The following is a 57,671-nucleotide window of genomic DNA, read 5'->3' on the forward strand; positions in this document are numbered from 1 at the left end:
TACGCCGGCCTCGAAGTAACCCCGTCGTAGTTCCATCGCGAAGCCCCGCTTCCGGGGCTTCGCTTCCCGATTCGTTCCTGTGTCCAGTCGGCATTGCCGCTCTGGCTTCTGATTTCGTTCCTATTGCAAAGAGAATAGCGTGTCGACCTATCGAGCTCCATTTCCGTTCAATAGGCTGTGGCTCGGTGCATTCGTGTTCATCTCGTCGCAGTCTTTCGCTGAAGTCAAGGTGTCGTACGGCGTGCCTGAAGGTTTCAGTGCGGCCGAGATGGATGATAGCGCGCGTTATGTCGCGACGTTCAACGGCAAGACGTTGCCGGGCTTCGTGCGTTATTCGGCAACCGAATCGGTGCTCGAATTCGACGCGGCGAAGTACGCGGCAAACGGTGTTTCGCCGGACGACGTCGATACGATTCGCAACGTCGTTTCGAAGATCGACTACAAGCGCTGCAGCAAGGGTTGCGATATCGAGGTCGACGGCTATTACGTCACCATCGACAAGCTTCGGCGCTCGATATCGATTCGCAATTCCCGTGAGGATTACTTCGCACCGGAAACGACCTTCGGGCTGGTCAACAACCAGTCGGTCGACTTTCGTGCGTCGTCAAACGGTTATCGCGCCGCCAACCTGAACGGCGCGACCTGGGTCGGGCTGCCGTCGCGCAGCTTCGGCTACGTAAGCTGGTATGCGAACCGCACTCAAACCCGCGGCACGAGCTACGGGTCGCAGGGCGTTTCGTCGTATTACCTGCAGAAGAACTTCGCGGGAACCTACCTGCGGGCCGGCAAGCAGAACAGCATCGACTATGCGTCCGGTTCGGTCAGCACGCTGCTGTCGCCGAGTTTCGACCAGTTCGTGACGTTCGGCAGCCAGAGCAACCTGCAGGTGAATCGCGATGCGGGTTCGCTGGTGCTGTACGCGACGGCCGAAGGCAATTACGAGTTTTACCGGAACGGCCGCCTGATCATGAAGCGCCCGGCCGCGCTCGGCCGCAACGAGATCAGCTTCGCGGATCTGCCGGGCGGCTATTACCCGGTGCAGGTGCGCCTGGTCGACCGCAACGGCAACCTGGTCTCGCAGGAAATTCGCGAGATCAACAACGTCAACTTCGGCGCCGGCGGCGGCAACGCATGGCATTTCACGGTCGGCAAGGAGATGAGCGATCGTGGCGGCTTCCTGATGGAAGGCGCGATGAGCCGCAACTTCCGCCAGTTCTACATGAACGCGTCGACGCTCGTCGGTCGCGGCGGGGATTGGGCGGCGGAAGTGAACGTTACGCGTCCGACAAAGATCGGCGACGTCGACGTCACGCCTACGCTCGGCGTGCTGGCGGGCGAGCGCAAGGCAGGCGGCTACGTCAGCCTAGCGGCGTCGAGCGAAGCGCTCGGCAGCCTGTCGGCCAGCCGCTATCTGAACAACGACGTGTCGCGGTTCTATGCGGGCACGTCGAGCACCAGCGTGACGTACAGCCGCATGGTGCGCAAGGCGACCGTCGGCTACAACTACCAGCAGTCGGGGTTCGGTGCGACGCACCAGGCGGAAGTGCGCTGGAACTATCGACCGAACGGCCTGTGGGCAACTTTCGCGCTCGGCGTGCAGAAGGGCAGCTTCAGTCGCACGAGCGGCGGATATGGCGTGTATTTCAACATGACCATGCAGCTCGACAAGGTTCAGGCGAGCTTCAGTGCCGCACGTTCCGGCGGCCAGACGCAGTTGAGCGGCGATTACCGGAAGGATTTCCAGGACGGTTTCGGTACGACGACACTCGGGGTGACGGGCAACCGTATCAACTCCGATTACGGCATCAACGTATACGGCTCGCGCTCGGGCACGCGCGGTGACGCTTCGCTGAACCTCGGCTACAACGGCGATGCCTCCAACGTCGATTTCAACTACCGCGGCATGGTTGCGGCCAGCAAGGATGGTGTTGCATTCGGTCGCTACAGCAACGGCGGCAGCGCGATGTTGCTGCGCACGCCGAAGCTCGACGGGATGCGTTACGGCTTCAACGTGGAAGGTAGCCCGGTCGGTGGCGGCAGCACCTATGCGGTGCCGTTGAATACCTATACCGACGTAGCGTTCGCTCGCGTGTACAGCAACAGCGACAAGCTCGACATGAACATCGAGGTGCCCGCCAACATCGTTCGCGCGCATCCGGGGCAGGTCTATGCGGCGCAGGCGAAGGTCGACATCAACATGGTCTACAGCGGCTTCCTGAAAGATACCGAAGGCAAGCCGATCAGCGGCAAGGTCGTCGAAACCGGTGACGTCGTCCATCGTAACGGCCTGTTCTCGATCGTCAGCAAGACGATGCTGTCGCAGGTCACGGTCGACGGCGACGGGCATCGATACACATGCAGCCTGAAGGATGCGAGCGGCAACGATTTCCGCTGCGAACTGCCAGGGCTCAAGGAATCAAAGGAGTAAGCACATGAATTTCAACGCGAAGCATTGGGCATTGGCTCTCGTCGCGCTCGCGTGCGCGACTGTCCGTCCGGCACTGGCCGAAGGCGAACTGATGGTGATGCCGGCGGCAACCCGCGTGTATGCCACGCACGACCAGAAGGTGACCGTGCGCAACATGGGCGATGCACCGCTCTTCCTGTCGATCACGTTGCAGAAGATCATGAATCCGGGCGTGACGCCCGAGAAGAAGGTTGACCTCGGGCAACTGGACAATCCAGGCATGCTCGCGAGCCCGGACAAGCTCACGCTCGGGCCAGGCCAGAGCCGGCAGATCGAGCTGAAGTCGCTGACGGATCCCGCGCAGGAAGAGGTCTACCGGCTGTACGTGGTGCCGATCCGGTCACTGAAGGTGGAAGACGCACCGGCTGACAAGATTACCGCGCCGATGTCGGTGGCGATCGGCTATGGCGTGCTGGTCCGGCATTTGCCGCCGCCGGGCAAGCTGAACGTGGCCTGGACCCATCGCTGCGAGGATGGCGGCATCACGCTGGAAAGCACCGGCAACGTGCGCACGCTGTTCTCGAACGCGTCGTATGACGGTGTGAAGCAACCGCAGACCATCGCGGTATTTCCGGGCACGCCGCAGCATTTCGCGACCAAGCGCATGACGCTCAGTGTCCAGGATGAGCCCAAGACGCTGCAATGTCCGTGATGAACCGCGCGCTGTGCCGAGCGCTGGGTGCGTTGCTGCTGCTCTGGAGCAGCGGCAGTTTTGCCGCAGGCATTCTGAAGTTGTCTCGCACCGAGCTCACGTTGGCACCCGATAAACCCGCCAATGAACTGTGGGTCGAGAACGTCGGCGATACACCGTTGTATCTCGATATCACGCAGCAGCGGGTCTTGAATCCGGGGCATTTGCCGGAACAGCTCGTGCCGGTCGAGGAGGTGTCGCAGCCCACCTTGCTGGTACTGCCCACTCGGCTGGCGCTATCGCCGGGGCAGAAATACCGGATGGCGTTGAAAGAGCTTTCCATGCCGGATGAGTCTCAAGTGTGGCGAGTGACATTCCGGCCACGGGAGCACATCGTCGTTGACGCGGATCGCGATGGCGACACGACGGCGCCGCTGTTCGTGAGTGTCGGCTATGGCGTGGTTATTTATCAGTCGTTGGCTGGGGCAGTAAGATAAATATTGTCTTGGTGGTCGATTTGTGATTTTTTTGATCATTAAATTGGAGTGGTCGGGAATTTTGACCGGAGAATTTTAAATGAATCGAATTTCTCGTGAACGGGGTTCGTTCGGAAGGTGGTGCAAGGTCGTATTATTGTTCTTTCTCGCAATGTCTGTCGGTAGAGCGTACGGATATATTCTTGTTCTCGATAATTTGAGCAATGGATACAGTGGTTGCTCATGGGTCGATAACGGGAATGGAACCAGCACCGTCAGTGTTTCGATTGACTACAAGAGTGTGGTAGGTCATTTGGGCGGTCGATTATTCACGTCTCGAGGCATACTTATTTACACGTATAACAGAAACGGGGAGCTCAATCCAAGTGCCAACGTCGCAAGGGCAATGAATATAAATGGCAAGCCGTACGAAAGTGCTTTTGTCGGGACGGGGTATGTCATGTATAAGAATTCTAATTATCCAGGGCCCAGTACGGGGGATTGGACGAACGGTTCCCCGTTTATCGCGAATGTTGTTGCAACTGTGTCGAATTCAGTAATTGCGGATTGGCCTGCTATTGGTATTCGTGCTGGGAACTATACGGATGGTGATGATGTTGGTGAAGTGACCGGGGTTGCATACATTCGCTTCGGGGAAAATAGGGGTGTTTGCAATATTGTGGTGAACCCTGAAGTGCCGCCACCGCCGGTAGAGATCACAATGAACATGACCGCTCCGGACTGGAATCTGGGAGATTTGGGTCAAGGAGATTCGAAGAAGACGTTTTCCGATACGGCGAACCAACTTTGCTTCACCTATCCCGGTTCAGTGGTTACGGGTGTGCGCTTTATAGTAAATGCGAAAAATGTCAATGGTGAGGTGGCAAACCGCTACAGACTCAAAAATGTCGACGATGCGTCGCAGTTCGTTCCTTACAGCATCAAGCTGGATGGGGGTGGGTCAACCCTATCTTTGCCGAACTCCTCGAACATGGCCATGCGTTTCGCCAGTTCGGGAAAAACGTGTTTTGTGCCGACGTTCGAGACCACTGTTGATAGCAACGTAAAAGAAGGCGACTACGTCGATGTGCTCATATTCACCGTCGTTACACCTTCGTAGGAGTTCACGTGAAGAGTGTTTTGAAAAAGTGTCTGATCGTATCGTTGATGCTCCCGGCTGTTTTGCTCGCCGAACCGGTGAAACTGACCGGGAAGACGACGAGCCGGGTCACCGCTCACGTCTCGCGGCCGAACAATCTGTTCGTTACGGATGACAAGGGCGGCTGGTTCGATCAAGGGCTGCAAATGCAGCAGCTCGGCGGATGGGATACCCCATACGAGGTGCAGGCGAGGTTGAAAATCGTGTCGACCAGCGGTGTGTTTCAGGTTCGCCTGGATTCGCCACTGACCATCACACATCAATCGAAACCCACGTTGGTGTTTAGAACGCCGACAGTCAAGCTCGCGCCCGAAGGCGGTGTACCGAAACCTCTGCTGGTCGGTCAGGGTACGGAGTTTCAGAATCCGGCCGCATCAGGGGCGCGGGACGATTCGGTGGGCTATTACAACCTCGACATCGCCGCTTATCCGCCAACTGGTAACTTCAAGGACAACACGGGTACGTACAAAGGCGTGTTGTCCATGACGTTCGAACCAGTGATCAAGGCGCCTTGACGGTCATCTTGCGACTACGCGTTTATCAAGCCGCATCGTCAAGAATCGGACGGGACGCCTGCAGATCGATTAAAGGACATGCAGCATGAAAAAATACTCATCTACGTTGGGGCGCATCGCATGCATGGCCACACTGGCGTTTCCGATATCGGCGGCCGCGGCGATCGACATGGTGCCGAAGGACGTCACCCTCAAGGAAACAGTCACCTCGGTCGAGGTGATCAACAATGGAGATCGCGCCGAATACGTCAGCGTGTCGTTGTCGCGCCTGCTGAATCCTGGCGTGCCGTTCGAAAATGAGCGGCTCGAGCCGGTTGGCGAGATCGATCAGCCGTCCATTTATGCATCACCATTCCGAATGAGCCTTGCTCCCGGGCAGACAAAGACCATCGCGATCAAGGTATTGCGTCCGGTCGACACGGAAACGGTTTACCGACTCGATGTGAAGCCGGTGATCAAGGTCCTCGGTACGGGCCACGCGAAGTCATCGGCCAGTGTCGTCGCTAATCTCGCATTCAGCGGGATCGTACGCCAGATGCCCTCCAAAACGCGGGCAGCGCTCGCTGTGGCGTGCGAAGCGTCGGGCGCACGACTGACGGCGACCGGCAATGTTCACTATCGTGTGGAAGGCGCCAAAGCCGACGGGCAACGCCTCGACGATTTCAATGTGTATCCAGGCGTGCCGCTCCCGGTACCGGGGCGCATCGTCGATATTCCCGGTCATTCCGTGTGCGGTGCGGCAGCCGCGAAGTCGCCTCTCCCCTGATTGATGATGCCTCTGCGGCATTTGCTGGAGGCATACGATCGTGTACCGTTGCTACCGTCGACAGATATGTCGATGCTTCGGATAGCGACTCTTCTTCCTATTCCCCGGGCCTGCATTTGACTCTGTCTATAGAGCGCGATGTGGCCCAGGCGTTGCGATGCGTGACGTCAACGGATTCTGAATATCGCGGCAGCACGTCAACATCGTTGATGCGGGCACGGCATAGAAGGTGAACCGCGTTAAAAAAAGCATGAGCGTCTCGTACAACGACAAGGTACGCGTTCTCTAAGGTGATGTTGCAGCGTGGCTGCTACAGCGGTATCGCGATGACGGGCGGCTTCGAAGAAATCGCCCGTCATCGCTTTTTCGCCCCCCGCTCGTTAGCCGAGCGGAGAGTTTATTATGCCGAACCCAACGCGTTCGACTGGTCCTTATCGATCGACAGGGCCGTAATACCATTGCCCGTTGATCTTGCCGATACTCAGGCCGACCATGTAATACGGTTGGGCGGCACCTTCAACCGAGCTGGCTTCGATGTTGCCGGATCTGTTGTTGTACCCGACCAGGGTGCCCCAGGAACGCCCACCGTATATCGTCGATGCCGGATCGATACGACTGCTCGACGTCGATGCGCGGATCGTGCCTGCGTTTTCGCCGACGAGGCCGCCCAGGGTTGAAAAGGTGCCCGCAATCGTGCCGGTGGACGACGCGTCGTCGATGACAGCACCCTGATCGTTCAGCCCCACCAGACCGCCGACGGTCGAATTGTTCGCCCCGACATTGCCGGTCGTGGCCGCATGGCGCACGATTGCGCGGTTGCCTTGGTTCGTGCCGACCAGTCCGCCGACGCGGCTGCCGTTGCCAGCCGTTACGTTGCCGGTGGCTGTCACGGTGTCCAGTTCCCCCGTGTTCAGGCCGACGAGTCCGCCGGCATCGCTCGCCTCGCCTGCGCTGACCCGGCCAGTGGCGCTGGAGTTCGACACGGCGCCGTCATTCGTGCCGACGAGCCCGCCGGCGTGGCTGTTCCGGCCGGTCGTTACCGTGCTTCTGGCCTGCGCGTGACGAATCGTGCCGCCGTTCCTGCCCGCCAGACCGCCGACATGGCCGCTGGCAAGATCCGTGACGTCGCCGTCCGATTGCACACCGTCCAGCGTGCCGCCTGCGTTGTCGCCGACGAAGCCACCGATTGCGAGCGCACCGTTGGCCCAGACCGGGCCGGATGCGGACGCGTTCGCGATCGTGCCGTCGTCCCTGATTTTTCCGGCAAAGCCGCCGACGTAGCTGCCTTTGCCTGCCGTGACCGTGGCGTTGGCCGACGCGTTGCGAATCGTGCCGAAATTGATGCCGACAAAGCCGCCGGTGCTCGTGTCGTCGCGGCCGGACACGCGCCCGCGGCTCGACGAACGAACGATCTCGCCGTTGTTCGTGCCGACGAACCCGCCGATGCTCTGGACCTCGCGGCTGTACGATCCCTGGAACGGCGAGCCGGAACTGCCGGACAAGGTGACGTCGGCGGACGCCGTACTGTCGGCGATCGTGCCGCCGTTGACGCTGGCCAGGCCACCGACGGAGAGCGTGTTGGCGCTACCCGAGACACGCCCGGCAAAGTTCGCGCGGTCGATCGTGCCGAGGTTCCGGCCGACGAGGCCGCCCATCATGACCATGTTCCGGCCGTTGTACGAGACGCTCGTGTTTTTCGCGTTGACGTTCTCGATGCGTCCCAGGTTGTCGCCGACGAGGCCGCCGACGAACGTGGCGCGGGCGGCCGACGTGCCGTCGACGGTGAGCGAGTCGAGCGTCAGGTTGGCAAGATAGCCGGTGCTTTGCCCGAACAGGCCGATGTTCGGCCCGGTGCCGGTGATCGACAGCCGGCTGATCGTGTTGCCGAGGCCGTCGAACACGCCGGTGAACGTGCCGCTGCCGCCGATGCTGCGGAAGCTCGTGTTCGCGCCGTCGATCGCGTTCCCGATTACGTAGCGGCCGCCAAGATTCGCATCGACGTTGCGCAGGTCGGCCATGTTGTGGAGAACCTTGTAGTCTTCGCCGTTCGAACGGAACGACGCGTTGTCGCCGGACAGCGTGACGACGACGTCCTTGTTCAGCGTATGGCCGTTCTTCGAATTGAGCTCGAGGTGTGCGTTGCGGCCGGTGAGTTTGATCGTATCGTTGATGCGGATCTTGTCAGCGGCGTTGACGTTCAGGCTCGCATTCGCGCTGGCGGACGACACCGCTTGCTGCAGATCGACGTTGCCCTTCTGCGACGTGAGCGTGAGCGAGCGATCGCTGTTCCATGCGACCGGGCCGCCAACCGTCAGGTCGCCCTGCGTGTTGGTCAGCGCGACGTTGGTGGTGCCGAGGTTGTTCGACAGCGTGTCGCCGTCGATCGATGCGCCGGCCGGATAGAGCGTGTCTGCGTTGTTGTTCGCAACGCCGGCGTTGGCCGCTTCGATGGCCCAGGTGCCGGCCGTATTGCCTGCGCGCGTGTCGACCGTGGTACCGCGTGCAACGCGAACCTGTTCGCCTCGCGTGACGATCGAGCCTGCCGGTGCGCCAGCTTCGGCTGCGCTCGCGTCGAGCTTGCCGCCGACGAGGACGGTGCCGCCGTCGAGCGTGATCTTGCCGGCGCGGCTGGCGAGGCCCTTCGCTTCGATGGTGCCGGTGTTGTTCACCACGGCGTTCAACAGGTCGCCTGCTGCACGCGCGGTCATCAACACTTCGCCGCCGTCGGCCTTCAGCAGGCCGCCGTTGTTGGCCTGCGCATCGACCGCGCCGCCTTCGACCTGCAGGCTGAGCAGGTCGCTGCCGTCGAAGTTGACCTTGAACGTGTTGCCGGCGCCGAGCGCGACGCGGCCCATCTTCGCCTGGATCACGCCATTGTTGGACACGCGCGCACCGAGCAGCGCGACGCCGCCGCCGTCGGCGGCGGTGATGCGACCGTCGTTGACGATGGAGGCGGTGGAGTTACCCGAGAAGCGATAGTTGCCGGCGAGGAAATCGGCGTCGGCGATGTTCTGGGTGGAAGCGACGAGGCCGCCGACGTTGATCTGTGCGCCGGAGCCGAACAGCACGCCGTTGGGGTTGACGAGGAAGACCTTGCCGTTGGCGTCGAGCTGGCCCTGGATCTGGCTGCCGTTGTTGCCGACGACGCGGTTCAGCGCGATCGACTGCTTGCCGGGCTGATAAAACGTGACGCGCTCGCCGCCGGCGATGTCGAATTCCTTCCAGTTGGTGATGAGCTTGTCGGTATGCTGGTTGATCGACATCGTCTTGCCGTCTGCGTCGCGCAGGATGTCGGCCTTGCCGGCGGTGATGTTCTCGCCGGAGGGCAGCGCGAAGGCGGGCAGGCTGACGATACCGAGCAGGGAGAGTGCGGCGGCGACGCGCTTGGCGCTGCCGGGTTTGGCACGGCGGCGCGCGGTTTCCCCGACGGCGATCCAGCGGCCGTGTAGCGGATTCCATACCAAAGCGTAGGTCTTGTTCATGATTTCATCTCCAGAGATTGGATGGGATGTCGGGCCGATGCGGCTGAGCACCGACAGAGAGGGCGGCGATCGGGCCGGGTGTGCCGATCGCCAGGAGCGGGGGTGTGGCCCCCGCCGTATCGGCGGACGTCAGCGACGTCCGCGCGGATGGGGTCAGTCCTGCAGGCGACCGGCGTTGAAACCGACGAGCGGTACATCCGGGCCGTTCCCGCTTGCGGTGTTGCCGATGAGCTGGCCGTAGTTGATGCCGGCGAGCGCGCCGTAGCGCTGCGCAAGTTCGCTCCGATAGGCGATCCGGCTGGTCGTGGACGAACGCTCGACCGTGCCGAAGTTGCTGCCGGCCAAGCCGCCCAGCTTCGCTGTGTATCCGCCCGACACCGTGCCCGACGACGAGGACGTACGGATCCGTCCGCCGTTGTTGCCGACGAGGCCGCCGACCAGGCTGACATTGCCGCCGGATACCGCGCCGGCGGCCGTGGAGGCGTCCAGCAAGCCGCTGAGCTGGCCGACGAGGCCGCCGACCTGGCTGCCGTCGCCGGCGCTCACATCGCCCGTCGCACTGGCGCGACGGATCACATACCGGCTGCTTCCTGCGAACCCGCCCGCCAGGCTGGCATGACCGGCCTCGACGTTGCCCGTCGCGCTCGACGTATCGATGACGCCAAGGTTGTTGCCGACGAACCCGCCCACCATGCCGGCGATCGAGGCCGTGACCATGCCGCTCGCGCGTGATGCGCTGACGTCGCCGTGGTTCGTGCCGACCGCGCCGCCCGCGACGCTGTTCTCCCCGACCCGGATCGAGCCGCCGGCCTTCGAGTGGGCGAGCAGGCCGGCGTTCAGACCGACGAGGCCACCCGCCACGACATCGTTGCCTGCCGTGATGGTCGTGGTCGACGACGTGTTGCGCACGACACCATTCGCTTCGTTGTGGCCGACGAGCCCACCGATCAGGGCGGTGTCGCCGGTCATCGTGACGCTACCCGCACTCGACGAGGTTTCGACGATGCCGCTGTTGATGCCGACCAACCCACCCGCCGTGCCGCGCGCGGTGGTCACGTGGACGTCGGCGTGGCTGTCGGCGATGCGCGCGACGGGCGCGTTCTTTTGCGCAAGCGTGAGGTTGGCGCCGGCGAGACTGCCGATCGCTACCGTCTCCCTGTCGCCGTCGACGCGTCCCGACACCCGCGCACGCTCGATCGTGCCGCCGCGGTTGGCGCCGACCAGACCGCCGACGTACGCGCGTCCGGCGGCGGAGACAGTGACATCGGTGGCCGTGACGTTCGAGATCGTGCCGAAGTTGTCGCCGGCGAGCGCGCCGATCAACAGCGTGCGCCGGGGCGCGCTGCCGGTTGCGCTGAGGCCTTTCAGTTCGAGGTTCGCGATGCGGCCGCGGTTGATGCCGAACAGGCCGACGACGTGATGGCCAGGGTTGGTGATCGCGAGCCGGCTGATCGTATTGCCGAGGCCGTCGAAGATGCCGGTGAACGCATTGCCGGTAGCGCCGCCGATACTGACAAAGTTCGCGTTCGCGCCGTCGATCGTGTTGCCGATCACGTAGCGGCCGCCGAGGTTCGCGTCGACGTTGCGCAGGTCGGCGATGGTGTGGAGCACCTTGTAGTCCTCGCCGTTCGAGCGGAACGATGCGTTGTCGCCGGACAGCGTGACGGCAGCATCGTTGGTCAGCGTGTGGCCGTTCTTCGAATTGAGCTCGAGATGCGCGTTACGGCCGGTGAGCTTGACCGCATCGTTGATGCGGATCTTGTCGGCGGCGTTGACGTTCAGGCTCGCATTCGCGCTGGCGGACAGCGTCTGCTGCAGATCGACGTTGCCCTTCTGCGACGTGAGCGTGAGTGCGCGATCGCTGTTCCATGCGACCGGGCCGGCGACCGTCAGGTCACCCTGCGTGTTGGTCAGCGCGACGTTGGTGGTGCCGAGGTTGTTCGACAGCGTGTCGGCATCGATCGATACGCCGGCCGGATAGAGGCTGTAGGCATTGTTTTTCGCGACGCCGGCGTTGGCCGCTTCGATGGTCCAGGTGCCGGCCGTATTGCCCGCGCGCGTGTCGACCGTGGTGCCGCGCACAACGCGAACCTGTTCGCCGCGCGTGAGGATCGAGCCGGCCGGCGCGCCGGCCTCTGCTGCGCTCGCGTCGAGCTTGCCGCCGACGAGGACGGTGCCGCCGTCGAGCGTGATCTTGCCGGCGTGGCTGGCAAGTCCCTTCGCTTCGATCGCGCCGGTGTTGTTCACCACGGCATTGAGCAAGTTGCCTGCCGCCTGCGCGGTCATCAGCACTTCACCGCCGTCGGCCTTGAGCAGGCCGCCGTTGTTGGCCTGCGCATCGACTGCGCCGCCTTCGACCTGCAGGCTGAGCAGGTCGCTGCCGTCGAAGTTGACCTTGAAGGTGTTGCCGGCGCCGAGCGCGACGCGGCCCATCTTGGCCTGGATCACGCCGTTGTTGGATACGCGCGCACCGAGCAGCGCGACGCTGCCGCCGTCGGCGGCGGTGATGCGGCCGTCGTTGACGATGGAGGCGGTGGAGTTACCCGAGAAGCGATAGTTGCCGGCGAGGAAATCGGCGTCGGCGATGTTCTGGGTGGAGGCAACGAGGCCGCCGACGTTGATCTGCGCGCCTGAGCCGAACAGCACGCCGTTGGGGTTGACGAGGAAGACCTTGCCGTTGGCTTCGAGCTGGCCCTGGATCTGGCTGCCGTTGTTGCCGACGACGCGGTTCAGTGCGATCGAATGCTTGCCGGGTTGATAGAACGAGACGCGCTCGCCGCCGGCGATGTTGAAGTCGTTCCAGTTGGTGATGAGCTTGTCGGTGTGCTGGTCGATGCGCATCGACTTGCCGTCTGCGTCGCGCAGGATATCGGCCTTGCCAGCGGTGATATTCTCGCCGGAAGGCAGCGCGAAGGCGGGCAGGCTGACGACGCCGAGCAGCGAGAGCGCGGCGGCGACACGCTTGGTGCTGCCGGGCTTGGCGCGGCGGCGTGCGGTTTCCCCGACCGCGCTCCAGCATCCCTGGGCCTGGTTCCAGATCAGTGCGTAGGTCTTGTTCATCGTTTGGTCTTCCTGATGGTTTTTTTAGGAAGTCCGGCCGACCGTGAAGGCTGATCGACCGGAGGGTGGCGGCCGGCGGCCGGGCGGCCACCGGCAACGAGCGGCCGGGCCGCTCGTATCAGGTGACGGAATCCGGCCTGCCGTTCATGCGGCGCAGCCGGAACCGTCAAGGTTCACGTTCAGGGCTTCACCAGACCGTAGTTCAGGCCGACCAGCGGGCCGTAAAACTGGTCGTAGCCAGCCTTCACGTCCACGCGGCTGGTGCTCGACGAGCCGTAGATGCTGCCGAAATTGCCGCCGACGAGGCCGCCGAGCCGCGCGTACTGGCCGCCGGATACGGTGCCGTTCGACGACGACGACGCGGTGATGGTGCCGCCGTTGTTGCCGACGAGGCCGCCGACATAGCTGGCGAAGCCGCCCCGGGCGGAGCCCGTCGCACGCGACTGGTCGACAGTCCCGGTCTGGCTGCCGACGAGGCCGCCGACATTGCTCTGCGCGCCGCCTTCGACGTCGCCCGACGCCGTCGACCGGACGATGCTGCCCCGCTCGTTGCTGCCGACGAGGCCACCGACCGACGAGAAGTCGCCCGCCTTCACCAGGCCCGTCGCACGGGAATCGGCGATCGTGCCGAAGTTGCGTCCGACGAGGCCGCCTGCGCGGCTCGAGTACCGGGTCGATACGTTGCCCTTGGCGCTCGACGTGAGGATGCGGCCCACGTTGTACCCGACGAGACCGCCTGCCGAGCTGTTCTCCAGCGCGATGACGTTGCCCGACGCGTTGGAGGAATCCAGCGTGCCGGCGTTGGTGCCCGCAAAGCCGCCCGCGATGGCGTTGTAGCCCGCCACGACGTCGCCGGATGCGTCGGATGCCTCGATGCGGCCGGCGTTCACGCCGACAAAACCGCCGACCGTGGCGCTGTAGTCGCCGGCTACCTTGCCGCTGGCCAGCGACGTTTCGATGAAGCCGTCGTTCGTGCCCGCGAAGCCGCCGAGCGTCGATTTGCCGAGGGCCCGGACATGGCCTTGCGCGTCGGACGCATGAATGCGGCCCGCCGTGCCGTTGCGGCCGACGAAGCCGCCGACGATGCTGTCTGCACCGGCGACGACGTTGCCCGTCGCGGTCGACGCATCGATGTCGCCGTCGTTGTAGCCGGCGAAGCCGCCGGCCAGTGCCTGGGTGCCTGCCGTCACGTTGCCGTTGGCCCGCGACGCGCGGATCCGGCCGCTGTTCGTGCCGACGAGGCCGCCGATCGTGCTCGATGCGTCTGCGAACACGTTGCCGTCGGCCGTGGACGATTCGATGCCGCCGAGGTTCACGCCCACCAGGCCACCTGCGATCGCGTTGTTGCGCGCAGTCACGGTCGCGGACGACGACGACTGCTTGATGAGGCCGTTGTCGTCATTGAGGCCGACGAGGCCGCCGACCTTCGCGTTGGCGGCGCTCGCGTTGATGGAAGCCGCACTCGACGAGCGCTCGATCATGCCCGTGTTGTGGCCGACCAGGCCGCCGGTGAGGCCATCGTGCGCGGCGTCGATGCGGACGTCGGCATGGCTGTCGCGGATCGATGCCGAGATAGGCGGCTGGTTCAGCCGCGTCAGGTTCTCGCCCACGAGGCCGCCGATCACGTACGCGTAGCGATCGCCTTCGATACGGCCGGATACCTTGGCGCGCTCGATCGTGCCGCCATAGTTGCTGCCGACGAGACCGCCGACGACCGTCTGCCCCGTCGCCGAGACCGTGACGTTGTTGGCCGTCACGTTCGAGATCGTGCCCGTGTTGCCGCCGGCGAGCGTGCCGACCGAAGTCACCCAGTACGGCACACCCGATGCGGTCGTGACGATGTCGCTCAGGTTGAGGTTGGCGATGCGGCCGGCGTTGTGCGAGAACAGGCCGACGTTCGACTGGCCCGGATTGGAAATCCGCAGGCGCGTGACCGTATTGCCGAGGCCGTCGAACACGCCGTAGAACGACTGGGTGCCGCCGATGCTGCGCAGGTTCGTGTTCGCGCCGTCGATCGTGTTGCCGATCACGTAGCGGCCACCGCGGTTCGCATCGACGTTACGCAGGTCGGCGATGGTGTGGAGCACCTTGTAGTCCTCGCCGTTCGAGCGGAACGACGCGTTGTCGCCGGACAGCGTGACGGCAGCGCCGTTGTTCACCGAATGGCCGTTCTTCGAATTGAGTTCGAGGTGCGCGTTGCGGCCGGTGAGCTTGACCGCATCGTTGATGCGGATCTTGTCGGCGGCGTTGACGTTCAGGCTCGCATTCGCGCCGGTAGCGGACAGCGTCTGCTGCAGATCGACGTTGCCCTTCTGCGACGTGAGCGTAAGTGCGCGATCGCTGTTCCATGCGACCGGGCCGGCGACCGTCAGGTCACCCTGCGTGTTGGTCAGCGCGACGTTGGTGGTGCCGAGGTTGTTCGACAGCGTGTCGGCATCGATCGATACGCCGGCCGGATAGAGGCTGTAGGCATTGTTTTTCGCGACGCCGGCGTTGGCCGCTTCGATGGTCCAGGTGCCGGCCGTATTGCCCGCGCGTGTATCGACCGTGGTGCCGCGCACGACGCGAACCTGTTCGCCGCGCGTGAGGATCGAGCCGGCCGGCGCGCCGGCCTCTGCTGCGCTCGCGTCGAGCTTGCCGCCGACGAGGACGGTGCCGCCGTCGAGCGTGATCTTGCCGGCGCGGCTGGCGAGGCCCTTCGCTTCGATCGTGCCGGTGTTGTTCACCACGGCGTTCAGCAGGTCGCCTGCCGCACGTGCGGTCATCAGCACTTCACCGCCGTCGGCCTTGAGCAGGCCGCCGTTGTTGGCCTGCGCATCGACTGCGCCGCCCTCGACCTGCAGGCTGAGCAGGTCGCTGCCGTCGAAGTTGACCTTGAACGTGTTGCCGGCGCCGAGCGCGACGCGGCCCATCTTCGCCTGGATCACGCCGTTGTTGGACACGCGCGCACCGAGCAGCGCGACGCTGCCGCCGTCGGCGGCGGTGATGCGGCCGTCGTTGACGATGGACGCGGTGGAGTCGCCGGAGAAGCGATAGTTGCCGGCCAGGAAATTCTCGTCAGTGATGTTCTGGGTGGACGCGACGAGGCCGCCGACGTTGATCTGCGCGCCGGAGCCGAACAGCACGCCGTTCGGGTTGACGAGGAAGACCTTGCCGTTGGCGTCGAGCTGGCCCTGGATCTGGCTGCCGTTGTTGCCGATCACGCGGTTCAGCGCGATCGACTGCTTGCCGGGTTGATAGAACGAGACGCGCTCGCCGCCGGCGATGTTGAAGTCGTTCCAGTTGGTGATCAGCTTGTCGGTGTGCTGGTCGATGCGCATCGACTTGCCGTCTGCGTCGCGCAGGATATCGGCCTTGCCGGCGGTGATGTTCTCGCCGGAAGGCAGCGCGAAGGCGGGCAGGCTGACGATACCGAGCAGGGAGAGTGCGGCGGCGACGCGCTTGGCGCTGCCGGGCTTGGCGCGGCGGCGCGCGGTTTCCCCGACCGCGCTCCAGCATCCCTGAGCCTGGTTCCAGACCAGTGCGTAGGTCTTGTTCATGTTTCTTTCCTCTGGAAAAAGTACTGGGGTATCGTTTCGCATTGATACGTATACCTAACGAAACGGCTAAGACGGAAACGCGTGACTTTCACGCTTCCTACGGCGCGGGCAGCTACGCCGCCCGCGCTACTTGCGGCCCTGCCATGCCCGGCGGGCCGCTCGTCGTATGCCGCTCAGAAATACTGGGCGGCCTGCAGCCAGACACTCGGTGAGCGCGTGGGCGACGCGACCTGATCGGTGTAGCCGACCGGCAGCGCGGCGGTGACGCTGACTTGATGACGCGAGCCGTACCAGCTCGCGCCGATACCGAGCGACGACAATTGCACGGTATTGCGTTCGCGCGACCAGCGCTGTTTGCTGAGCTGGATGCGGCCGGTGTCGGCGAACGTGCTCAGTTGCCAGCCGGGCGCGACCAGATAGCGCAGTTCGGCGGTGGCCTGCCAGCCCTGGTCGCCGCTGCCGGCGCCGAGCGCGAACGCACGCACGCCATACGGGCCGCCGAGGTTGAATTTTTCCGAAGAGTCGAGGTTGCGCGACGACAGTTGCGCACTGAATTGCGTGTAGAGCTGGAATCGCGAACCGAGCGCCTGCAGCCGCAGCGCGTTGATGTTCAGTTTCGCGAACTGGCCGAGGGTATGGGCGTAGTAATTCATGTCGAGCGGATCGTTGCTGCTCAAATGCCCGATGCCGACGGTCGCGGAGAAGCCGGTGCGGCCGCCGCCGCCGAAACCGTCCTGACGGTTGCCGCTCACGCCGAACGACCACAGATCGACGGTCTTGTCGCCGACCACATCGAATATGCCGTACACGTCGCGCAGGTGCTTGTTTTCGTAGGTCACCTGGGCATCGACGCTCGTGCGCCGGCTGCGCAGCAGCGGCTGCGTGACGAACGCGGAGCGGACGTCCGCTCCGCCGTGGTAGCGAAGCTCCTTCAGGCTGCCGCCGATCCGGTAGTTCATGTCGGAATACGCGATGCCGACGCGTGTGGACGCGGGGCCGACCGGCACCTGGTACGACGCGCGGTAGTAGCGCTGGTTCGTATTGCTCGTCAGGCCGCGCAGCGAGAAGCGGTCGCCGAGGCGCAGCGGCGCGTTGACGTCGATGCTGCCCGTCGCGCGGTAGCGGCCGGTCAGCGGATCGCCGAAGTTGTCGAATTCGACCGAGCCGGTGGCGAAGCGACTGCGTTCGGCATCGATCACGAGATCGGTCGTGCCGGGCTCGGCGCCGGGCCGCAGCGTGCCCTTCGCATCGACGCCGGGCATCTCGTTCAGCAGCATGAGGCTGCGCTCGAGACGGTTGCCGCTGACGATCTCTCCGGGCTGCAGCGACGCAAGCGGTTGACGCAGCGCGCGATCCAGTACGCGTGTGCGGTTGTGCAGCTCGAGCTGCCCGTAGCGGCCTTCGACGACGGCGATGCGCACGACGCCGTGCTCGATGTCCTGGTGAGGCAAATAGGCGCGGGCGAGCACGTAGCCGTGTTCGCGGTAATACGCCGTGATTCTCGCTGCGGCCTGTTGCAGATCGCCGAAGCTCAGTTCGCGGCCGACGAGATCGACGAGGAGCGCGTCGAGCCGTGCGGCGGGAATGGCCGCATTACCTTCGATGGCAAATGCGCTGACCGGAATGCGTGGGCCCTCGGCCGTGGCAGACGAAGGCGCTTCGTCGGATGGCGGCATCGCGAGATCGGGCGCGGCGGGAACGGGCAGTGTCGGGCGGAGTGTCTCGACATCGCGCAGCGACTGTCCCGCATTCGGCACCTGCGCTTGCGCATGGGCGATACCGTGAAGCGATAGCGCGAGGCTCGTCAGGCACGCGATGCGTAACCGGCCTGATCGCCTGTCGGCAATGGAATCGGAGCGGAGGAGCGGGCGGGCACGGCGCATGGCCGCTCGCTTGGCGGGAGGAAAAGCGGGTACTGGCGCCTGCATCGGGGGCGTCCCGGGCTCGGCGTCGAGAGAGCGGATGAAGGGGATTTTCGACCTCGATCGGTTGTGCGGTTCGGCCGATGCGTGGTCTCTCGCTTCGGCCGTTTGAGATGCCGACGATGGTACGAAATGGTTCCGGAGATGAATATGGAACAAGTACGAGTGGCTCGTTCCCTTTATTCATTCTTGTCAGATTCTTGAGTTCAGTCTGTGCCGCGCTCGAGAAACCGATGCGCTGCGCGACTACGGGGCATGTGTACGGCGTACCGGTGCTGCGACTCTGTTACCGGCGAAAATGTGCCGACGTCCTCGACGACCAGGCGCTACCCGGGCCTCGCGATCCGATGCCGACACCAAGCGATTGCGTGATTCAGGTCCGTGCGCTGCAGGATGTATCACATTGCAGTCGCGATGAAGTGTGTTGCTTGCACGCGGAACGATACCGTCGTGCCTTTTCCGATTTCATCGGGTCGCTGACCAGATCGCGCGACCGATCACGTCATTTCGCGGGAGCCCGGAGGAGGCGCGGTGCAAAACGGTCGGATTCGCATCGCGCGCCTGCCGAACCCTATCAGCCCTCCCGGAAAATCCCGCTATACGCGCTCAACGCCGGCACGCCGCCGAGATGCGCATACAGCACCTTCGACCCCGGCTCGAATTCCCCGAGCCGTACCTTGTCGATCATCCCGTGCATCGACTTCCCTTCGTACACCGGATCCGTCAGCATGCCTTCGAGCCGCGCGCACAGGCGGATCGCTTCGAGCGTGCCGTCGTTCGGCAGCCCGTATTCGGGGCCGGCGTAGCGCGTGTCGAGCACGACGTCCGCGGCGGTGATCGGCCGGCCGAGATCCACGAGCTCGGCGGTGTGCCGCGCGATGCGCGTGATCTGCTCGTGCGTGCGCTCGGGCGTGGCCGACGCGTCGATCCCGATCACGCGGTCGGCGCGCCCGTCGGCCGCGAACCCGACGACCATCCCCGCCTGCGTGCTGCCCGTGACCGAGCACACGACGATGTAGTCGAACCTGAAGCCGAGTTGCGCCTCCTGCGCACGCACTTCTTCCGCGAAACCGACGAAGCCGAGCCCGCCGAGCGGGTGCTCCGAGCAGCCGGCCGGAATCGGGTAAGGCTTGCCGCCCGCCTGCCGCACACTCTCCATCGCTTCTTCCCAACTGCGGCGAATGCCGATGTCGAAGCCGTCGGACACGAGCCGCACGTCCGCGCCCATCATGCGCGACAGCTGGATGTTGCCGACCCGGTCGTACACCGGATCTTCGTAGTTGACCCAGTGCTCCTGCACGAGCACGCATTTCATCCCGAGATGCGCGGCGACGGCCGCGACCTGGCGCGTCTGGTTCGACTGCACGCCGCCGATCGACACGAGCGTATCCGCGCCCTGCGCGAGCGCGTCGGGGACGAGGTATTCGAGCTTGCGCGTCTTGTTGCCGCCGAACGCGAGGCCGCTGTTGCAGTCCTCGCGCTTCGCATACAGCTCGACCTTGCCGCCGAGGTGCGCGCTCAGGCGCTTGAGCGGCTGGATCGGCGTCGGGCCGAACGTGAGCGGATAACGGGAGAAACGTTGCAGGTTCATCGGCGGGCTCCGGAAAGCAAAGGACAGGGCGGGAAATCGGATCGTTCGGGCGCGGCTGGCCGGCCGTGTTCCGACGAGAAAAATGATAGGCAGAAGCGGGAGAAATGAGCTTGCGAAATCAATTGCGTCGGCCTACGTTATCGACGATATGAGCACGCGATAAGCAATTTTGAATCGTTGAACAGGAGAATGACGCAATGAAATTAGATCGAGGCCGCGCATCGCCGACCGACGCCGCACCGGCGCTCGATCGCATCGACCGCGCGATCCTGCGGCAACTGCAGCAGGACGCGTCGATCTCCAACGTGAGCCTCGCGGCGAAGGTGAAGCTGAGCGCGCCGGCGTGCCTGCGGCGCGTCGAGCGGTTGAAGGAAATGGGGCTGATCCGCGGCATCGTCGCGTTGCTCGACCCGAAGCCGCTCGGCGCGGGGATGCTGGTCGTGATCGGCTTCGTGCTGGATCGCTCGACGCCCGAAGCGTTCGCGGCGTTCGAGAAGGCCGCGCAGAAGGTGTCGGGATGCGTCGAGTGTCACGTCGTGACCGGGGAGTTCGACTACTTCATGCTGGTGCGCACGCGAGACAACGACAGCTTCAACCGGTTGCACGCCGAACAGCTGCTTTACCTGCCGGGGGTGCGGCAGGTGCGCTCGTTCATGGTGCTCAAGGAGATTCTCTCGACGCATGCGCTGCCGTTGTAGGCGCGCGTATTCGACGAAGGCATGCCGGAGCGGCGCCGGGCTCGCCCGTCAATCCGTCTGTTTGCCGACGAAACGGCGACAGTCGCCCGACACCGCCGAAAGGGGCCCGAACGACACGCACGCAAGTGCTTCGCACCTTCACGACGCGTCGCGAAACGATCGCGTATGCTCGTTCGTTCGGTGGCGAAGGCGGGCACCGCGGCCGATTCTTTCGTGTGACGACCCATCAACGAGCGAGGGCAGCATGGCAAAACAGACGATGGCGGAATATCTGGCGAAGACGCTGGCGGCAGCAGGCGTCGAGCGCATCTGGGGCGTGACGGGCGACAGCCTGAACGGCCTGTCGTTCAGCCTGGGCCAGATCGGCTCGATCCGCTGGATGCATACGCGGCACGAGGAAAGCGCCGCGTTCGCGGCCGGCGCGGATGCCGCGTCGACCGGGCGGCTCGCGGTGTGCGCAGGCAGCTGCGGCCCGGGCAACCTGCACCTGATCAACGGGTTGTACGACTGCCATCGCAATCACCAGCCGGTGCTCGCGATCGCCGCGCACATTCCGTCGACCGAGATCGGCCTCGGCTACTTCCAGGAAACCCATCCGCAGGAGCTGTTCCGCGAGTGCAGCCACTTCGCCGAACTCGTGACGAACGCGTCGCAGTTCCCGCGCGTGCTCGCGCGCGCGATGCGCACCGCGATCGAGGAGCGCGGCGTCGCGGTGATCGTGCTGCCGGGCGACATCGCACTCGGCGACGGCCCGGACGAGCTGCCGGCGTGGAGCGAATCGGCGCCGCCTTCAATTCTGCCCGCCGACGCCGATCTCGACCGGCTCGCGGCGCTGCTCAACGCATCCGATGCGGTCACGCTGCTGTGCGGCAGCGGCACGCAGAGTGCGCACGACGAGGTGGTCGCGCTGGCCGACACGCTCGGCGCGCCGGTCGTGCATGCGCTGCGCGGCAAGCAGTTCGTCGAATGGGACAACCCGTTCGACGTCGGGATGACGGGGCTGATCGGCTTCAGCTCGGGTTATCACGCGATGGAATCGTGCGATACGCTGCTGATGCTCGGCACGGATTTCCCGTACCGGCCGTTCTATCCGTCGAACGCGAAGGTCGCGCAGATCGACTGGAAGGGTTCGCAGCTCGGCCATCGCGCGCCGCTTGCGCTCGGCCTCGTCGGCACCGTGAAGGAAACGATCGCGGCGCTGCTGCCGCGCCTCACGCGCAAGACGCAGCGTCGCTTCCTCGAGAACGCGCTGAAGCACTACGCGGCGGCGCGCAAGGGGCTCGACGATCTCGCGGTGGCCGAGCCGCCGGGCCGTGCGATCCATCCGCAATACCTGACGAAGATCGTCGACGAAGTCGCGGCGGAAGACGCGATCTTCACGGCCGACGTCGGCACGCCCACGCTGTGGGCCGCGCGCTACCTGACGATGAACGGCAAGCGCCAGCTGCACGGCTCGTTCAATCACGGGTCGATGGCGAACGCGATGCCGCAGGCGCTCGGTGCGCAGGGCGCGCATCCGGGGCGGCAGGTGGTGTCGCTGTCCGGCGACGGCGGGTTGTCGATGCTGCTCGGCGATCTGTTGACCGCGCGCCAGCTCAAGCTGCCGATCAAGATCGTCGTGTACAACAACAGCCTGCTCGGCTTCGTGTCGATGGAGCTGAAGGCGGCCGGCTATCTCGACACGAACGTCGACCTGAGCCCGACCGACTTCGCGGCGATCGCGAAGGGCGCGGGCATCTTCAGCGTGCGGGTCGAGCATTCGGAGAACGTCGAAGAAGCGTTGCGCATGGCGTTCGCGCATGACGGGCCGGCCGTCGTCGACGTCGTCACGTCGAAGTACGAGCTCGCGATGCCGCCGAAGATCGAACTCGCGCATGCGAAGGGCTTCAGCCTGTTCATGCTGCGCGCGATCCTCAGCGGGCGCGGCGACGAGATCGTCGAGCTCGCGAGAACCAACCTGCGGTAATGCGGTGCCGCGCGCGGTGCGTCGGGCAGCGCGCGCGGCACAACGCATCGGCGAACGCGCCGGAGTGCATTCGTCTGCGCAGCACGCATTGAACAACACCCGAACATGGCAATCGAAATTCGCGCCTACGAGGCATCCGACCTGCACACGCTGTCGGCCATCTGGTTCGATGCGTCGCTGCTCGCGCATGCGTTTCTCGGCGAGGCGCGGCTGCGCGAGCAGCGCGCGCTGATCGAAGCGGTTTATCTGCCCAAGGCGGAAACATGGGTCGCGTGTCGGGCTGGCGAGCCGGTCGGTTTCATCGGCCTGCTCGATGATTCGATCGGCGGCTTGTTCGTCGCGCCGGCCATGCACGGCCACGGGATCGGCCGCGCGCTGGTCGAGCATGCGCTCGCGCTCAAGGGCGCGCTCGATCTGGAGGTGTATGCCGACAATCTCGACGCCCGCGCGTTCTATGCACGGCTCGGCTTCGACGAAATTTCGCGGCGCGACGGGGACGACGAAGGCTTGCCGTTCGTGAACATCCTGATGCGCTCGACGCGTTGAACGAGCGGTCATGCCGACCGCCGCCGATCTCGCCGCGATCGGGACCGCACTGCAGCAAATCAGGATCGTCGGCGAGCGCTATCCCGCGCATTTCCACCAGCGCATCGACTGCTGACCGGCGCGCGCCAGCTGATCCGGCCCGAATTGGTCAGGCAAATCAGGGTCAATCTTCACGTCAGCTTAAGTTTGTGTTTCCTAGAATCGATTGACACGTCGCGTAAACAGCGACGGACCGATTCGCCCAGGAGGATGCGCATGAACCCTACCCGTGTCGCCGTAGCCCCGTTCCGCGCGATCATCGGCACGCCGCCGCTGACCGCGCAAGCACCGGAGGGCCGCCGATGATGTGGCCGAACGCGTGGCGTGTCTCGGCACTGTTCGTGCGCGAGTGGGTCGGCCGTCCGGCCGCGGTGGGCGCGTTGTGCCCGAGTTCGCGGCAGCTGGCGCGCGAAATGGCCGATGCGGTGCCGGACGGCGACGGGCTGGTCGTCGAGCTTGGCGGCGGCACCGGCGCGATCACCGCGGCGTTGCTCGAACGCGGCGTCGCGCCGCGGCGGCTCGTGGTGGTCGAGCGTTCGCCGGCGTTCGTCCAGCATCTGCGGCGACGCTTTCCCGGCATCACGATCGTATCGGGCGACGCACGGCAGCTCGAGCGGCTGCTGCCGCCCGATGCGCACGTCGACGCGATCGTGTCGTGCCTGCCGCTGCGCACGCTGCCACGGCAGGACGTAGCGGCGATCGTCGATCAGTGCCATCGCGTGCTGTCCGCCGACGGCGTGATGATTCAGTTCACGTACGACCTGCGGCCGCCCGGCCGTCATCCGCTCGGCGATTCGGCATTTGTTGCCTGCGGCAGCCGGATCGTGTGGGCAAACATACCGCCGGCGCGCATCGTGACCGTGCGCAGCGTCACTGCCGAACACGCGGAATGACGCGGCTTCACGTGGGGCGCTCGACCGTAGCGCCTCGCTTTCCACTTTCATAAGCCCTTCGCATCCTTCCAATCACCCTTCACATTGCCGTCACATCAGGTTCCTACCATCGCCTTTCATTTCGAAAGCATCAATGGCGGGGGGAACCGGCGACATGAATCGAATCAAACTGGCGGCGCTGCTGTGTGCAGGCGCCTTTGCACTGGCCGGATGCGGCAGCGACGACGGCCCGACCAGCACGGCGCCCGGCCCCGTGCAGGCGGCGGCGCGCAACGTGATCTTCTTCCTCGGCGACGGCATGGGGATCACGACGATGACGGCCGCGCGCATCTATGCGGTCGGTGAAGACGGCGCGCTCACGATCGACACGCTGCCCGAAACCGCGTTCGTGAAGACCTATTCCAACGATGCGCAGGTGACGGACAGCGCGCCGTCGATGTCGGCGTACATGACCGGCGTCAAGACCAACAACGAAGTGATCTCGATGACGCCCGACACGAAGGCGATCGAGCCGACCGCGAGCCTCACCGGCAACTGCGGCGCGAACAACGGCAAATCGGCGACGACGCTGCTCGAGATCGCGAAGGCGAAGGGGCTGGCTACCGGTGTCGTGACGACCACGCGCGTCACGCATGCCACGCCCGCCGCAACGTACGCACACGTGTGCCATCGCGACGCCGAGAACGACATCGCCGCGCAGCTCGTGCCGGGCGGCGCGGGCTACAACGGCGCGCTGGGCGACGGCGTCGACGTCGTGCTCGGCGGCGGCACGCAATTCTTCGTGCCGAAGGATGGCGGCGGCAAGCGCACCGACGGGCGCAACCTCGTCAACGAGCTGAAGGCGAAGGGCTATGCGGTCGCGCAGAACCGCGACGACCTGCTGGCCGCCGATGCGACGAAGGGCGGCAAGCTGGTCGGCCTGTTCTCGTCGAGCCACATGAGCTACGACCTCGATCGCGGCGCGACCAAGGAGCCGAGCCTCACCGACATGGCGACGCGCGCGCTCGACGTGCTGCAGAAGAACCCGAACGGCTATTTCCTGATGGTCGAAGGCGGCCGGATCGACCACGCGCTGCACGACACCAATGCGAAGCGCGCGCTGCAGGACACGGTGGCGTTCGACAACGCGATCAAGGCCACGATCGACAAGGTGCGCCAGACCGATCCTGACCTGAAGAACACGCTGATCGTCGTCACGGCCGATCACGACCACACGCTGGTGCTGAACGGCTATGCGGCGCGCACCGGCAAGACCGAGGCGGGCAAGCCCGGCGTGCTCGGCGTGCTGCGCAGCTACCAGACCGGCTCGGTCGCGAAGGATGCGGACGGCGCGCCGTACACGATCATCGGCTTCGGCAACGGCGAGAACCGCGTGCAGGGCAGCCGCGCGGGCACGGCGCTCACCGACGCGGTGACGGGCGCCGACGACTATCGCCAGGAGGCGGTCGTGCGCATGGACAAGGGCAGCGAGACGCACGGCGGCACCGATGTGTTCCTAGGTGCGATCGGCCGCGGCGCGGATGCGTTCCACGGCGTGATCGAGAACAACAAGGTCTTCGAGCTGGTGCGCAACGCGGTGCAGCTGTGAGCGCCGACCATACGGGTACAGGGGAATACAGGATGTCGACCATCAAGTGCATCGCGGCGGCGCTGGCCGTCGCCGGTTTCGCATGCGGCGCGGCGCAGGCCGCCGGCCAGGCGAAGAACGTGATTTTCTTTCTCGGCGACGGCATGGGGCCGACGACCGTGACGGCGAGCCGGATCTACAAGGTCGGTGAGTCGGGACAACTGACGATGGAGAAGCTGGCCCGCACCGCGCGCGTCAAGACCTTCTCGAACGACGCGCAGACGACCGACAGCGCGCCGTCGATGGCCGCGTACATGACCGGCGTGAAGATGAACAACGAAGTGCTGTCGATGTCGTCGGACACGCGCGCGGTCGCGCCGGGCAACGACGCCAACGGCAACAAGACGGTCAACAACTGCGCGCCGGGCAACGGCCAGCCGGTCGCGACGCTGCTGGAGCTCGCGAAGGCGCGCGGCAAGGCGGTGGGCGCGATCACGACGACCGAGCTCACGCACGCGACGCCCGCCGCGACCTATTCGCACATCTGCCATCGCGATGCGCAGTACGACATCGCCGCGCAGGCGGCGCCGGGCGGCGCGGGCTACAATGCGGCGCTCGGCGACGGCGTCGACGTGCTGATGGGCGGCGGCCGCAACCACTGGACACCGTTCGATCCGGTGGCCAACAAGCGCGGCCGCGCGGACGGGCGCAACCTGCTCAACGAGATGAAGGCGAAGGGCTACACGGTCGTCGCGACCAGGGACCAGCTCGCGCAGGCCGGCAACGGCAAGCTGGTCGGCCTCTTCAGCTCGACGAGCCACCTCGAGTACGAACTCGACCGCGTCGCGGGCAAGGGCGAGGGGCCGACGCAGCCGAGCCTCGCGGAGATGACGTCGAAGGCGATCGACGTGCTGTCGAAGAATTCGAACGGCTACTTCCTGATGGTCGAAGGCGGCCGGATCGATCACGCGCTGCACGGCACCAACGCGAAGCGTGCGCTGGAGGACACGGCGGCATTCGACGAAGCGATCCGCGTCGCGCTGTCGAAGGTCGACCTGTCGAACACGCTGATCGTCGTGACGGCCGACCACGACCACACGATGACGATCAACGGGTATTCGAAGCGCGGCAACCCGATTCTCGACATCAGCCGCAACTATCGCGACGGCCAGCCGAGCAAGGACGCCGACGGCAACACCTACACGACGCTCGTGTTCGGCAACGGCGCGAACCGGCCGAACGTGCGCGCGTCGGTCGATTCGGCCACCGCGACGAACGACGCGTATCTGCAGGAAGTCGGTGTGCGGATGGGCAGCGCGGGCTCGGAGACGCACGGCGGCGGCGACGTGATGCTGTTCGCCGACGGCGCGGACGCGAAGGCGTTCAAGGGCACGATCGACAACACGAAGGTGTTCGGCCTCGTGCGCTCGGCGTTCGGTTTCTGAATCCGTTGACGGCATGAGGAACGGGAACGCCCGATGAAACGTCAGCTTCTTTACGCGCTCGCTTGCGGGTGGGTTGCGCTGCCGGCCCTTGCAGCGGCCGATCTCGACGCGGTGCTGGTGCACGAGAGCCGCACGGTGTCGGCCGATGGCGTGACGCGCACGACGATGTATCGCGAACGGATGGTGCGGCGCGACGCGCACGTGTGGGTCGAGCGCGTGCTGCCCGTCGCGGCGGCCGGCGGTCACGGTAATGATCACGATCACGACCATGATCACGACGCGGGGGCTCGCACCGGTGTGCAGCCGGCCGCTGCCCACGCGGGCCACAAGCATTTCAACTTCCAGGCGGCCGCGCGGCATGTGACGTACGACGGCAAGACGGCCCGCATCGAGTACGTGGACACGGCGAACCGGACGGTCGTCAGCGTGCCGCCGGCCGAGTACGAAACCACGGGCTTCGACGGCTCGTGGGACAACGCGTACTACGTTACGCCGCCGTCGCAGTTGAAGCGGCTCGCGGTGGCGAAGCGCGGCGACACGCCCGGCACCCGCTGGTACGAGCAGGCGGTTGACACACCGGGCGCGCGCGGCGTGAACCGGATCCTGTGGAGCGAGAAGCTGCAGGCGCCGCTGTCGGTCGAATTCCGGAGCGCCGACGGCCGCGTCGTGCGCAAGCTGACGCTGACCCCGGCGACGGCTGCTCGGCACGAGACGTTGCCGTGGCAGACGCTCGCCGGTTATTCGCGCAAGGAATACGCGGATTATCTCGACTGATCGACGACGTCGACCCTCTGTACGCGGGGCTTGCGGTCAGGCCGGCCGGTATCGTCGAGCGATACGGCCGGGCCCTGGCCGATTTTTTCTTCTTCTCCCTGCGACCCGGCAGCGATAACCGATGACGCGCTAGAAGCGCGCGCCGTCCGGCACGCGCGCTGAAGGCCGCGATGCGATTCGCTTGACGAAGCGGTCGAGCGGTGTCGCATAGCCGCGCGCGATCGCCGCGCTCAGCGCCGCCGACAACGCCAGATACGCAATCAGCAACAGCAGCTTCGTGTCGCCGTGCGTGGCGGACGGCGGCCAGAACGTGCGCAGCCCGCCGAGCACGATCAGATGGAACAGGTACAGCTCGTAGCTGAGCTTGCCGGCGCGGCCCAGCGGCGCGAGCAGGCGGCCCGGCACGCGCTCGCCGTTGACGTGCGCACCGATCAGCAGCACGGCCGTGCCGAGCGCCATCGCGGTGACGCCGGCGACATGGCTTTGCGCGATCGGCCACGCCAGATACAGCGTGGCCATCGCCCCCGCGACGAGCCACTGCACGAGCGGCGCGGCCAGCCGCTGCCCGGTCACGCGCTCGGCCAGCAGCGCGGTGCAGCAGCCGATCGCAATCCCGTCGAACGACGCGAAGTACGCGTACAGGAACCCGCCTTCGTCGCCGGCGTGCGTGAAGCGGTACACGGGCCCGATCGCGGCGATAACCACCCAGAACGCGACCAGCCGCGCATCGCGGCGCAACGCGATGCACAGCAGCGGAAACGACAGGTAGAACACCTCTTCGACCGACAGCGACCACAGCACGCCGAGCGCGTAGTTGACCCACCCGTACGCGCCGATCAGCACGTTCATCCAGAACGTCAGCGACGCGAGGTTCACCAGCCAGAATGACACGGCGATACCCTCCGGCGCATGGTTCTGGAAGATCGGCACGCCGGCCGCCGCGAGGCCGTTGACGAGCGCGAGCAGCAGGAGCAGGCACGGGACGATGCGCGCGATACGCGACACGTAGAACGCACGCACGTCGAGCGCGCCGAGGCTGCCCCAGCGGCGGCGCGCATTCGACGTGATCAGGTAGCCGGAGATCACGAAGAACATCGTCACGCCGTAGTTGCCGTTGCGCGCCACGGCATGCACCGCGTCCCAGCCGAATACGCGCGCGAGCGACGTGTCGCGCAGCGAGTAGGGGATGTTGAAGTGGTGCAGCAGCACGAGCACGATCGACACGCCGCGCAGCATGTCGATCCGCGCATTGCGCGGGCCGGTGCTCATTGCGGGCTGCCCGGTTCGGCGAGGGCGGAGCGCGCGGCCGAGTGGCCGGCGGCGGATGCGGACCGGGTGTGGCGCCAGTGCTTCAAGCGATTCTCCTTCGGGCGTGAGCGGATTGCGACAGGTCGTGCGCGATGAGCGCGACGGCCGGCATCGGGGATGCAGGCCGTAGTGGTGGCACACAGTGTATCGGTGGATCGCCGCCGGTTGACCTGTCACGGCTGACGGGACTGTCGCGCGCTTTCCGCCGGGGCCTGCTGTATCGGCCGGTCACGCGTTGCCGCGCCCACGAAAATCTATGGTCAGCCCGATTTTTGCAAGCGAGGCAGTGTTGACCTAAAGTGGACTTGCTCGAATCTATCCGGGGTCGCGGATGGGAAAGATCCCGCCCCATGATGGGAGCCGCGCCGGGCAAACCTCAAAAAGCCCACAGCATTGAGGTGCTGTTTTTTGTGTCAGGTTACTTGCCCGGCCGTTGAGTCGTTTATGCCTTCACGTATCTCGCGTCGCAAAACCAGAGGTGACTACTGAAACTGAAGCCGTAAGCGATAGGAAGCGTCAGACTGAGGGAACAGCCTCGATGCTCCGGTAGTGTGTCCCTTTGGCGAGGATGGCCCAGGCGATCCTCGCCAGTTTGTTGGCCAGGGCACAGGCCACCACGTTCGAGTGTCGCCGCGCCAACAGGCTGCGAATCCAGACGCCCAATGCATCCGTGCGGTGCTCGATGCGCTGCATGATGGCCCGCGCACATTGCACCAGCAATCGTCGCAGTTCCTTGTCGCCACGCTTGCTGATGCCCAGTAGCGTTGGTTTGCCGCCGGTGCTGTACTGCCGCGGCACCAGACCAACCGAAGCTGCAAACTGCCTTGCTGAGCCATATTGCTGGGCATCGCCCAACTCAGACATCAACACGCTGGCGGTCATCGGGCCAATGCCAGGAATCTCGAGCAGTCGTTCACTGCGTTCATCCTCGTGTAGCTGGGTAAGCAACTCACGTTCGAGCTGGTGGATCTGCTCGTCCAGATACTTGAAGTGCGCCTGCAAACGTTCGAGCACGACCACCAGCCTCGGCGGCAACGATTCTGCCTCGAGCACGGCAGGCAGTCGCCGGATCACTGCCATGCCGCGCGGCAAGCTGATACCGAACTCCAACAGAAACGCATGAATCTGATTGATCGTGCCGGTGCGGTCACGCACCAGCCGCTCGCGCACACGGTGCAAGGCTGAAACGATTTGCTGGGCTTCGTTGTGCGGGCTCACGAAACGCATGCTCGAACGAGCGGCTGCTTCGCAGATCGCCTGGGCGTCCGCGAAATCGTTCTTGTTGCCTTGCCGGAACGGTTTGACGAATTGCGGAGAAATCAGCTTGGCCTCATGGCCCAGCGCTTGAAGTCGACGTGCGATCCAGTGAGCACCGGCGCAGGCCTCCATGACCACAATGCAACGCGGAAAATTGCCCAGCAGCGTGAACATCTGGCTACGCGTGAGCTTTTTACGGAACACCATCCTGCCTGACGCATCCTGTCCATGCAGGTGGAAGCAGTGCTTGCCGAGATCGATTCCGATCAGCGATACCGTGTCCATGATGGCCCTCCAGAAGGACAAAATCCTCACTCAGCGTAGTCCACTGAGTGAGGATCGGGCTGACCATCCTATTAAGCCCGCCGGCAGGCTTGCGCTTGCGGGCGGGCAAAGACACCTCGGGCAGACCCGCGCGGGTGTCGCGTGAAGAACGGAGAACCGGGTTACATCAGAACTTGTGGCGCAGCGCGACGCGCACGGCCACCTGGTTCGACGTCGACGACGGCGCGTCGGTCCCGGGGATGAACGCGTTGTCGAGGATCGAGTTCGTCTTGTCGCCGGCGATGTGCTGGTACGCGGCCTGCACGTACACGTCGGTGCGCTTCGACAGGTTGTAGTCGGCCATCAGCCCGGCCGAATGGATCTTCGGCTTCGCGTTGCCGGTCGATGCGTCGTACTTCTCGAGCGACAGCACGTACTGCGCGCCCACCATGAACGCCGGCGTGACCTGGTACGAACCGTTCACCTCGAAGTTCTGGTACTTGATCGCGCTGACCGTCGCGCCCGGGGCGATGATCGCGCCCGGCGTGCCGAGGTAGCCGTTGCCGGTCGGGTTCTTGTAGTTCGAGTTCGTGTACGCGAAGCCGACCGTCGCCTGCCCGAACGTGTAGTTGATGCCCGCGCCGAACACGCGCATGCGCTCGGCGATGTAGCTCGCGTCGTTCGCGGTGATCGCGCCGGCCGAGCCGTCGCCCGGGCGGTTCGCCTGCAGGTACGCGGCGCCGATCAGCAGGCCGTTGTTCTGGTACTGCGCGCCGAAGCTGTACGCGCGGTTGTCCGAGAAGTTCGTGCTGTTGCTGAAGCTGTATGCGCCGCCGAACTGGAAGCCGCCGAAGTTCGGGCTCGCGTACTTCACCGTGTTGTCGAGGCGGAACGAGTTGTCGGTGTTGTCGTTGTCGAACGGATGCGCGAGCAGGTAGCCGCCCCAGTTGCCGTTGGCCGTGGTCGGCGCGAGATAGTCGACGACGGAGTCGTACTGGCGGCCGAACGTCAGCGTGCCGTACTGCGTCTGGCTCAGGCCGACGTACGCCTGGCGGCCGAACATGCGGCCGCCCTGGTTGAGGCGGCCGGTGTTCACGTCGAAGCCGTTCTCGAGCTGGAAGATCGCCTTCATGCCGCCGCCGAGATCCTCGCTGCCCTTCAGGCCCCAGCGGCTGCCCTGCGCGTAGCCGCTCGCCATTTCGTAGACGTGGCCGGTGCCGACGTTGTTCGTGTAGTTCAGGCCTTCGTCGATCACGCCGTACAGCGTGACGCTGCTTTGCGCGAACACGGGGGTTGCGAAGGTTGCCGTTACGGCGAGCGCCGTCAGGGTCTTTTTCATTGAGAGATCTCCGGGATATCCAGCTTGTATCGGTTGTCGTGAGCGCGTCCGGCGAGGCGCGCCCCGTCATCCGGGGCAACCCGATGCAGCGCGTGCGGCGCCGGGTCGCGCAAGGCGCGGCGGCGCGGCAACCGGCGGCGTCGGGTCGTGTCTCCTCCGATGACACCGCGCATTCTTCCCAAGCCGACAAGGAATCGAAAGCGAGTAATTTCGATGGATGGGATCGGGTTCGCCAATGGGGTCGCGACAGGCCGTTTCGACAGTCGAAACGGGTTGTGCGGCGTCGCGGTTCAACGTCGGTCCGGCAACGGCCGAGCGGGGGCGCGACATGGCCCGCGCGGGGCCGTGGCCGGACTCGGGAAATCGGCTGGAAGGCCCGTCCGGCGGGCCTGGCAGGTGTGCCGGAAGATCGATTGGCGCTGCCGATTGCAATGATCGGAATTACTCGTTTCCCTAAACAAATTGGCGGCGGAAACATGCAGGCTGACCGGACGTGGATGCGTTCACGATTCGCCGGTCGCCGCGCATGCCGCGACGCACAAACAACAGATTCGATTTGGAGACGACCCACCATGCAGATTCGACGACTGAAAACGGTCCTTCTCGCCGCCGCGGCGATCCTGTCCGCGCCTGCCGCCCACGCGGCCGGCGGCGCGTGCACCGACGGCAAGACGGTCCATTTCGCGGGCATCACATGGGAAAGCGGGTCATTCGCGACCGAAGTGCTGCGGCAGATCATGGAGAAGGGCTACGGCTGCAAGACGGACGTCGTGCCGGGCAGCACGGCCGCCACCGAAACGGCGCTCGCGCGCAACGACCTGCAGATCTGGGCCGAGCAGTGGACGGGCCGCAGCGAGATCACCGCGAAGGCCGTCTCGTCGGGCGCCGTGAAGCTGATCGGCGACACGCTGCCGGGCGGCACGACGGAAGGTTGGTTCGTGCCCGACTACGTAGTGAAGGGCGATCCGGCGCGCAACATCAAGCCGGTCGCGCCGGGGCTCGTGTCGGTCGACGATCTGCCGAAGTTCAAGCAGGTGTTCGCCGACGAGGAGGAACCGGACAAGGGCCGCTTCCTGAACTGCCCGACGGGCTGGGACTGCGAGCGCGTGAACACGCGCCTCCTGCGCGTGCTGAAGCTCGACCAGTCGTACACGAACTTCCACCCGGGCACGGGCGCGGCGCTCGACGCGGCGATCGCGTCCGCCTACCAGCGCGGCGCGCCGATCGTGTTCTATTACTGGGGCCCGGCCGCGCTGATGGCGAAATACAAGTTCACCGCGCTGAAGATGCCGGCCTATAACGAAGCATGCTGGAAGACGTTGCGCGACGAGAGCAGCACGCACCAGTGCGCGTCGTCGTACATGGTGTCGCGGCTGACGGTCGGCGTGTCGAAGCCGTTCGCCGATGCGAACCCCGATCTCGTCGGCGTATTCGGCAAGGTGCGTTTCCCGATGGACTTCCTGAACCAGACGATCCTCGAGATGACCACGAAGAAGATCGACGGCGCGGCGATGGCCACGCAGTTCCTGAAGACCCGCCAGGACATGTGGAAGCAGTGGGTGCCGGCCGACGTCGCGCAGAAGATCGCCGGCAGCCTGAAGGGCGCGTAACCTGCGCGCGGTGGCGGGCCCGCGCCCGCCGCCGCCGTCACGCGCCTTCGCGGCGCGACGGAGAATCAAATGAACGGCTTCTTTCTGCACCTGTCGATCGCCGACTGGGTGAACGGCGCGCTCGAGACGTTCGTCGCGCAATACGGCGACGGCTTCCATCACTTCAGCGTACTGGTGCTGCGCTACCTGCTCGTGCCGCTCGAAGGCGCGCTGCGCGTGGCGCCGCCGTGGCTCGTGCTGCTGGCGGTCGGCGCGATCGCGTGGAATGCGACGCGCCGCATCGGCCTCGGCGTGCTCTTCATGCTGCTGCTCTACGCGATCGGCTGCTTCGGCCTGTGGGACAAGCTGATGCAGACGCTCGCGCTGATGCTCGTCTCGACGGTGCTGTCGGTCGCGATCGGCGTGCCGGTCGGCATCCTCGCATCGCGTAGCGCGTGGCTGCGCAGGATGCTGTTGCCCGTGCTCGACGTGATGCAGACGCTGCCGAGCTTCGTGTACCTGATCCCCGTGCTGATGCTGTTCGGCCTCGGCAAGGTGCCCGCGATCCTCGCGACGATCATCTACGCGCTGCCGCCGCTGATCCGCCTGACCGATCTCGGCATCCGCCAGGTCGATCCGGACGTGACGGAAGCCGCGCGCGCATTCGGCACGACGCGCTGGCAACTGCTCGTGAACGTGCAGTTGCCGCTCGCGCGGCCGAGCATCATGGCCGGCATCAACCAGACGACGATGATGGCGCTGTCGATGGTCGTGATCGCGTCGATGATCGGCTCGCGCGGGCTCGGCGAGGACGTGCTCGCCGGCATCCAGACGCTCGACGTCGGCAAGGGCACGCAGGCCGGCCTCGCGATCGTGATCCTTGCGATCGTGATCGACCGGATCAGCCAGGGCTTCGGCCAGGAACGCCGCGCCCGGCGGCGGCTCGCGCAGCAGCGCCGGCAGAAGGGTGCGTCGCGCGTGCCGTACCGGCTGCCGCGCAAGGCGCAGTCGGCGGGCGTCGATTCGAATCAGGCGACGCAGTCGTCGCGGGCTTAGGAACGGAGACAGACATGGCGACCATCGACGTCAAACACGTGTACAAGCTGTTCGGGCCGCAGGCTGCGCATGCGCGCGTGCTCGACCTGCTGCGCTCGGGCAAGCGCAAGGCCGACGTGCTGGCCGAAACGGGCTGCAACGTCGGGCTCAACGACGTGAGCCTCGGCATCGAGTCGGGCGAGATCTTCGTGATCATGGGGCTGTCGGGTTCCGGGAAATCGACGCTCGTGCGGCATTTCAACCGGCTGATCGAGCCGACGGCCGGCGAGATCGTGATCGACGGCAGCGACGTGATCAAGCTCGACGCGCACGGGCTGCGCGAGCTGCGCCGCTTCAAGGTCAGCATGGTGTTCCAGAACTTCGGATTGCTGCCGCACCAGACCGTGCTCGACAACGCCGCGTATGCGCTGCGCACGCGCGGCGAGAAGCGGCACGATGCGGCCGAGGCCGCGCGCAACTGGCTGACGAAGGTCGGGCTCGACGGCTATGGCGATCACTATCCGGACGAGCTGTCGGGCGGGATGCGGCAGCGTGTCGGGCTGGCGCGCGCGCTGGCGGCCGATACCGACGTGCTGCTGATGGACGAAGCGTTTTCCGCGCTCGATCCGCTGATCCGTACCGAGATGCAGGATCAGTTGCTCGAGCTGCAGGCGACGCTCGCGAAGACGATCGTGTTCATCACGCACGATCTCGACGAAGCACTGCGGATCGGCGACCGGATCGCGATTTTGCGCGACGGCACGCTCGTCCAGGTCGGGACGCCGGACGATATCCTGTCGCGGCCGGCGGATGATTATGTCCGGCGGTTCGTGGAGAAGCGGACGAGCGTGAATTGACGAGGCCGCACGGGCAGGAAGCCGGGGAGGACGTATGAAGAAAGGCACGCCGCGATGGGCGGCGTGCTTTTTTCGGCGCGACGGCGATGACACGTGATCGTCCACGAAAAAACCGCCGCGAGCCTCGCGGACACGCGGCGGTTTCGTCACACTCATCGAGCGCAGATCCGTAATCAGTAGTCCAACAGAACCGGCACCAACCGGAATTTCGGCTCCATTGCGGCGGCCGCATGGTCGCGGAATGAGCGACGCCCGCGATGCGGCAGGATGGTGCGGCTTCAGCGGCGAGCCTGATCGCATCGCCGGGGCCGAACCCGACTTCGAGCGGCCCGCTTACCTTCGCCGATCGCGAGCAGCGACAGCGTCCACACATTTTCCGCCCGGTTGTAGCGGCGAATGATGCTGCCGAAGAGCCACCCGGCGAGGCCGCGTGGCAGGCCGGGTTGCCCGAGATGAGCGGTTATCGCGTTCTCCTTCCGCGATCGGCGGCGACATCCTGTCTCGTCCGGCGGACGAGTAGCGAGAAGGTTCTACGTCGCCATTCCATCGCGTCCGCCGGCCGAAATCCTCGTACCTGTCGATCACCCGATCCGCGCGTGCCGGCGCTCGCCGCGGACGGGCGCCGAAGAAAAAGCGACCTATCACATTCGAAACATTTCCGAATGGCGCTTTATCCGGGTTTTTAACGCCTTGCCGGAACGAATTCGCGCGCGCCCCTGCCGGTGCGCGGGTTTGCGATCGAGAGCGAATATCCGGCGCGGCAGGCATGCCCGAATCCGCCCCGACGGCAATCTCAAAAATGAAACATGGCGCATTTGCTGTGCCCGCGCTGGCCTGATCGGCAAGCCCTTGAATGCAAACGGGAAAGGCCTCTGCGCATCGCCAAGGCCACGGTATCGTGCCGATCGGCACGTTTCAGCGTTGAAACATGAATCGCGTGCCGGCGTCGCGCGGGGCAGGCCATGTCGCGTGAAAAATCCCACGGTCTCTTTGTATGCGGGCCGCCTGGAGGCGTGGCATCGCCGATGCGTGTTGTCGTCCGGATTGGCGCGGTCGGCCAAGCCGTTCCTCGTTACTTCAGGAGGATTTCATGCGTAAGACTTTATTGGCGTCCGCTGCGCTTCTCGCCCTGGGATGCAGCGGCTACGCGATGGCGAATCCATGCAGCAGCAATGCCAGTTCGACGTGCAGCCAGAAAGCGGATGACGGATCGAACACGCTCAGCAATTCGGTCAGCTCAAGCCAGACCAGCACCACCGGGTCCAATGCAAATGAAGTCTCGCCTGGCGCGAGCGTCTATCAGGATTCCTACAACAGCACCAAGATCGTCGCGATCAGCAAACTCGACGGGTACGTGAGCAATGTCCAGGTCTGGGGCATCGGCAACAACGCGACCAATTCGGGCAGCGCGGCCGGCGGAAGCGGTGGCAAGGGCGGCAACGGCTACGGCTACGGCGGCGCGGGCGGTAACGGCGGCAGCGGCGGCGCGGGCGGCGGCGGCGGGAAAGGCGGCAGCGCGCATAACGGCAGCGCCACGGCCGGCAACGCCAGCAACGGCAGCGCGACAGCCGGCACCGGCAACGGCGGTAGCGGCGGAACCGGCGGTTCACCTGACGCCAGCGGCGGGGCTGGCGGCAAGGCCACGGCGAGCGGCGGCTATGGCTCCGGCAAGGGCGGCGGCGCCATCGCGGCTTCGGTCGGCGTAGGCGGCTCCGGCAGCGGCACCGGCACCGGCTGGGGTGGCGGCGGCGGTACGGCCGATGCAGGTTCCGCGTGGGCCAAGAATCATGGCAGCGGAAGCGCGTCGGCATCGGCCGGCAGCGGTACCGGCACGGGCACGGGCACCGGCAGCGGTTCGGGTAGCGGCACGGGTGGCGCAGGGTCGGCGGGTGCGTCGACGGCTTCGGGCGGATCGGGCTCGGGTACCGGCGGCAGCGGTGCGGCCGCGGGCGGCACCGGCGGCGCGGCGACGGCCGCGGCGGGCAACGGCGGAGCCGGCGGCGCGGGCACGGGCGGCGGCGCGACGAACGGTGGCGCGACGACGACGGCCAGCAACGGCAGCGCTACCGCGGGTAGCGGCGCGGTGGGCGCGATGGGCGGCGCGGGCGGCGCAGGCGGCACGGGCAACGGCGGCGTCGGTAACGGCGCGGTCGGCGGCGCGGGTGGCGCAGGCGGAGCCAATACGGTCAATGCGGGGACATTCAACATGTCCAACGCAATGGCGAGCGTTGGCCAGACCGCGGCGGGCATCATGGTCGCCAACCAGAACAGCGGCATGGCGTCGCTCGTTCAGCAGGCCGTGACCGTGCAGGCGAACCTGTCGGTAGGACGTTAGAACGGCCGGTTGGTCCCGGCGAGCCGGATGCGTCGACGCGGGCGCAGGCGAACCCGCGGCTCGCATTCCATCGCCAAGGGACTGGCGCGCCGGCAAGGGCGGGATGGCCGAATGGCCGTCTCGCTCTCGTCGGCGCAGGCCGGGCCGATTTACGTCGATCGACGATCACGCGGATTCCGCTCCCCGTGCGGCCGGTTCGTGCCGGCTCGCGCAGGGACCAAGGAGACAGCCATGCGAATCCGAACGGCACTTTCGCAGGTGATATTGCCCGCAGCGCTGCTGCCGGGCCTGACGGCCCATGCCATGGCTGACGAGGCGCGAACCGTTGCGGTGGAGTCGGCCGCCGGCGTTGCGCCGGGCGCTGCCCCTTCCCCACCCGCCGCACGTGCGGATCAGGCCGATCCGGCCGCGGCCGCGCAAGCGGCCAGCTTCGGCGTCGCGATGACGCCCGACCAGCTCGACGAGCATCGGGGCGGCGACGCGCTGATTGGCCAGAACTATCTGACCGGCACGGTGGCCGACAACGTCGCGAACCGGGTGTCGACCGGCTCGAATTCGATCACCGACGGCTCGTTCGCCAATGCGAGCGGTCTGCCGACGGTCATCCAGAATACCGGCGCGAACGTGCTGATTCAGAACGCGACGGTGCTCAACGTGCGCTTCGGGAATTGAGCGATGAGACAGCTTGCCGCCGCGAGCATCGTGGCGCTCGCGTACGCGCTATCCGGCCCGTCTGCATCGGCGGACGAGATGACGGTCGTCGATCCGGCGGGCGCCGGTTATGCGATGCACGTCACGAGTCTCAAGGAAGCGCGATTCAAGCGCACCGTCAAGCAGCAGTACGATTTCAGCTGCGGGTCGGCCGCCGTCGCGACGCTGCTGAATTATCAGTATGACTATCCGATGACCGAGCAGACCGCTTTCGCCCAGATGTGGGAGAACGGCAATCAGGAGAAGATCCGCCAGCAGGGCTTCTCGCTGCTCGACATCCGGCGTTTTCTCGAAGCGCACGGCTTCGTCGCGGACGGCTTCGAGTTGCCGTTGCAGACGCTTGCCAGGACGCACACGCCGGCGATCGTGTTGATCACCGAGCACGGCTATCACCATTTCGTGGTCGTGAAGGGGCTGCGTGACGGGCGTGTGCTCGTCGGCGATCCGGCCACCGGCACGCGGCCGATGTCGCTGGCGAGTTTCGAGCAGAAGTGGGAAGACCATGTGATTTTCGTGATCCACAACCGGCCCGAGCGGGCGGTGTTCAACGATCCGCGTGACTGGCGCGTCGCGCCCAGCGCGCCGCTCTACACCGGCATCGCCCGCGACGGCCTGTACAACGTCGTGATGCCGAAGCACGGCCCGAGCGACTATTGAGGATCGTCATGAGATCCGAGACCAGGAGGATCGCCGGCATCGCCGCGATGGTGTGCGGCGGGGCGACGTCCGTGAGTGCGGCGGCGCTGCAGGACGGCGCGCCGACCGCGATTGTCGAGCCTGTCGCGCAGGCGAGCAGCGTCGTGCCGGCTGCCGCCACGAACGCGGGCGTCGATACGGCGCCTGCAGAGTCGGGGGCCGAGGGCACGCCGATCCTGCGTGCCGGGCCGCTCGCGATGGCGGCGTGCGCGGCCGCCGGGCCGCCGGCCTCCGAGCCGGAGCCGGGCGGCGCGCCACGACGAAACTGGGCGGCAACCGGCGCGATCGCGCTCAGCGACACGCGCCTCGATGCGATGCGCGGCGGCTTCGACATGCCGAGCGGCCTGAAGATTTCGTTCGGCGTGTCGCGTGTCGCGTTCGTGGACGGCACGCTGGTCACGACGACCAGCTTCAACATCCCGGATATCAGTCATATCACCGCGCAACAGGCGCAGGCGCTGGCGGCCGCGAACGCGGGCGCGTTGATCCAGGTGGGCGCCGGCAACGCCGCCCAGCCCGCCGCGCTGCCGGCGCTGACCGGCGCGGTGATCCAGAACACGTTGAACAACCAGCAGATCCAGGCGCTGACGACGATCAACACGACCGTCAACACACTGGCGACGTTCAAGAACCTGAACGTGATGTCGACGCTGAACAATGCGCTGCTCGGCGCGTTGCCGGGACGATGAGGATCGTTGAGCGGTCGATGACCGGCGGATGAGCGGGTAATGGCACGCGGGTGCCGGCGTGCGTCGTGCAGCCCGCTGCGGCGCATGTCGGCGCATGTCGGCGATCAGAATGCAATCGGCACGCGCAGCGTCATGACCACGTCCGGCGTGTCGCGCGTGAGGCCGGCGCCGATCGAAAGATTCAGCGTGGTCTTCGGCGACAGCCGGTACGAGTAGCCGACGAGCAGTGAACCGAGGATCACGCGTACCGAGCTTGGAATCGTCTGGCCGTTCTGTTTCGTGGGCAGCACGATGCTTTGGTCGTAGCCGAGGCTCACCGATGCTTTCTCGTTCAGCGCGAGGCCCATGCCGATGTTGAAACCCCAGATGTCGCCGGGCTGCAATTTTCCGATGAAATCCTTCTGCCCGTCGCGAATCGTGAGGCTGAGATTGTCGCGGCTGAAGCTGTGCAGATAGCTCAAGTTGCCGAAGAACACCACCGGGTCGGACGGAAAGAGCCAGGTGAGGCCCGGCTGGATCGCGTAGAAGCCCGAGCCCGTCGGCTGCTCGAGCGGCAGGCCGGTGCCGGTGGCATTGCCGACGCAGCGCGTGACGCAGTCGGTGACGACGTCGAACGGGCTCTTGCCGGTGGCGGTCTTGAAGCGCAGCCAGCCGATGTAATAGAACTTGTCGGGGCCGCCGGTATTGAACTGGTAGCGCAGCGTCATTTCGACGTCGCCGAGGCCTTTGCCGTGGCTGTTGAACGCGTTGTCCTGGGCGGAACCGGTGAAGATCTCGCGGCTGATCGTGTCGTTCGTCGAGTACACGTAGGGGACGCGGACTTCGACTTCCATCCGGTTGGTGATCCCGTAGCGCACCGCGACCGCGCCGGTCAGCGTGGTTGTCTTGACTTCCCGCACGTCGACCAGGCCGATCAGCAGCGCGGGGATGATCGTGTAGCCGACGAGTGCGACGCGGTTCGACGACGAATAGTTGAACTGGAACGACGGCTCGACGACGAACTTGTGCTTCGGTGTCAGCACGCCGGGCTGATCGAAGATCGGCGCGACGGGCGGCGGGGCGGTTTCCGCCACCGGCGCCTGGCCGATCGGCTGGCTCGGCGGCGCGGCGGGCCCGGCCGCCGATTGCACGTTGCCGGCCGTGCCGGGTGCGCCGCCCGGGGCGCCGGTATCGGCCGGCGGCGCCGCGTCGCCGGAGCCGCCGGCATCGCCGGGGCCCGCGCCGCGCCGGGACGCGAGTTCGCGGTCGTCCAGCGCCCGGCTCAGGCGCGAAAGATGGGCTTCTTCATCGGCCAGTTTGCGCTTGAGCGCGCTCAGTTCCTGCAGATGACGATCGACTTCGTGACGCAGCGCGGAAATGTTCTCCTGGGTCGACTGGGCGTCCAGCGACTGCGCCTGCGCCTGGGCCTGAAAGAGCAGCACGCTTGCATACGTGATGGCACGGATGCAGCGAAATGGCATGCGTTTCACGGCGCGTCTCCCCCATCGGGCCTGCGGTTCCCCCCCGGGGCACACCGCCGGCAGGCCGGCGCGTGCGTTGCCCTGGATCGCTTCGCTTCGCGTCACGCTGCGCGTTTGCCGAACGCGCATCACGTCGCACGCGAGCCACCCGTTTCTCGGGGACTTTCGTCAGAACCGAATGCACGTTTCGAGCCTGTGCACACGGGCCGCGGGCGCGTTCATGGCAGTGTTTTCCCGTGTGCCGGCGGCCGGTGTCCCGATCGGACGATGCAGGAGGGGGGCGGCGGCGCGACAGTGCGGGACGGTTTCGCGGGTGGGCGTCGGCGCGCCGGCGGTTTCCGTGCGTTGCGCGTCGGCCAGAATCAGGTCCGCGCCTTTCTCCGCGACCATCATCGTCGGCGCGTTGATGTTGCCCGACGTGATGTTCGGGAACACCGACGCATCGACGATCCGCAGCGCCTGCAGCCCGTGCACGCGCAGCGACGCATCGACCACCGACGTCGCCGCGTCCGGCCCCATCGCGCACGAGCCGCACAGGTGGTAGATCGAACCCGACTGCTCGCGGAAATACTGCAGCATGGCTTCGTCGGAATCGACCTGCGGCCCCGGCGAGATCTCCTCGACGGTCATCGACTTCAGCGCCGGCGCACGCATCAGCGCACGGATCACCTTGCTGCCCTGCACGGCTTCGTCGAGATCCTTTTGCGTGGTCAGCGCGTTGATGTGGATCTTCGCGGCATCTTCCGCGCGGTTCGACGCGATCTCGATCGTGCCGCGGCTCGTCGGCCGGCACGGGTTGAACGCGATCAGGAAACCCGAATAAGGCTCGGGCTTGATGCTTGCGCGGTCGCTCTTCGGGATCCGGTACGACAACGGGTTGAAGTAGAGCTGGATGTTCGGCTCCGGCGTTGCGTCCGTGCCGCGGAAGAAGCCGCCCGCCTGGTTCACGCTCATCGCGAGCGGGCCCCGCTTGGTCAGCAGGTAGCGCAAGCCGATCTTCATCTTGCCGATGAGCGTCCCCATCTCGTCGTTCAGCGTCGGCCGGTTCGCCTTGAAGTAGAAGCTCACGCACAGGTGGTCCTGCAGGTTGCGGCCGACGGCCGGCAGCGCATGCACGAGCGGCACGCGTCGGCGCGCGAGCAGCGACGGATCGCCGACGCCCGACAGTTGCAGCAGCTTCGGCGTATCGACCGCGCCGGCCGAGAGGATCACCTCGCGTGCGGCCACGAGCGTTTCGTCGCCGTGCTCGCCCGCGACCACCACGCCGGTCGCGCGCGTGCCGTCGAACGTCACGCGCCGCACGAGCACGCCCGAGCGCAGCGTGAGGTTCGAGCGGCCCAGCGCGGGACGCAGGTACGCGAAGCTGCTCGAGCAGCGTTCGCCGTGCTTCGTGTTCAGGTCGTAGATGCCGGCGCCTTCGAACTGCGCGCCGTTGAAATCGTCGGTGCGCGGCAGGTTCAGCTGGCCGCAGCCCTTCAGGAACTCGTGGACGATCGGATGCACGTCGGCCTTCATCGACGTGATGTGGATCGGGCCGGTCGAGCCGTGATGTTGCGGATCGGTCGCGCCTGATGCGTGGGTTTCGAGCTTGCGGAAATACGGCAGCACGTCGTCGTACGCCCAGCCCGGGTTGCCGGCGTTCGCCCAGTCGTCGTAGTCGCTGCGCTGGCCGCGCACGTAGACCATCGCGTTGATCGAGCCCGACCCGCCGACCACCTTGCCGCGCGGGCAGTACAGCTTGCGCTCGGCGAGCTGCGCCTCGGGCTCGCTGTAGTACATCCAGTTGTAGCGGCGGTTGTAGTAGGTCTTCGTGAAGCCGACCGGCACCTTGAACCAGAACGACGCGTCGCGTTCGCCCGCTTCGAGCAGCAGCACCGAGTGCCGGCCCGATTCGCTCAGGCGGTTCGCGAGGATGCAGCCGGCCGAGCCCGCGCCGACGATGATGTAGTCGTAGCTCATGTGTGTCCTTTGCGCTCAGCCCTTCGCGGGGGCGAGATCCTTTACGTCGACGGGGTGTTCGCCCATCTGCAGGTGAAGCCGTTCGCCGGTGTACGGCGTATGGCGCTTCACGACGTCCATGTCGAGCTCGATGCCGAGGCCCGGCTCGTTCGACGGGATGATGTAGCCGTCTTCCCAGCGGATCGGCGTCTTCACGACTTCCGCGTGGAAACCGCCCCAGGTCATGATGCTTTCCTGGATCAGGAAGTTCGGCGTGCACGTCGCGAGCTGGATGCTCGCGGCCGCGCCCACGGGGCCGTTGTACAGGTGCGGCGCGATCTGCGCGTAGTGCACTTCGGCGAGCGTCGCGATCTTCTTCGCTTCGAGCAGGCCGCCCACGCGCGCGACGTTCAGTTGCAGGATCGATGCGCCGCCCGCTTGCAGCAGCTTGTGGAATTCGTACTTGGTCGTCAGGCGCTCGCCGGTCGCGATCGGAATCGACGTGTGCTTCGCGACTTGCGCGATCGCTTCTTCCTGGCCGGGGGGAACCGGCTCCTCGAACCACAGCGGGTCGTACTTCTCCAGCCGCTTCGCGAGCCGGATCGCCGACGACGGCACCATCTGCCCGTGCGTGCCGAACAGCAGGTCGGCCTTGCTGCCGACGGCTTCGCGCACGCGGCGGCAGAACAGTTCGCAACGGTCGAGCACTTCGAGCGACAACTGGTGGCCCGAGTAAGCCGTATACGGGCCGGCCGGGTCGAACTTGACGGCCGTGAAGCCGAGCTTCACGTTCTCGGCCGCGCATTCGGCCGCGAGATCGGGATCGTCGTAGTCGTATTCGCCCTTCGCGTTCTTCGGGTACAGGTACGTGTACGAGCGCAGCCGCTCGTGGATCCTGCCGCCGAGCAGTTCGTACACGGGCTTGGCCGCAGCCTTGCCGATGATGTCCCAGCACGCCATCTCGAGGCCGCTGACGACACCCATCATCGTGAGATCGGGCCGCTGCGTGAAGCCGCTCGAATACGCCTGGCGGAACAGCCGTTCGACGTGATGCGGGTCGCGGTTCAGCAGATGGCGTTCGAACACGTCGTCGATGATCGGCGCCATCGCCTTCGGGCCGAACGTCGCCGAATAGATCTCGCCGACGCCTTCGATGCCGTCGTCCGTCTTCAGCTTCACGAAGATCCAGTACATCCCGCCGACATGCGGCGGCGGCACGGCGACGATATGGGTTTCGAGCGAGACGATCTTCATGCGGACTCCTGGATGCGGTTGAGGCGGTACTTGAGGAATGCGGCGGCGCCTGCGCCGCAGAGCGCGATGGCCGCGATATAGCCGAAATAGAGCTGGTAGCCGTGCGCGCCCGGCCAGGCCTGCGTCACGTAGCCGTTGATCAGCGGCACGAACACGTCGGGCGAATAGCCGAGCACCGAGATCAGGCCGATCGCGAGGCCCGCGCAATGGGTCGGCACCTTGCAGTCGTCGAGCAGCGACCAGTACAGGCCGCGGATCGCGTAGGTGAGGATGCCGATGAACAGCACGAGCACGACGAGCATCGCCTGCGGGCTGTGCGGCGGGGCTGCGATCAGCCCGACCAGCGACAGCGCGGCGAGCACCAGCGCCCAGAACAGCACGGACACCTTCGATACGCGGTCGCCGAGGAAGCCGCCGCCGATGCCGCCGACGGGGCGCATCCACAGCTTGAGCGTCGTGATGAAGCCGGCCGCCGTCGCGGTCAGTCCGAAATTGCCTTCGTGCAGGTACGCGGAGAAGCTGTAGGTCGCCCAGAACACCTGGTAGCCGCAGAACACGATTGCCGCGACGAGCCACAGTTCGGGAATGGCCGCGAGCGTCTTCAGGTCGGCCAGCACGCTGCCCTTGGTGCGCTTCGCGGCCGCTGCACGGTCGCCGGTGTTCGACGGATCCTTCACCAGCGCGAGCAGCACGCCGAGCGCGATGCAGAAGAACGCGTACAGGTGGACGACGAGCCTGAAGCCGGCCGCATCGGTGCCGCCGCGCGCCTGTGTCACGTACGCGAACAGCGTGATGGCAATCGTCGCGAGCAGCGCCTCGACGAGGCCGCGGCCGCCGTCGAGCAGGCCGAAGAAGCGGCCCTGTTCGTCGGGGCCGGCGATCATGTTCACGCGCTTGATCACGGCGGCCCAGAACGTGAGGCCGGTGGTCAGCCCCCAGCCGCCGAAGATCAGCACCAGCATGTCGAACGACGGCCCGGTCGCGTAGGCGAGCCCGAGCGCGCCCGTCGCGAGCAGCGAGAAGCAGATCAGCCAGCGCGGCGACAGGCGGTCGGCCAGCCAGCCGCTCGGCAGATAGCTGACGAGAAAGATCGTGCCGAGCGACGAATACAGGTAGCCGAGCTGAACGTCGTCGATATGGAAGAACTGCAGCATCGTCGGCTGGTACACCTGCCGCAGATACAGCATCGGGTAGATCGCGCCCGCGGCGATCACGAGCAGCAGCAGTTGCAGGTAGCGTTGCGCGCGGGCATGCTGCGACGCGTGTGCGTCGAGCGCTTCGTCCTGCAACGCGAGCGACGCGGTGGGTGTCGACGGTTGGGTCGGCATGATGTCTTCCTCCATCAGGCGCCCGCGATACGGAGGCCTGCAGATTTTTTATGTTCGGGTTGGGTCAGGGGCGGCGCGCGCGGCGCGGTGTCTGGATGCGCGCGCCGGAAGCGGTGCGTCGGCGTGACGGCGTCAGTACTTCATGACGACGAGGCGCGTCTGCGTGAATTCGAGCATGCCGTGCTTGCCGTCGTCGCCGCCGAGGCCCGAGCGCTTCCAGCCGGCGTGGAAGCCCTGGTACGGATCGGCCGGCGTGCGGTTCACGTACAGCTCGCCGGCTTCTATCGCGTTCGCAACGGTCATCGCGGTGCGGTAGCGCTCGGTGTAGAGCACCGACGACAGGCCGAACTGGTGGTCGTTCGCCAGCGCGATCGCTTCATCGATCGTCGTGTAGCGCAGCACGGGCATGATCGGGCCGAAGGTTTCCTCCTGCACGATCTCCATGTCCTGCCGCACGCCGGTGAGCAGCGTGGCCGGGTAGAAGAAGCCGGGGCCGGCCGGAATCGCACCGCCGGTTTCGAGCGTCGCGCCGGCTGCGATCGCGCGTTCGACCATCTCGTGAATGTGCGCGCGCGCCGATGCGCTGACGAGCGGGCCCATTCGCGAGGCGTCTTCCGCACGGTCGCCGATGCGCACGGCCGCCATCTTCTCCTTCAGCAGCGCGACGAAGCGGTCGTGCACGCTGTCGTGCACGTACACGCGTTCGATTGCCGTGCAGAGCTGGCCGCAATGGGTCGTCTTCGATGCGACGAGTGCCGCGGCCGCGCGTTCGAGGTCGGCGTCGGGCTCGATGATCGCGGGCGTCTTGCCGCCGAGTTCGAGCGACGGCTTCGCGATGTTCGCCTTGCAGTAGTCGAGCACCTTGCGGCCCGCGTTCACGCTGCCGGTCAGCGTGATCATCCCGACGGCCGGATGCGTGCACAGCGCTTCGGCCGTCGCGTGGTCCATCGCCAGGATGTTGACGACGCCCGGCGGGAAGCCGGCATCGTCGGCGGCCTTGGCGATCTCGAACGCGGACACCGGCGTGTGGTTGCTCGGCCGCACGACCACGGTGTTGCCGGCGATCAGCGCGGGCGCGACCTTGCGCAGCAGCGTGTAGACCGGGTAGTTGAACGGGATCAGGCACGCGACGACGCCGATCGGCTCGCGCTGCAGGAACAGGTTCTCGTCGGGCGTGTCGCTCGGGATGATCTCGCCCTCGATCCGGCGCGCCCACTCGGCGTGGTAGCGCGTGATCTGGCCCGCGTAGACGGCTTCGTTTGACGCGTCCTCGACGCTCTTGCCGGATTCCTGCGCGAGCGCCGCGCCGATTTCGGATGCGCGTGCGGTCAGCGCGTCGGCGAAGCGGTGCAGGTAGGCGGCGCGCTCGGCGCTCGGCAGCTTGCGCCATGCCTTCTGTGCGGCGGCCGCGGCGTCGACGGCGGCGCGTGCGTCGGCCGGCGTCGCGGCCGGCACGCGCGCGAACGGCGCTTCGGTGGCGGGATTGTGGACGACGATGAACGTGTCGCTTTCCGGGGCGACGAAACGGCCGTTCACGTAGTTGCGTTCGGTGCGCATGAAGTGACTCCTCCGATGAATGCAGGCGGATCGCTTCGAGTGGCGACACGCGCAGCACGGGATGGAGGCCATTCTCTTCATGCGTTTAGCGCACGACAAACGACTTATTTTCGTGCCTAGCATGAGAAAAACGCACGTTACTCGGCAAATCGGCCGGAGTCGCCCGTCCGGCAAGGCTGCCGTGGGGATGGCGGGGCGGGGCGCGGGCGGCGGCCCTGTCGTATTTTCCGACTGGTCCGAGTGCGGACCGGCGCGGGAGCCGGTAAGGTGTGGCCCGCGGCGGGTGGTCGAGGGCGGTTGAGGCGGGGGCGGGTGTGGGCGCGCGCTAGGCCAGCGGTACCTGCGGCAGCGGCGACGACGGTTCGAGATGGCGCTTCGCGAGCCACACTTCCTGCTGCAGCCAGTCGCGGAACTGCACGATGTGCGGCAGGTTCGTCTGCTCGGGCCGCGTGACGAACCAGTACGACTGGTGGCCGTCGACGTGCACGTTGAGCACCTGCATCAGTTGTCCGGTCGCGAGTTCGCGCGCGACCATGTGGCGGTCGGCGATCGTGATGCCGAGACCGTCGATCGCCGCGCGGATCGCATGGTCGAGCAGGTCGAATTCGTAGCCGCCGCGCGTGTCGACGTCGGCGATGCCGGCCGCTTTCAGCCAGTGCTGCCAGGTCAGGTAGCGCTGGTCGTCGGTGGCGAGCACGTGCAGCAGCGTGAAGCGGTTCAGGTCGATCGGCGCGCCGTCCTGTCGCAGCCGCGCATACAGCGCGGGCGCGCAGACGGCGATATGCTGCTCCTGCATCAGCAGCGCGTTGTCGAAGCCGTCCCATTCGCCGTCGCCGAACCGGATCGCGCAGTCGAGCACGCGCGATTCGCCGAGGCTGTCGTGGATGCGGGTCGTGAGGCTCAGCTCGAATTCGGGATGCGCGTCGCGCAGCCGGCCGAGGCGCGGCATCAGCCAGCGCGCGGCGAAGGTGGGCGGCACGTTCGCGCGCAGGCGGTTCAGGTGGGTTTTTTCCTGCAGGCTGCGCACGGTCAGCTCGATCTTGTCGAACGATTGCTGCAGCGCGCGCAGCAGCACGCGGCCGGCCGCGGTCAGTTCGAGCTGGTGATGGCGGCGCTCGAGCAGGGTTTCGCCGAGCTGGCCCTCGAGCTGGCGAACCTGGCGGCTCACCGCGCTCTGCGTCACGTTGAGCAGTTCGGCCGCGCGCGTGAAGCTGCCGGTGCGGCCGGCCATCTCGAAGGCTTTCAGCGCATTCAGCGCCGGCATCTTGCGTCTCACGGGGCGGTGTCGTGTTTGGTGCGGGATGCTTATTGTAGGCGGGTGGCCGCGGGCGCGGGGCGATGAATGGCGGCGACGGAGGGTGCCGGGGATTGACGGTCAGGCGGCTGGCACGCCTGGTCGCGACAAGGCTGCCCGCAGGAGGGCCGGTGGTGCCGGCGGCAACACGAACGATACGACCGAGACGAACGAAGGGGACACACATCATGCGACGCCTGCCATCGTTGATCGCACTGCGATTTTTCGAGGAGACCGCGCGTCACCTGAGCTTCAACCGCGCGGCGGTTTCGCTGTGCGTGACGCAGGGGGCGGTGAGCCGGCAGATCCGGCTGCTCGAGGAAGCGCTCGGCGCGCGGCTGTTCGAGCGCGATCACAAGGGCGTGCGCCTGACCGATGCCGGCGAGCGGTTGCTGCCGTTCATCGGGCAGGCGTTCGACACGATCGAACGGGGCGTCGGCGAAATCGCCGCCACGCGGCCGGGTGCGAAGCGGCGGCTGACGGTGTCGCTGCCGCCGACGTTCGCGACGCAGTGGTTTTCGCCGCGGCTCGGCATGCTCGCGGAGGCGCTGCCCGACGTCGAGCTGTCGATCCGCACGGAGCCGGATGACGATTGTCATTGCCACATCCGCTTCGGGCGCGCGGCGCGCGCCGGGATGCAGTCGGAGCTGCTGATGATGGAGCGGCACGCGCTCGTCGGTGCGCCGCGTTATCGCGGCGATGCGCTGGATGTGCTGCTCGGCCGGTTGCCGTCGCTGCATGTGCTGCACGAAGGCAAGCGCCTGACGCTGTGGGCCGATTGGTGCCAGCAGGCGGGCGTGCCGCCGGCGCGGATCGGCGACGGTATCGAGTTTTCGACGCTCGAACAGGCGATCCGCGCGGCGCGCAAGGGCGCGGGGCTCGCGGTGGTCGATCTCAACATGATCGAGGAGGAGATCGGCGAGGGCAGCCTCGTGCGGCTGTCGCCGGTGCAGCCGATCGGGCCGTTCGGGTATTGGCTCGATGTCGAGCCGGAGAGCGTGGCGGTCGAGCCGGTGGTCGCGTTTGCTGCGTGGTTGCGGGAGCAGGCGGGGAGGAGGGGGTAGGGGGCTGCTCGTGGGACGCGGCTGATCGGGATGCTGGAAAAATCGGATCAGTCCGCGTCTGTCGGGTCGTGCTTCGGCCTTTTGTTTGTGTCAACGATCGTTACGCGTTGAAGACTGGATTGATCGTCGTAGAGCCGGACCTCACGGTTGTTTTCCATTGCCCCGAGTTACACGTCCGGATCCTGTCCGAAGTGCATGAGTGTTTCCCGGCGACAACGGGCTTCGGCATCGGCCATCGAGATGATCTGCAAAGTGCTCTTCGAGTGATCGATCGGCCCCACGTCGAAGACTTTTCTTTGCGGCGGTAATACCGGTTTGCCAGCTGGTCGCGCGTTGTATTCGACGGCAGATGTCGGCGCTGCCTGCGCTTGACCGTGTTGGTGTACGCTCGCGACGAGCTCGCCAATGAGCAGCCGGATTTCCTCGAGACGAATGGGGCGATTCTCGTTCGTCACGCGGCTGCGCCTGGCTATTTGCTTCGCGAATCGGAAGCCCGTGATCGCATGGTGTTTTTGGGTCATTCGTAAATTCCTTTTTCGATCAAGTATTGCTGCAGCGTCAGCACTGAACGGGCATGCGGGGCAACCTCGAATGTCATCCAGCGATGCGATCCGGCGACGCGCCAGAAGTCCCGCCCGAATCGCGTTGCGTAGAGTGCGCGTAGCGACCGAAGCGACCAGTCGGCTAATCCGACCGGATATCCGGGGAAATACTCGAACAGCGCGGCCTCGTCACCTTGTCGATTCGGAATGGGCGCATCGAAGCCGAACCTGGGCCATGCGTAGTATCCGGAGAGCCTCGGCCCGCCGGGTTCAGGCGCGGCTTTGCGCCCACCTATCGCGAACGCACTGATCCGGGCAATCTTCAACCTATCGCATGCTCTGACGATCCGCCATAGCATCGCTGCACCCAGTCCGGCGACGGCGTCATCGACAAGATCGATGGATCCCAGTTCGAGTACGCGCGTGTCCCGGGTTTTGAGCACGGAGACGCGGTTCTCCGATCGGATCAATGTCGGGTGCGTGACGCTGAATGTCAGCCTGTCTGCGCTGTCGAGATAGGCTTGAATGTCCGATCCGGCCGGCGCGCCGCACAACGAAACGAGCAGTTCGTCGGGGACGCTGCCGCTCACCCCGAGCAACGCGGCGATATCGAGGTCGTTGCGATCGACCTCGAGCCGATCGTCGAAGTACGTCGTCTCGTACGGCAGGACATGACCGAGATCGACAGGTTGAGCGGGCATGGCTTCCGGCGATGAGTGGAAAGCCTCCAGCATATCGGCGCGAATCCGGCGGGCAGAGTCCGCCAAACGGCCAATCACGAGACGGCGCGACCGCCCGTCCCGCCCGCCCTACGACCAGTCGAACGTCAGCAGCGCCACGCGGCTGGCAGGTTCGTAAAACAGGAGAATCGAGTCCGCGCCCATCGCGCGGTATTCCCAGCCGGTGACGCGGGCGACGAAGCGAAAGCGCGCACCGTCGGGGCCGATCGGCCGGATGTCGGCGGGATTGCTGTCGTCGACCGGAAAATCCGACGTGCCCGACCAGTTGCCCCAACCGACCGATCCACCGAGCTGGTCGATCAGGTTGCACGGTTTTTCCTGGGTGAAATCGCGTTCGTCCGGCGCGTACTGGTTGGACGAGTAGAGCACGCCGTATTCGGCGAACCGCTTGCGCGCGGTTTCGATGCTGGCCTGTTGCTCGGCGTAGTGCGCCTCCAGCTCCGCGCGATAGCCCGCGTCATGCGCGCCGGGCGGGTTCTCCAGATAGAAGTAGCGCGGGTCGCCGAGCAGCGTGTAGCGGTTGTTCTCGTCGAGCCGGAACCCGATCCAGTTCGCGCGCAGATAGTCGTTGTGATACCCGGCCGTGTCCTGCCCGACGAGCCCGTCGTACGGTTCGACGGGGCTGAGCAGGTGGATCCAGCCCTCCCACGACGGATTGACCGTCGACAGGTCGATCGACACCAGCGGATGCAGGTGGCGCGCGAGTGCGGCGTTGGACTCGGCAAAGACGTCGGCGTCTGGCGGGTAGACCTTCAGGCCGGGTTGTGGCGTGACGATGTCTTCAATCATGATCGCTGCTCGCACGGTGAGGGTCCGGCAAGGCTACACGAATGCGCACGAAAACCGGATGAATGTCCGGCGCCAGAGCAGCCTGCCTGACGCGCGTCCGGTTCCGTCCGTCCGATCAGCACGTCGAAAGTATTTGCGCCGATCTTTTGGAGACCATCTTCTTGATAACAGTTGATAGCTGCGATACGCTCGACGGATCGAATTCAATCCGGTCGGGAGGTCGACATGATCAGTGCGGAACTGGGCCAGCAGCTGGAGGCTTACGTCGCGAAGCTGGTCGAATCGGGGCGCTACGGATCCAAGAGCGAAGTGCTTCGCGAAGGCGTGCGCCTGATCCAGGATCGCGAGGCACAGCTGAACGCGCTGGACGCTGTGATCGCGCGCAGCCTGTCCGAAGCGGAAGCCGGACGCGGCGCCGACGCGGCGGAAGTCTTCGATCGTCTCGAGGCGAAATATCGGGCCCAGGCGGATCGTCAGGCCTGACCGTGCGCCTGTCCGATTTTGCGATTACCGAACTCGAAGCGATCGCCGATTACATTGCACGCGACAACCCGCAACGTGCCGTGACGTTCGTGCGGGAGATTCGCGATATATGCCTGAGTCTTGCCGCGATGCCGCTGGCGTTTCCGCTCGTGCCGCGCTTCGAGCGTCACGGCGTGCGGCACCGCGTGTACGGCAACTACCAGATCTTCTATCGGGTCGTCGGCGATCCGCCGGCTCGGATCGACATTCTTCACGTCCTGCATGGCGCGCGGGATTACGCTTCGATCCTGTTCTGAGCGAACGTGCGCATCGCATCGCGTCCGGAATGAACGAACCCGGCCGTGGCCGGGTTCGTTCGAATCGAGCGCAGCATCGCAGCATCGCCACAGCGCATCAGCGGCGTGTCGATACGAAAGCCTTGATCGAGCGCGATGAAACGGGCGGCCACACAACCCGCCGCCCGCATCAATGCCCCGACGCCTCCTCCAGCGTCAGATGCTTCGTCTCCGGCGCCCACGCGATCGACACGATCATCCCCACCAGCAGCACGCCCGCGAGCGCGAACATCGTCGCGTGAAAGCCGAGCGTCGCGATGCCGACCGGCAGCAGGAACGTGCCGATCGCCGAACCGAGCCGGCTGCACGCGATCGCGAGCCCCACGCCGCTCGCGCGCACTTCGGTCGGGAAGCACTCGGGCGGGAACACGCCCACGAGGTTGCTGAACGCCGACATCGTCAGCGTGAAGATCGCGAACGCGACGATCATCGCGATGGCCGCCGACGACGGCAGCACCGCCAGCGCGACGAGCGACGCGCACGTCACCGCGAACGAGCCGATCAGGAAGCCGCGCCGCGACAGCCGGATCGTCAGCCAGATGCCGATCAGCGCGCCGAGCACCAGGAAGCCGTTCAGCAGCAGGTCCGCGCCGAAACCTTCGGCGAGGCCGATCGTCTTCAGGATCGTCGGCAGGAACGTATAGATCGCGAAATACGGAATCACCAGGCACACGAAGAACGCGCAGTTGAACATCGTGCGGCGGATCAGGTCACGCTGGAACAGCCGCGCGAAGCCGCCATGCGCATGCGGCTCGGTCGAACCGTCGAGCATCACGTGCGGCCCGAAATGCTTCGCGACGATCGCACGTGCCTCCTTCTCCCGGCCCTTGCCGAGCAGCCAGCGCGGCGATTCGGGCGTGCCGATCCGCAGCACCAGCACGATCAGCGCGGGCAACGCGGCTGACGCGAGCAGCCAGCGCCAGGCATCGGGCGAGGCGTCGCTGTACGCAAGACCGAGCACGTTCGCGGCGACATAGCCGATCGTCCAGATCACGCTGAACGAGCCGAGCAGCGCGCCGCGATGCTTGCGCGGCGAGAATTCGGCGAGGATCGCATGGCCGACCGTGAAGTCGCCGCCCATCCCGAAGCCGATCAGCACGCGCAGCACGCACAGTTCGAGCGGCGACGTGACGAAGAACTGCGCGAATGCGGCCGCCGTGATGATCACGAAGCTCGTCAGGAAGATCTTCTGCCGGCCCATCCGGTCGGACAGCCAGCCGAACACGAGGCTGCCGAAGAAGATGCCGATCAGCGCGGAGCTGCCGATCATCCCCATCCAGAACGCATCGATCGGCATCTGCCTGCCGAGCGCGGCGAGTGCGTAGCCGATCGTGCCGAGCGTGTAGCCCTCGGTGAAATGCGCGCCGAACGTCAGGCCGGCGATCTTCACGTGGAAGCGGTTGAGCGGCACGTCGTCGAGCGCGACGGGGCGGTGCGGCGCATCGGCGCCACGCGACAGCGGCAACGCGCGTGCGGTGCCGGATTGAACGTTGGCTTGAGTCAAGCTGCCTCCTGGATTGTTATCGGGCGCGCAACGGCGCGCGCAGGCGGCGCGCGGCGCGGGTCGACCGCGGGGAGCGGCCGGGGGTCAGCGGCCGAGGCCGGCCATCAGCGTGTACTTGAGTTCCACGTATTCGTCGAGGCCGTACTTCGAGCCTTCGCGGCCGAGCCCCGATTGCTTGACGCCGCCGAACGGCGCGACTTCGGTCGAGATGATCCCGTCGTTGACGCCGACCATGCCGCTCTCCAGCGCACCCGACACGCGCCACGCACGGCCGAGGTCGCGCGTGTAGAAGTATGCGGACAGCCCGAACGGCGTGTCGTTGGCCGCGGCCACGGCCTCTTCCTCGGTCGCGAAGCGGAAGCAGCCGGCCACGGGGCCGAAGGTTTCCTCTTCGGCGATCAGCATGTCGGCCGTCATGCCGGTCAGCACGGTCGGCTCGTAGAACGTGCCGCCGAGCGCGTGACGCTTGCCGCCGGTGAGCGCGTGCGCGCCCTTCGCGGTGGCGTCGGCCACGTGCCGCTCGACCTTGCCGAGCGCCGCCTCGTTGATCAGCGGGCCCTGGTCGACTTCACCCGCGAGCGCGTTGCCGACGCGCAGCTTGCGCACGGCATCCGCAAGCTTGCGCGTGAACGCGTCGTACACGCCGTCCTGCACGAGGAATCGGTTCACGCACACACAGGTCTGCCCCGTGTTGCGGAACTTCGACGCGATCGCGCCTTCGACCGCCGCATCGAGATCGGCATCGTCGAACACGATGAACGGCGCGTTGCCGCCGAGTTCGAGCGACAGCTTCTTCAGCGTGTCGGCCGACTGCTTCGCGAGCAGCTTGCCGACGCGCGTCGAGCCCGTGAACGACAGCTTGCGCACGACGGACGAACTCGTCAGCGTTTCGCCGATCGCGACCGCGTCGCCCGACACCACGTTGAACACACCGGCCGGCACACCCGCGCGCTCGGCGAGCACAGCGAGCGCGAACGCCGACAGCGGCGTTTCCTCGGACGGCTTCAGCACCATCGTGCAGCCGGCCGCGAGCGCGGGGCCGGCCTTGCGCGTGATCATCGCCAGCGGGAAATTCCACGGCGTGATCGCCGCGACGACGCCGACCGGCTCGCGCGTGACGACGATCTGCGAGTTCGGCTTCGGGCTCGGGATCACGTCGCCGTACATGCGCTTCGCTTCTTCCGCGAACCATTCGAGAAAGCTCGCCGCGTACGCGACTTCGCCACGCGCTTCCGCGAGCGGCTTGCCTTGCTCGCGCGTCAGCAGCTCGGCGAGCGCGTCGCGGTTTTCGAGCATCAGTTCGCCCCAGCGCTTCACGCGGGCGCCGCGCTCCTTTGCGGTCAGTGCGCGCCACGCCGGAAACGCGTGTGCGGCCGCATCGATTGCGCGCTGCGTGTCGTCGGCGCCGCCTTTCGCGACCTTCGCGATCGTCTCGCCGGTCGCCGGGTTCAGCACCGGATAGGTCGCATCGCTCGCGCCATGCGATTCATGCCATTCACCGCCGATGAAATGGCCGGTCCTCAGAAATTCATTCATTGTGTGTCGTTCCTTCAGTGCCTCGGAGCTTCGTGCTTCAGTGCTTCAGTGCGTCAGTCCGTCGCGAAACTGCCCTGCGCCGGACGCGACTCGCGCGCGATGCGCTTGCCGGCCGTGTAGTCGTTGATCAGGTCGCACGGCGTGTAGTTGCGTTCCAGCTCGTGCAGCTCTTCGTCGGTGAGCTGCGTTTCGAGCGCGCCGAGCGCGCTGTCGAACTGCGCGACGGAATCCGCGCCGACCAGCATGCTCGCGATGCCGGGGCGGCTCAGCACCCACGCCTGCGCGATCTGCGCGGGCGGCACGCCGCGGCGCTTCGCGACCTTCGCGACCGATGCGGCGATCGCGAGCGATGACGCATCGCCGTACATCTGCGCGGTGAAGAAGTCGGTCTGGTTGCGCGTCGATTGCGGCTCGCAGGTGAGCAGGCCGCGCGCGAGCGGGCTGAACACCGACACGCCGACGCCCTGGTCGATGCAGTACGGCACCATCTCGCGCTCTTCCTCGCGATACGCGAGGTTCAGCTGCAGCTGCATGTTGATCGGCTTGTCCCAACCGTTTCGTTCGCAGGCCTGCATGATCTTCGCGAACTGCCACGTGTACATCGTCGACACGCCGATATAGCGTGCCTTGCCCGCCCGCACGATGTCGTGCAGCGTGCTCATCGTTTCCTCGACGGGCGTGTTCACGTCGAAGAAATGCAGCATGAAGATGTCGACGTAATCCATCCCGAGCCGCTTCAGCGACCCGTCGATGCCGTCGAGCACGTGCTTGCGCGAATGGCCGCCCGCGTTCGGATAGCTGCCCATGTCGTAGCCGACCTTGGTCGTCACGACGAGCTCCTCGCGGCGCGCGTTGCGCTTCAGGATGCGGCCGACCACTTCCTCGCCGACGCCCGTCGAATAGAAATCCGCGAGATCGATGAAGTTGACGCCGGCGTCGAGCGCACGGCGCACGATCGGCTCGCTCTGCGCTTCGTCGAAGATCCAGGGCTTCCATTCGGGGGTGCCCATGTTCATCGTGCCGAGACACAGGCGGGACACCTTCAGGCCGGACTGGCCGAGGCGGACGTATTCCATGTTTCCTCCAGATGCGGCCGTCCGTCGCGCGTCGGCCGCTTGTCGTCGTCAGTTTTTCTTCGGGGTGTAGAACGGGTTCGACACGTCGCGCGCGGCGGCGAATACCGCGTCGCGATGCGGCAGCCCTTCCATCGCGGCGACGATCGCGCTGCGGCACGCGCGATAGTTGTTCTCGAACACGGCGTCGAGATCGTCGGTCTGCGGGTTCACCCAGTTCGCCGACACGACGACCCAGTCGTTCTCCGCTTCGGGCGGCAGCGTGCCGTTCTCGAGCGCTTCGGCCACGGCCTTCGCGATGCCGGCCTGCGATGCGCCCCACGTGGCGTTGCCGTGGAAATCGCTGGCGATCTGCGCCTTGTTCACGTACAGCGTGAGCGGCTTGGTCGGCACGCCCGGCTGCGCGATCACGACGAACGGCGCGTGGCCGGCCGACGGCGTCGCGAGTGCGGTGGCGAACGCCTGGCCCGCCGGGCCGTTGCGCGGTCCGACCAGCACGTTGATGTGCGCGAGGTTGACGCCGGGGCCTTCGAAGCCTTCGCCGATGTAGAGCTGCCTGGGTTGGGATGCGGTCATTGCGGTGTCTCGTCGATGAGTGGGGTGTGGGGCGATTGTGGTGGGCCGTGATGCGGCCGGTGAATCGATGATTTCTGATCGGGCTATGAGTTTTCGTCGTCTCCGGGAAAGCCCTGAATCCGGCACGCGAATGCCCGCCGGGCGGGCCTCGGCCGTTGTCGCGACGGCGGGCGGGGCGGGATCGGCAGGGGGGCGTGCGCGTACCGGCTCCGGGTTTGTCATACCCGGGCAGGGGTTGGAGGGCCGAGCGCATCCGGACAACAATCGGCGTACTCCGAGCCCTATCTTTCGTCTTCCCTCTTTTTTTCGAAAGCGAGTAATTTCGATGGCTGCCATTCAAAAGCCCGATTGGTCGAAGCTCAGTTCGCTCGATCCGGAACTGATCCGGGCATTCGTCGCCGTGGTCGAGAGCGGCGGCTTCACCGCGGCGGCCCGGCAACTGCATCGCACGCAATCGACGATCAGCCTGCGCATCCGCACGCTCGAGGAGCGGCTCGACACGCACCTGTTCATGCGCAACAGCCGGCGGCTCGAGCTGTCGCGCGACGGCGAGAATTTCCTGATCCATGCGCGCCGGATCAT

At 65.8% G+C, this 57,671-nt stretch carries 45 protein-coding genes and 1 pseudogene (2 of these 46 cut by a window edge); 25 read left to right on the forward strand and 21 right to left on the reverse strand.

Going from position 1 to position 57,671, the window contains the following annotated elements:
- From LXE91_RS26645 to LXE91_RS26675, 7 genes are all read left to right on the forward strand, one after another.
- Positions 1 to 19 carry the end of a CS1 type fimbrial major subunit gene (locus tag LXE91_RS26645; RefSeq protein WP_039369777.1) on the forward strand. Its footprint begins 530 nt before the window's first position, so only the last 19 of its 549 coding nucleotides appear in the window; the start codon falls outside the window, past its left edge; the stop codon is at positions 17 to 19.
- Positions 20 to 268: 249 nt separating this feature from the next.
- Entirely contained in the window at positions 269 to 2,428 is a 2,160-nt protein-coding gene (locus LXE91_RS26650; RefSeq protein WP_039369805.1) for a TcfC E-set like domain-containing protein, read from the forward strand.
- Between the two features lie 4 nt (positions 2,429 to 2,432).
- Positions 2,433 to 3,119: a pilus assembly protein gene (locus LXE91_RS26655; RefSeq protein WP_148668959.1), complete on the forward strand. Its 687-nt coding sequence runs from the start codon at positions 2,433 to 2,435 to the stop codon at positions 3,117 to 3,119.
- Positions 3,110 to 3,595: a hypothetical protein gene (locus LXE91_RS26660; RefSeq protein WP_039369780.1), complete on the forward strand. Its 486-nt coding sequence runs from the start codon at positions 3,110 to 3,112 to the stop codon at positions 3,593 to 3,595. Before LXE91_RS26655 ends, LXE91_RS26660 begins: the two co-directional genes overlap by 10 nt.
- Before the next feature lie 79 nt (positions 3,596 to 3,674).
- Entirely contained in the window at positions 3,675 to 4,694 is a 1,020-nt protein-coding gene (locus LXE91_RS26665) for a hypothetical protein (RefSeq protein ID WP_135370735.1), read from the forward strand.
- Positions 4,695 to 4,702: 8 nt separating this feature from the next.
- Positions 4,703 to 5,248, forward strand: coding sequence for a hypothetical protein (locus tag LXE91_RS26670; protein WP_039369783.1), 546 nt, complete (start codon positions 4,703 to 4,705; stop codon positions 5,246 to 5,248).
- An 85-nt stretch (positions 5,249 to 5,333) separates the two neighbouring features.
- Positions 5,334 to 6,014, forward strand: coding sequence for a hypothetical protein (locus tag LXE91_RS26675; RefSeq protein ID WP_046197025.1), 681 nt, complete (start codon positions 5,334 to 5,336; stop codon positions 6,012 to 6,014).
- Positions 6,015 to 6,445: 431 nt separating this feature from the next.
- Here LXE91_RS26675 and LXE91_RS26680 read toward each other — a convergent pair whose 3' ends face one another.
- From LXE91_RS26680 to LXE91_RS26700, 5 genes are all read right to left on the reverse strand, one after another.
- The gene (locus LXE91_RS26680; protein WP_046197026.1) at positions 6,446 to 9,496 is read right to left on the reverse strand and encodes a two-partner secretion domain-containing protein; all 3,051 of its coding nucleotides are present in this window, start codon (positions 9,494 to 9,496) and stop codon (positions 6,446 to 6,448) included.
- Between the two features lie 153 nt (positions 9,497 to 9,649).
- A complete protein-coding gene (locus tag LXE91_RS26685) occupies positions 9,650 to 12,556 on the reverse strand; it encodes a two-partner secretion domain-containing protein (RefSeq protein ID WP_046544080.1) in 2,907 nt (968 codons plus the stop codon).
- A gap of 179 nt (positions 12,557 to 12,735) precedes the next feature.
- Positions 12,736 to 16,095, reverse strand: a complete 3,360-nt coding sequence (locus tag LXE91_RS26690; protein ID WP_046544081.1) for a GLUG motif-containing protein — start codon at positions 16,093 to 16,095, stop codon at positions 12,736 to 12,738.
- Between the two features lie 173 nt (positions 16,096 to 16,268).
- Complete coding sequence (locus LXE91_RS26695; protein WP_082139546.1) at positions 16,269 to 17,978, reverse strand: ShlB/FhaC/HecB family hemolysin secretion/activation protein; 1,710 nt, start codon at positions 17,976 to 17,978, stop codon at positions 16,269 to 16,271.
- A 613-nt stretch (positions 17,979 to 18,591) separates the two neighbouring features.
- Positions 18,592 to 19,608, reverse strand: coding sequence for a 1-aminocyclopropane-1-carboxylate deaminase (locus LXE91_RS26700; RefSeq protein ID WP_039371479.1), 1,017 nt, complete (start codon positions 19,606 to 19,608; stop codon positions 18,592 to 18,594).
- Between the two features lie 197 nt (positions 19,609 to 19,805).
- On the opposite strand from LXE91_RS26700, the gene LXE91_RS26705 reads away from it, so the two are divergent.
- From LXE91_RS26705 to LXE91_RS26735, 7 genes are all read left to right on the forward strand, one after another.
- On the forward strand, positions 19,806 to 20,306 hold the full coding sequence (locus tag LXE91_RS26705) for an Lrp/AsnC family transcriptional regulator (protein WP_039371476.1): 501 nt from the start codon (positions 19,806 to 19,808) through the stop codon (positions 20,304 to 20,306).
- Between the two features lie 244 nt (positions 20,307 to 20,550).
- A complete protein-coding gene (gene poxB, locus LXE91_RS26710) occupies positions 20,551 to 22,272 on the forward strand; it encodes a ubiquinone-dependent pyruvate dehydrogenase (RefSeq protein ID WP_039371474.1) in 1,722 nt (573 codons plus the stop codon).
- A 105-nt stretch (positions 22,273 to 22,377) separates the two neighbouring features.
- A complete protein-coding gene (locus LXE91_RS26715; RefSeq protein ID WP_039371471.1) occupies positions 22,378 to 22,818 on the forward strand; it encodes a GNAT family N-acetyltransferase in 441 nt (146 codons plus the stop codon).
- Between the two features lie 341 nt (positions 22,819 to 23,159).
- A complete protein-coding gene (locus tag LXE91_RS26720) occupies positions 23,160 to 23,750 on the forward strand; it encodes a class I SAM-dependent methyltransferase (RefSeq protein WP_039371468.1) in 591 nt (196 codons plus the stop codon).
- A 154-nt stretch (positions 23,751 to 23,904) separates the two neighbouring features.
- Positions 23,905 to 25,338 carry an alkaline phosphatase gene (locus LXE91_RS26725; protein ID WP_039371485.1) on the forward strand — a complete coding sequence of 478 codons (1,434 nt, stop codon included), beginning with the start codon at positions 23,905 to 23,907 and terminating at the stop codon, positions 25,336 to 25,338.
- 32 nt (positions 25,339 to 25,370) lie between these two features.
- Positions 25,371 to 26,762 (forward strand): alkaline phosphatase, encoded by a 1,392-nt coding sequence (locus LXE91_RS26730; protein WP_039371465.1) that lies wholly within the window; start codon positions 25,371 to 25,373, stop codon positions 26,760 to 26,762.
- 33 nt (positions 26,763 to 26,795) lie between these two features.
- A complete protein-coding gene (locus LXE91_RS26735) occupies positions 26,796 to 27,536 on the forward strand; it encodes a hypothetical protein (RefSeq protein WP_039371462.1) in 741 nt (246 codons plus the stop codon).
- Positions 27,537 to 27,665: 129 nt separating this feature from the next.
- Here the strand turns inward: LXE91_RS26735 and LXE91_RS26740 are convergent, their stop codons facing one another.
- From LXE91_RS26740 to LXE91_RS26750, 3 genes are all read right to left on the reverse strand, one after another.
- The gene (locus tag LXE91_RS26740) at positions 27,666 to 28,805 is read right to left on the reverse strand and encodes an acyltransferase family protein (RefSeq protein ID WP_039371458.1); all 1,140 of its coding nucleotides are present in this window, start codon (positions 28,803 to 28,805) and stop codon (positions 27,666 to 27,668) included.
- Positions 28,806 to 29,360: 555 nt separating this feature from the next.
- Positions 29,361 to 30,386, reverse strand: a complete 1,026-nt coding sequence (locus tag LXE91_RS26745; protein ID WP_046543588.1) for an IS110 family RNA-guided transposase — start codon at positions 30,384 to 30,386, stop codon at positions 29,361 to 29,363.
- Between the two features lie 166 nt (positions 30,387 to 30,552).
- A complete protein-coding gene (locus tag LXE91_RS26750) occupies positions 30,553 to 31,704 on the reverse strand; it encodes a porin (protein WP_039369827.1) in 1,152 nt (383 codons plus the stop codon).
- Between the two features lie 572 nt (positions 31,705 to 32,276).
- Between LXE91_RS26750 and LXE91_RS26755 the strand changes: the two genes are divergently transcribed.
- The 7 genes from LXE91_RS26755 (at position 32,277) to LXE91_RS26785 (ending at position 39,616) form a co-directional block, all read left to right on the forward strand.
- Positions 32,277 to 33,314 (forward strand): ABC transporter substrate-binding protein, encoded by a 1,038-nt coding sequence (locus tag LXE91_RS26755; protein WP_039369830.1) that lies wholly within the window; start codon positions 32,277 to 32,279, stop codon positions 33,312 to 33,314.
- 69 nt (positions 33,315 to 33,383) lie between these two features.
- Positions 33,384 to 34,349: an ABC transporter permease gene (locus LXE91_RS26760; protein WP_039369833.1), complete on the forward strand. Its 966-nt coding sequence runs from the start codon at positions 33,384 to 33,386 to the stop codon at positions 34,347 to 34,349.
- A 14-nt stretch (positions 34,350 to 34,363) separates the two neighbouring features.
- Entirely contained in the window at positions 34,364 to 35,185 is an 822-nt protein-coding gene (locus tag LXE91_RS26765) for a quaternary amine ABC transporter ATP-binding protein (RefSeq protein ID WP_052760163.1), read from the forward strand.
- Positions 35,186 to 36,275: 1,090 nt separating this feature from the next.
- On the forward strand, positions 36,276 to 37,520 hold the full coding sequence (locus LXE91_RS26770; RefSeq protein WP_039369836.1) for a hypothetical protein: 1,245 nt from the start codon (positions 36,276 to 36,278) through the stop codon (positions 37,518 to 37,520).
- A gap of 111 nt (positions 37,521 to 37,631) precedes the next feature.
- Positions 37,632 to 38,192 (forward strand): hypothetical protein, encoded by a 561-nt coding sequence (locus LXE91_RS26775; RefSeq protein ID WP_223274261.1) that lies wholly within the window; start codon positions 37,632 to 37,634, stop codon positions 38,190 to 38,192.
- Between the two features lie 3 nt (positions 38,193 to 38,195).
- The gene (locus LXE91_RS26780) at positions 38,196 to 38,888 is read left to right on the forward strand and encodes a C39 family peptidase (RefSeq protein ID WP_039369840.1); all 693 of its coding nucleotides are present in this window, start codon (positions 38,196 to 38,198) and stop codon (positions 38,886 to 38,888) included.
- An 8-nt stretch (positions 38,889 to 38,896) separates the two neighbouring features.
- A complete protein-coding gene (locus LXE91_RS26785; RefSeq protein ID WP_157644929.1) occupies positions 38,897 to 39,616 on the forward strand; it encodes a hypothetical protein in 720 nt (239 codons plus the stop codon).
- 104 nt (positions 39,617 to 39,720) lie between these two features.
- On the opposite strand, the gene LXE91_RS26790 is transcribed toward LXE91_RS26785, so the two are convergent.
- The 6 genes and pseudogenes from LXE91_RS26790 to LXE91_RS26815 all read right to left on the reverse strand — a co-directional run bounded on the left by LXE91_RS26790 (position 39,721) and on the right by LXE91_RS26815 (position 48,417).
- A complete protein-coding gene (locus LXE91_RS26790; protein ID WP_220497524.1) occupies positions 39,721 to 41,076 on the reverse strand; it encodes an acetate kinase in 1,356 nt (451 codons plus the stop codon).
- Between the two features lie 348 nt (positions 41,077 to 41,424).
- Positions 41,425 to 43,035, reverse strand: a pseudogene (locus LXE91_RS26795) (GMC family oxidoreductase); the annotation flags it as partial.
- A gap of 15 nt (positions 43,036 to 43,050) precedes the next feature.
- On the reverse strand, positions 43,051 to 44,268 hold the full coding sequence (locus LXE91_RS26800) for a mandelate racemase/muconate lactonizing enzyme family protein (RefSeq protein ID WP_039369842.1): 1,218 nt from the start codon (positions 44,266 to 44,268) through the stop codon (positions 43,051 to 43,053).
- Entirely contained in the window at positions 44,265 to 45,596 is a 1,332-nt protein-coding gene (locus LXE91_RS26805) for an MFS transporter (RefSeq protein WP_039369914.1), read from the reverse strand. The genes LXE91_RS26800 and LXE91_RS26805 overlap by 4 nt, the downstream gene beginning before the upstream one ends.
- Before the next feature lie 132 nt (positions 45,597 to 45,728).
- A complete protein-coding gene (gene aldA, locus LXE91_RS26810; RefSeq protein ID WP_039369846.1) occupies positions 45,729 to 47,153 on the reverse strand; it encodes an aldehyde dehydrogenase in 1,425 nt (474 codons plus the stop codon).
- A gap of 325 nt (positions 47,154 to 47,478) precedes the next feature.
- The gene (locus LXE91_RS26815) at positions 47,479 to 48,417 is read right to left on the reverse strand and encodes a LysR substrate-binding domain-containing protein (protein ID WP_011356424.1); all 939 of its coding nucleotides are present in this window, start codon (positions 48,415 to 48,417) and stop codon (positions 47,479 to 47,481) included.
- A gap of 218 nt (positions 48,418 to 48,635) precedes the next feature.
- Here LXE91_RS26815 and LXE91_RS26820 point away from each other — a divergent pair, with 218 nt between their 5' ends.
- Entirely contained in the window at positions 48,636 to 49,511 is an 876-nt protein-coding gene (locus LXE91_RS26820; protein WP_039369853.1) for a LysR substrate-binding domain-containing protein, read from the forward strand.
- Between the two features lie 167 nt (positions 49,512 to 49,678).
- On the opposite strand, the gene LXE91_RS26825 is transcribed toward LXE91_RS26820, so the two are convergent.
- From LXE91_RS26825 to LXE91_RS26835, 3 genes are all read right to left on the reverse strand, one after another.
- On the reverse strand, positions 49,679 to 50,032 hold the full coding sequence (locus LXE91_RS26825; protein ID WP_039369856.1) for a hypothetical protein: 354 nt from the start codon (positions 50,030 to 50,032) through the stop codon (positions 49,679 to 49,681).
- On the reverse strand, positions 50,029 to 50,787 hold the full coding sequence (locus LXE91_RS26830; RefSeq protein ID WP_039369859.1) for a hypothetical protein: 759 nt from the start codon (positions 50,785 to 50,787) through the stop codon (positions 50,029 to 50,031). Before LXE91_RS26830 ends, LXE91_RS26825 begins: the two co-directional genes overlap by 4 nt.
- 75 nt (positions 50,788 to 50,862) lie before the next feature.
- The gene (locus LXE91_RS26835; RefSeq protein WP_039369862.1) at positions 50,863 to 51,582 is read right to left on the reverse strand and encodes a hypothetical protein; all 720 of its coding nucleotides are present in this window, start codon (positions 51,580 to 51,582) and stop codon (positions 50,863 to 50,865) included.
- Between the two features lie 225 nt (positions 51,583 to 51,807).
- Between LXE91_RS26835 and LXE91_RS26840 the strand changes: the two genes are divergently transcribed.
- Both LXE91_RS26840 and LXE91_RS26845 read left to right on the forward strand, forming a co-directional pair.
- A complete protein-coding gene (locus LXE91_RS26840; protein WP_039369865.1) occupies positions 51,808 to 52,065 on the forward strand; it encodes a type II toxin-antitoxin system ParD family antitoxin in 258 nt (85 codons plus the stop codon).
- On the forward strand, positions 52,062 to 52,361 hold the full coding sequence (locus tag LXE91_RS26845; protein WP_039369917.1) for a type II toxin-antitoxin system RelE/ParE family toxin: 300 nt from the start codon (positions 52,062 to 52,064) through the stop codon (positions 52,359 to 52,361). The genes LXE91_RS26840 and LXE91_RS26845 overlap by 4 nt, the downstream gene beginning before the upstream one ends.
- Positions 52,362 to 52,530: 169 nt before the next feature.
- Here LXE91_RS26845 and LXE91_RS26850 read toward each other — a convergent pair whose 3' ends face one another.
- From LXE91_RS26850 to fae, 4 genes are all read right to left on the reverse strand, one after another.
- The gene (locus LXE91_RS26850) at positions 52,531 to 53,865 is read right to left on the reverse strand and encodes an MFS transporter (protein ID WP_223274268.1); all 1,335 of its coding nucleotides are present in this window, start codon (positions 53,863 to 53,865) and stop codon (positions 52,531 to 52,533) included.
- Between the two features lie 123 nt (positions 53,866 to 53,988).
- Entirely contained in the window at positions 53,989 to 55,440 is a 1,452-nt protein-coding gene (locus tag LXE91_RS26855; protein ID WP_039369870.1) for an NAD-dependent succinate-semialdehyde dehydrogenase, read from the reverse strand.
- Between the two features lie 53 nt (positions 55,441 to 55,493).
- Complete coding sequence (locus LXE91_RS26860) at positions 55,494 to 56,516, reverse strand: aldo/keto reductase (protein WP_039369873.1); 1,023 nt, start codon at positions 56,514 to 56,516, stop codon at positions 55,494 to 55,496.
- Between the two features lie 48 nt (positions 56,517 to 56,564).
- On the reverse strand, positions 56,565 to 57,089 hold the full coding sequence (fae, locus tag LXE91_RS26865; RefSeq protein ID WP_039369876.1) for a formaldehyde-activating enzyme: 525 nt from the start codon (positions 57,087 to 57,089) through the stop codon (positions 56,565 to 56,567).
- Positions 57,090 to 57,414: 325 nt separating this feature from the next.
- On the opposite strand from fae, the gene LXE91_RS26870 reads away from it, so the two are divergent.
- Positions 57,415 to 57,671, forward strand: partial view of a LysR family transcriptional regulator gene (locus LXE91_RS26870; protein ID WP_039369879.1) — the 5' portion only. The gene runs 664 nt beyond the window's last position; the window shows 257 of its 921 coding nt (coding positions 1-257); its start codon is at positions 57,415 to 57,417; its stop codon lies off the right edge, out of view.

It is taken from the genome of Burkholderia contaminans (assembly GCF_029633825.1).
Lineage (GTDB): Bacteria > Pseudomonadota > Gammaproteobacteria > Burkholderiales > Burkholderiaceae > Burkholderia > Burkholderia contaminans.

Excerpts from the sequence above, each read along its gene's own strand:
- LXE91_RS26650 (WP_039369805.1), top strand. The coding sequence starts at position 269 with ATGGATGATAGCGCGCGTTATGTCGCGACGTTCAACGGCAAGACGTTG.
- LXE91_RS26655 (WP_148668959.1), top strand. The coding sequence starts at position 2,433 with ATGAATTTCAACGCGAAGCATTGGGCATTGGCTCTCGTCGCGCTCGCG.
- LXE91_RS26660 (WP_039369780.1), top strand. The coding sequence starts at position 3,110 with ATGTCCGTGATGAACCGCGCGCTGTGCCGAGCGCTGGGTGCGTTGCTG.
- LXE91_RS26665 (WP_135370735.1), top strand. The coding sequence starts at position 3,675 with ATGAATCGAATTTCTCGTGAACGGGGTTCGTTCGGAAGGTGGTGCAAG.
- LXE91_RS26675 (WP_046197025.1), top strand. The coding sequence starts at position 5,334 with ATGAAAAAATACTCATCTACGTTGGGGCGCATCGCATGCATGGCCACA.
- LXE91_RS26680 (WP_046197026.1), bottom strand. The coding sequence starts at position 9,496 with ATGAACAAGACCTACGCTTTGGTATGGAATCCGCTACACGGCCGCTGG.
- LXE91_RS26685 (WP_046544080.1), bottom strand. The coding sequence starts at position 12,556 with ATGAACAAGACCTACGCACTGATCTGGAACCAGGCCCAGGGATGCTGG.
- LXE91_RS26690 (WP_046544081.1), bottom strand. The coding sequence starts at position 16,095 with ATGAACAAGACCTACGCACTGGTCTGGAACCAGGCTCAGGGATGCTGG.
- LXE91_RS26695 (WP_082139546.1), bottom strand. The coding sequence starts at position 17,978 with ATGCGCCGTGCCCGCCCGCTCCTCCGCTCCGATTCCATTGCCGACAGG.
- LXE91_RS26700 (WP_039371479.1), bottom strand. The coding sequence starts at position 19,608 with ATGAACCTGCAACGTTTCTCCCGTTATCCGCTCACGTTCGGCCCGACG.
- LXE91_RS26705 (WP_039371476.1), top strand. The coding sequence starts at position 19,806 with ATGAAATTAGATCGAGGCCGCGCATCGCCGACCGACGCCGCACCGGCG.
- poxB (WP_039371474.1), top strand. The coding sequence starts at position 20,551 with ATGGCAAAACAGACGATGGCGGAATATCTGGCGAAGACGCTGGCGGCA.
- LXE91_RS26715 (WP_039371471.1), top strand. The coding sequence starts at position 22,378 with ATGGCAATCGAAATTCGCGCCTACGAGGCATCCGACCTGCACACGCTG.
- LXE91_RS26720 (WP_039371468.1), top strand. The coding sequence starts at position 23,160 with ATGATGTGGCCGAACGCGTGGCGTGTCTCGGCACTGTTCGTGCGCGAG.
- LXE91_RS26725 (WP_039371485.1), top strand. The coding sequence starts at position 23,905 with ATGAATCGAATCAAACTGGCGGCGCTGCTGTGTGCAGGCGCCTTTGCA.
- LXE91_RS26730 (WP_039371465.1), top strand. The coding sequence starts at position 25,371 with ATGTCGACCATCAAGTGCATCGCGGCGGCGCTGGCCGTCGCCGGTTTC.
- LXE91_RS26735 (WP_039371462.1), top strand. The coding sequence starts at position 26,796 with ATGAAACGTCAGCTTCTTTACGCGCTCGCTTGCGGGTGGGTTGCGCTG.
- LXE91_RS26740 (WP_039371458.1), bottom strand. The coding sequence starts at position 28,805 with ATGAGCACCGGCCCGCGCAATGCGCGGATCGACATGCTGCGCGGCGTG.
- LXE91_RS26745 (WP_046543588.1), bottom strand. The coding sequence starts at position 30,386 with ATGGACACGGTATCGCTGATCGGAATCGATCTCGGCAAGCACTGCTTC.
- LXE91_RS26750 (WP_039369827.1), bottom strand. The coding sequence starts at position 31,704 with ATGAAAAAGACCCTGACGGCGCTCGCCGTAACGGCAACCTTCGCAACC.
- LXE91_RS26755 (WP_039369830.1), top strand. The coding sequence starts at position 32,277 with ATGCAGATTCGACGACTGAAAACGGTCCTTCTCGCCGCCGCGGCGATC.
- LXE91_RS26760 (WP_039369833.1), top strand. The coding sequence starts at position 33,384 with ATGAACGGCTTCTTTCTGCACCTGTCGATCGCCGACTGGGTGAACGGC.
- LXE91_RS26765 (WP_052760163.1), top strand. The coding sequence starts at position 34,364 with ATGGCGACCATCGACGTCAAACACGTGTACAAGCTGTTCGGGCCGCAG.
- LXE91_RS26770 (WP_039369836.1), top strand. The coding sequence starts at position 36,276 with ATGCGTAAGACTTTATTGGCGTCCGCTGCGCTTCTCGCCCTGGGATGC.
- LXE91_RS26775 (WP_223274261.1), top strand. The coding sequence starts at position 37,632 with ATGGCCGTCTCGCTCTCGTCGGCGCAGGCCGGGCCGATTTACGTCGAT.
- LXE91_RS26780 (WP_039369840.1), top strand. The coding sequence starts at position 38,196 with ATGAGACAGCTTGCCGCCGCGAGCATCGTGGCGCTCGCGTACGCGCTA.
- LXE91_RS26785 (WP_157644929.1), top strand. The coding sequence starts at position 38,897 with ATGAGATCCGAGACCAGGAGGATCGCCGGCATCGCCGCGATGGTGTGC.
- LXE91_RS26790 (WP_220497524.1), bottom strand. The coding sequence starts at position 41,076 with ATGCCATTTCGCTGCATCCGTGCCATCACGTATGCAAGCGTGCTGCTC.
- LXE91_RS26800 (WP_039369842.1), bottom strand. The coding sequence starts at position 44,268 with ATGAAGATCGTCTCGCTCGAAACCCATATCGTCGCCGTGCCGCCGCCG.
- LXE91_RS26805 (WP_039369914.1), bottom strand. The coding sequence starts at position 45,596 with ATGCCGACCCAACCGTCGACACCCACCGCGTCGCTCGCGTTGCAGGAC.
- aldA (WP_039369846.1), bottom strand. The coding sequence starts at position 47,153 with ATGCGCACCGAACGCAACTACGTGAACGGCCGTTTCGTCGCCCCGGAA.
- LXE91_RS26815 (WP_011356424.1), bottom strand. The coding sequence starts at position 48,417 with ATGCCGGCGCTGAATGCGCTGAAAGCCTTCGAGATGGCCGGCCGCACC.
- LXE91_RS26820 (WP_039369853.1), top strand. The coding sequence starts at position 48,636 with ATGCGACGCCTGCCATCGTTGATCGCACTGCGATTTTTCGAGGAGACC.
- LXE91_RS26825 (WP_039369856.1), bottom strand. The coding sequence starts at position 50,032 with ATGACCCAAAAACACCATGCGATCACGGGCTTCCGATTCGCGAAGCAA.
- LXE91_RS26830 (WP_039369859.1), bottom strand. The coding sequence starts at position 50,787 with ATGCTGGAGGCTTTCCACTCATCGCCGGAAGCCATGCCCGCTCAACCT.
- LXE91_RS26835 (WP_039369862.1), bottom strand. The coding sequence starts at position 51,582 with ATGATTGAAGACATCGTCACGCCACAACCCGGCCTGAAGGTCTACCCG.
- LXE91_RS26840 (WP_039369865.1), top strand. The coding sequence starts at position 51,808 with ATGATCAGTGCGGAACTGGGCCAGCAGCTGGAGGCTTACGTCGCGAAG.
- LXE91_RS26855 (WP_039369870.1), bottom strand. The coding sequence starts at position 55,440 with ATGAATGAATTTCTGAGGACCGGCCATTTCATCGGCGGTGAATGGCAT.
- LXE91_RS26860 (WP_039369873.1), bottom strand. The coding sequence starts at position 56,516 with ATGGAATACGTCCGCCTCGGCCAGTCCGGCCTGAAGGTGTCCCGCCTG.
- fae (WP_039369876.1), bottom strand. The coding sequence starts at position 57,089 with ATGACCGCATCCCAACCCAGGCAGCTCTACATCGGCGAAGGCTTCGAA.